The 49196-nt window shown below is 71.1% G+C and carries 39 protein-coding genes, 2 tRNA genes and 2 pseudogenes (1 of these 43 running past the window's edge); 22 read left to right on the forward strand and 21 right to left on the reverse strand.

The features are described from left to right. From ABZ079_RS07160 to ABZ079_RS07170, 3 genes and pseudogenes are all read left to right on the forward strand, one after another. Positions 1–385, forward strand: a pseudogene (locus ABZ079_RS07160) (molybdopterin-binding protein); its annotated part reaches 1253 nt to the left of the window's first position; the annotation flags it as partial. Further along, positions 382–1479, forward strand: a complete 1098-nt coding sequence (locus ABZ079_RS07165; protein ID WP_356938391.1) for a potassium channel family protein — start codon at positions 382–384, stop codon at positions 1477–1479. The pseudogene ABZ079_RS07160 and the gene ABZ079_RS07165, both read left to right, overlap by 4 nt. A 73-nt stretch (positions 1480–1552) precedes the next feature. Beyond that, complete coding sequence (locus ABZ079_RS07170; RefSeq protein ID WP_356938392.1) at positions 1553–2533, forward strand: NAD(P)H-quinone oxidoreductase; 981 nt, start codon at positions 1553–1555, stop codon at positions 2531–2533. Between the two features lie 16 nt (positions 2534–2549). On the opposite strand, the gene ABZ079_RS07175 is transcribed toward ABZ079_RS07170, so the two are convergent. Beyond that, on the reverse strand, positions 2550–3263 hold the full coding sequence (locus ABZ079_RS07175; protein ID WP_356938393.1) for a hypothetical protein: 714 nt from the start codon (positions 3261–3263) through the stop codon (positions 2550–2552). 174 nt (positions 3264–3437) lie between these two features. Between ABZ079_RS07175 and ABZ079_RS07180 the strand changes: the two genes are divergently transcribed. Further along, positions 3438–3980 (forward strand): bacterial proteasome activator family protein, encoded by a 543-nt coding sequence (locus ABZ079_RS07180; protein WP_356938394.1) that lies wholly within the window; start codon positions 3438–3440, stop codon positions 3978–3980. 99 nt (positions 3981–4079) lie between these two features. Here the strand turns inward: ABZ079_RS07180 and ABZ079_RS07185 are convergent, their stop codons facing one another. Continuing rightward, positions 4080–5717, reverse strand: coding sequence for a protein kinase (locus tag ABZ079_RS07185; RefSeq protein ID WP_356938395.1), 1638 nt, complete (start codon positions 5715–5717; stop codon positions 4080–4082). A 343-nt stretch (positions 5718–6060) separates the two neighbouring features. Here ABZ079_RS07185 and ABZ079_RS07190 point away from each other — a divergent pair, with 343 nt between their 5' ends. Continuing rightward, on the forward strand, positions 6061–7692 hold the full coding sequence (locus tag ABZ079_RS07190) for a protein kinase (protein ID WP_356938396.1): 1632 nt from the start codon (positions 6061–6063) through the stop codon (positions 7690–7692). Between the two features lie 64 nt (positions 7693–7756). Here ABZ079_RS07190 and ABZ079_RS07195 read toward each other — a convergent pair whose 3' ends face one another. Further along, positions 7757–8773 (reverse strand): phosphotransferase, encoded by a 1017-nt coding sequence (locus ABZ079_RS07195; RefSeq protein WP_356938397.1) that lies wholly within the window; start codon positions 8771–8773, stop codon positions 7757–7759. 747 nt (positions 8774–9520) lie between these two features. Between ABZ079_RS07195 and pdhA the strand changes: the two genes are divergently transcribed. The 3 genes from pdhA to ABZ079_RS07210 are packed head-to-tail and all read left to right on the forward strand — an operon-like array spanning position 9521 to position 13155. Continuing rightward, a complete protein-coding gene (gene pdhA / locus ABZ079_RS07200) occupies positions 9521–10762 on the forward strand; it encodes a pyruvate dehydrogenase (acetyl-transferring) E1 component subunit alpha (protein ID WP_356938398.1) in 1242 nt (413 codons plus the stop codon). A gap of 1 nt (position 10763) precedes the next feature. Beyond that, on the forward strand, positions 10764–11741 hold the full coding sequence (locus ABZ079_RS07205) for an alpha-ketoacid dehydrogenase subunit beta (RefSeq protein WP_356938399.1): 978 nt from the start codon (positions 10764–10766) through the stop codon (positions 11739–11741). Between the two features lie 10 nt (positions 11742–11751). Next, entirely contained in the window at positions 11752–13155 is a 1404-nt protein-coding gene (locus ABZ079_RS07210) for a dihydrolipoamide acetyltransferase family protein (RefSeq protein WP_356938400.1), read from the forward strand. A gap of 206 nt (positions 13156–13361) precedes the next feature. On the opposite strand, the gene ABZ079_RS07215 is transcribed toward ABZ079_RS07210, so the two are convergent. The 3 genes from ABZ079_RS07215 to ABZ079_RS07225 form a co-directional block, all read right to left on the reverse strand. After that, positions 13362–15683: a hypothetical protein gene (locus ABZ079_RS07215; protein ID WP_356938401.1), complete on the reverse strand. Its 2322-nt coding sequence runs from the start codon at positions 15681–15683 to the stop codon at positions 13362–13364. A 2-nt stretch (positions 15684–15685) separates the two neighbouring features. Continuing rightward, positions 15686–15757, reverse strand: a tRNA-His gene (locus ABZ079_RS07220). 4 nt (positions 15758–15761) lie between these two features. Further along, a tRNA-Gly gene (locus tag ABZ079_RS07225) sits at positions 15762–15836 on the reverse strand. Between the two features lie 511 nt (positions 15837–16347). Between ABZ079_RS07225 and ABZ079_RS07230 the strand changes: the two genes are divergently transcribed. After that, positions 16348–16896, forward strand: coding sequence for a hypothetical protein (locus ABZ079_RS07230; RefSeq protein ID WP_356938402.1), 549 nt, complete (start codon positions 16348–16350; stop codon positions 16894–16896). A gap of 130 nt (positions 16897–17026) precedes the next feature. On the opposite strand, the gene ABZ079_RS07235 is transcribed toward ABZ079_RS07230, so the two are convergent. Continuing rightward, the gene (locus tag ABZ079_RS07235; RefSeq protein WP_356938403.1) at positions 17027–17929 is read right to left on the reverse strand and encodes a D-alanyl-D-alanine carboxypeptidase; all 903 of its coding nucleotides are present in this window, start codon (positions 17927–17929) and stop codon (positions 17027–17029) included. Between the two features lie 189 nt (positions 17930–18118). Between ABZ079_RS07235 and ABZ079_RS07240 the strand changes: the two genes are divergently transcribed. Together ABZ079_RS07240 and ABZ079_RS07245 are read left to right on the forward strand one after the other, a co-directional pair. After that, on the forward strand, positions 18119–18793 hold the full coding sequence (locus ABZ079_RS07240; RefSeq protein ID WP_356938404.1) for a GntR family transcriptional regulator: 675 nt from the start codon (positions 18119–18121) through the stop codon (positions 18791–18793). Beyond that, a complete protein-coding gene (locus ABZ079_RS07245) occupies positions 18790–20088 on the forward strand; it encodes an MFS transporter (protein ID WP_356938405.1) in 1299 nt (432 codons plus the stop codon). Before ABZ079_RS07240 ends, ABZ079_RS07245 begins: the two co-directional genes overlap by 4 nt. Positions 20089–20242: 154 nt before the next feature. On the opposite strand, the gene ABZ079_RS07250 is transcribed toward ABZ079_RS07245, so the two are convergent. Next, positions 20243–20995 carry a class I SAM-dependent methyltransferase gene (locus ABZ079_RS07250; RefSeq protein ID WP_356938406.1) on the reverse strand — a complete coding sequence of 251 codons (753 nt, stop codon included), beginning with the start codon at positions 20993–20995 and terminating at the stop codon, positions 20243–20245. 122 nt (positions 20996–21117) lie between these two features. Then, positions 21118–21942, reverse strand: coding sequence for a maleylpyruvate isomerase family mycothiol-dependent enzyme (locus ABZ079_RS07255; protein ID WP_356938407.1), 825 nt, complete (start codon positions 21940–21942; stop codon positions 21118–21120). Positions 21943–22166: 224 nt separating this feature from the next. Here ABZ079_RS07255 and ABZ079_RS07260 point away from each other — a divergent pair, with 224 nt between their 5' ends. After that, on the forward strand, positions 22167–22991 hold the full coding sequence (locus ABZ079_RS07260) for a carbon-nitrogen family hydrolase (protein WP_356938408.1): 825 nt from the start codon (positions 22167–22169) through the stop codon (positions 22989–22991). On the opposite strand, the gene ABZ079_RS07265 is transcribed toward ABZ079_RS07260, so the two are convergent. Together ABZ079_RS07265 and ABZ079_RS07270 are read right to left on the reverse strand one after the other, a co-directional pair. Then, positions 22988–23482, reverse strand: coding sequence for an LURP-one-related family protein (locus ABZ079_RS07265; RefSeq protein ID WP_356938409.1), 495 nt, complete (start codon positions 23480–23482; stop codon positions 22988–22990). The genes ABZ079_RS07260 and ABZ079_RS07265 overlap by 4 nt on opposite strands. Positions 23483–23782: 300 nt before the next feature. Beyond that, positions 23783–24793, reverse strand: coding sequence for a helix-turn-helix domain-containing protein (locus ABZ079_RS07270; protein ID WP_356938410.1), 1011 nt, complete (start codon positions 24791–24793; stop codon positions 23783–23785). A 52-nt stretch (positions 24794–24845) separates the two neighbouring features. Here ABZ079_RS07270 and ABZ079_RS07275 point away from each other — a divergent pair, with 52 nt between their 5' ends. Together ABZ079_RS07275 and ABZ079_RS07280 are read left to right on the forward strand one after the other, a co-directional pair. Beyond that, positions 24846–25232 (forward strand): cupin domain-containing protein, encoded by a 387-nt coding sequence (locus ABZ079_RS07275; RefSeq protein ID WP_356938411.1) that lies wholly within the window; start codon positions 24846–24848, stop codon positions 25230–25232. 145 nt (positions 25233–25377) lie between these two features. Beyond that, a pseudogene (locus ABZ079_RS07280) lies at positions 25378–25867 on the forward strand (alkyl hydroperoxide reductase); the annotation flags it as partial. A gap of 12 nt (positions 25868–25879) precedes the next feature. Here the strand turns inward: ABZ079_RS07280 and ABZ079_RS07285 are convergent. The 3 genes from ABZ079_RS07285 to ABZ079_RS07295 form a co-directional block, all read right to left on the reverse strand. Then, complete coding sequence (locus tag ABZ079_RS07285) at positions 25880–26134, reverse strand: DUF6458 family protein (protein WP_356938412.1); 255 nt, start codon at positions 26132–26134, stop codon at positions 25880–25882. Positions 26135–26200: 66 nt separating this feature from the next. Then, positions 26201–27499, reverse strand: a complete 1299-nt coding sequence (locus ABZ079_RS07290) for a M18 family aminopeptidase (protein WP_356938413.1) — start codon at positions 27497–27499, stop codon at positions 26201–26203. An 87-nt stretch (positions 27500–27586) separates the two neighbouring features. Further along, the gene (locus ABZ079_RS07295; RefSeq protein ID WP_356938414.1) at positions 27587–29413 is read right to left on the reverse strand and encodes an acyl-CoA dehydrogenase; all 1827 of its coding nucleotides are present in this window, start codon (positions 29411–29413) and stop codon (positions 27587–27589) included. An 809-nt stretch (positions 29414–30222) separates the two neighbouring features. Here ABZ079_RS07295 and ABZ079_RS07300 point away from each other — a divergent pair. From ABZ079_RS07300 to ABZ079_RS07310, 3 genes are all read left to right on the forward strand, one after another. After that, positions 30223–30711, forward strand: coding sequence for an SseB family protein (locus ABZ079_RS07300; RefSeq protein WP_059250115.1), 489 nt, complete (start codon positions 30223–30225; stop codon positions 30709–30711). A gap of 122 nt (positions 30712–30833) precedes the next feature. After that, entirely contained in the window at positions 30834–31811 is a 978-nt protein-coding gene (locus ABZ079_RS07305) for a pirin family protein (RefSeq protein ID WP_356938415.1), read from the forward strand. A 105-nt stretch (positions 31812–31916) separates the two neighbouring features. Further along, positions 31917–33047 (forward strand): AI-2E family transporter, encoded by a 1131-nt coding sequence (locus ABZ079_RS07310; protein ID WP_356938416.1) that lies wholly within the window; start codon positions 31917–31919, stop codon positions 33045–33047. Here the strand turns inward: ABZ079_RS07310 and ABZ079_RS07315 are convergent. After that, positions 32933–35149, reverse strand: coding sequence for a SpoIIE family protein phosphatase (locus ABZ079_RS07315; RefSeq protein ID WP_356938417.1), 2217 nt, complete (start codon positions 35147–35149; stop codon positions 32933–32935). The two genes, ABZ079_RS07310 and ABZ079_RS07315, sit on opposite strands and share 115 nt — an antisense overlap. Before the next feature lie 175 nt (positions 35150–35324). Between ABZ079_RS07315 and aspS the strand changes: the two genes are divergently transcribed. Continuing rightward, positions 35325–37088: an aspartate--tRNA ligase gene (gene aspS / locus ABZ079_RS07320; RefSeq protein WP_356938418.1), complete on the forward strand. Its 1764-nt coding sequence runs from the start codon at positions 35325–35327 to the stop codon at positions 37086–37088. Positions 37089–37161: 73 nt separating this feature from the next. Here the strand turns inward: aspS and ABZ079_RS07325 are convergent, their stop codons facing one another. Continuing rightward, on the reverse strand, positions 37162–40278 hold the full coding sequence (locus tag ABZ079_RS07325) for an FG-GAP-like repeat-containing protein (protein ID WP_356938419.1): 3117 nt from the start codon (positions 40276–40278) through the stop codon (positions 37162–37164). 90 nt (positions 40279–40368) lie between these two features. Next, the gene (locus tag ABZ079_RS07330) at positions 40369–41064 is read right to left on the reverse strand and encodes a hypothetical protein (protein WP_356938420.1); all 696 of its coding nucleotides are present in this window, start codon (positions 41062–41064) and stop codon (positions 40369–40371) included. 177 nt (positions 41065–41241) lie between these two features. Here ABZ079_RS07330 and ABZ079_RS07335 point away from each other — a divergent pair, with 177 nt between their 5' ends. Beyond that, the gene (locus ABZ079_RS07335; protein ID WP_356938421.1) at positions 41242–41589 is read left to right on the forward strand and encodes a DoxX family protein; all 348 of its coding nucleotides are present in this window, start codon (positions 41242–41244) and stop codon (positions 41587–41589) included. A 103-nt stretch (positions 41590–41692) separates the two neighbouring features. After that, positions 41693–43042, forward strand: a complete 1350-nt coding sequence (locus ABZ079_RS07340) for a polysaccharide lyase family 1 protein (RefSeq protein WP_356938422.1) — start codon at positions 41693–41695, stop codon at positions 43040–43042. A 91-nt stretch (positions 43043–43133) separates the two neighbouring features. Here ABZ079_RS07340 and ABZ079_RS07345 read toward each other — a convergent pair whose 3' ends face one another. Then, positions 43134–43442 carry a hypothetical protein gene (locus ABZ079_RS07345; protein ID WP_356938423.1) on the reverse strand — a complete coding sequence of 103 codons (309 nt, stop codon included), beginning with the start codon at positions 43440–43442 and terminating at the stop codon, positions 43134–43136. Positions 43443–43508: 66 nt separating this feature from the next. Continuing rightward, positions 43509–44405, reverse strand: coding sequence for a hypothetical protein (locus ABZ079_RS07350; RefSeq protein ID WP_356938588.1), 897 nt, complete (start codon positions 44403–44405; stop codon positions 43509–43511). Between the two features lie 678 nt (positions 44406–45083). On the opposite strand from ABZ079_RS07350, the gene ABZ079_RS07355 reads away from it, so the two are divergent. Together ABZ079_RS07355 and ABZ079_RS07360 are read left to right on the forward strand one after the other, a co-directional pair. After that, on the forward strand, positions 45084–45959 hold the full coding sequence (locus tag ABZ079_RS07355) for a helix-turn-helix transcriptional regulator (protein WP_356938424.1): 876 nt from the start codon (positions 45084–45086) through the stop codon (positions 45957–45959). Further along, the gene (locus tag ABZ079_RS07360) at positions 45956–46165 is read left to right on the forward strand and encodes a DUF397 domain-containing protein (RefSeq protein ID WP_356938425.1); all 210 of its coding nucleotides are present in this window, start codon (positions 45956–45958) and stop codon (positions 46163–46165) included. Before ABZ079_RS07355 ends, ABZ079_RS07360 begins: the two co-directional genes overlap by 4 nt. Positions 46166–46228: 63 nt before the next feature. Here the strand turns inward: ABZ079_RS07360 and metG are convergent, their stop codons facing one another. Both metG and ABZ079_RS07370 read right to left on the reverse strand, forming a co-directional pair. Then, entirely contained in the window at positions 46229–47944 is a 1716-nt protein-coding gene (gene metG, locus ABZ079_RS07365) for a methionine--tRNA ligase (RefSeq protein WP_356938426.1), read from the reverse strand. 157 nt (positions 47945–48101) lie between these two features. Then, positions 48102–49196: VWA domain-containing protein (locus ABZ079_RS07370; protein ID WP_356938427.1), on the reverse strand; the 1095-nt coding region annotated here is incomplete at its 5' end.

The raw sequence follows: 49196 nt of genomic DNA on the forward strand, positions 1-49196 counted from the left end.
CGGCCACCCCATGCTGCTCGCCCGCACCAAGGACAACCAGCACCTCGTCGGCCTGCCCGGCAACCCCCTCGCGGCCGTCTCCGGCCTGCTCACGCTCGCCGAGCCGCTGTTGCGGACCCTCGCCGCCCGTCCCGCCCCGGAGCCGTACACGCTGCCGCTCAGGGACGCGGTGCAGGGGCATCCCCACGACACCCGGCTCATCCCCGTGGTGCTGCGCGGCGACCGTGCCGTACCGCTGCACTACAACGGCCCGGCCATGCTGCGGGGCATCGCCGCCGCCGACGCGCTGGCCGTCGTATCGCCGGGCGGGGCCCGGCAGGGCGAGGAGACGGAACTGCTGGACCTGCCGTGGGCGGCCGCCGGAATCGGGGTGTGTTTCACGTGAAACTTCCGGGCCAGGACGCCATCGCCCGCCAGGCGGGCGAACATCTGGTGACCCATCGGGTGCAACTCCCGAGGAAAGTGGTGGAGCGTCCGATCCGCCAGGTGGTCAAACGGCTGTTCATGGCCCTGGCGGTACTGGTCGCCACCGCGTTGACCGTCTACGCCGACCATGAGGGCTACAACGACAACTCCGACGGCTCGGTCGACCTCCTCGACGCGTTCTACTACGCGACCGTCACCCTCTCCACCACCGGCTACGGCGACATCACCCCGGTCAGCGACGGTGCCCGGCTGACCAACATCTTCGTCATCACACCCTTGCGCGTGCTGTTCCTGATCATCCTGGTCGGCACCACGCTGGAGGTCCTCACGGAACGCACCCGGGATGAATGGCGCCTGAACCGCTGGAGGTCCACCTTGCGTGACCACACCGTCGTCATCGGCTTCGGCACCAAGGGGCGGTCGGCCATCCAGACCGTCTGCGCGACCGGCCTGAAGAAAGAACAGGTGGTCGTCATCGACCCCAGCTCCAAGGTGATCGACGCGGCGACCGCGGAGGGCTACGCGGGGGTCATAGGGGACGCCACCCGCAGTGATGTGCTCAAGCGTGCCGAGGTGCACAAGGCGCGGCAGATCATCGTCGCCCCGCAGCGCGATGACACGTCGGTCCTCGTCACCCTGACCGCCCGCCAGCTCAACCGCAGCGCGAAGATCGTCGCCGCCGTCCGCGAGGAGGAGAACGCCCCGCTGCTCAAGCAGTCCGGTGCGGACGCCGTCATCACCAGCTCGGGCGCGGCCGGGCGGCTGCTCGGTCTCTCGGTGCTCAGCCCCGCGGCCGGCATGGTCATGGAGGACCTGATCCAGCAGGGCAGCGGCCTGGACCTCATCGAGCGCCCGGTCGTCCGCAGCGAGGTGGGCAAGACACCGCGCGAGACGGACGACCTCGTCGTGAGTATCGTCCGCGGACACCGGGTGCTCGGCTACGACGACGCGTCCATCGGCACCCTCCAGCTGACGGACCGCCTGATCACCATCATGCGCGCCTCCCCCGGCGCCCAGGTCACCCCGGACACCCGGCCACTGCCCCGAGACTGACGGGACAGCCCCGGCGTCCGGGGCGGGCGGGGCTGCCTCGGAGACGGCACCCGCGGGGAGTAGCGTCGCGTGCATGCATGCGATCACGATTCCCGAACCTGGCGGTCCCGAGGCGCTGGTGTGGGCGGAGGTCCCCGATCCGGTGCCCGGCGAGGGCGAGGTGCTGGTCGAGGTGGTGGCCAGCGCCGTCAACCGTGCCGACGTCCTGCAACGTCAGGGCTTCTACAATCCGCCGCCCGGTGCCTCCCCCTACCCCGGTCTGGAGTGCTCCGGCAGGATCGTCGCGCTCGGCCCCGGCGTGTCCGGCTGGGCCGTCGGTGACGAGGTGTGCGCGCTGCTCGCGGGCGGCGGCTACGCCGAGAAGGTCGCCGTACCGGCCGGACAACTGCTGCCCGTGCCGGAGGGCGTCGACCTCGGGCAGGCGGCCGCGCTGCCCGAGGTGGTCTGCACCGTGTGGTCCAACGTGTTCATGGTCGCGCAGCTGAGCCCCGGCGAGACACTGCTGGTGCACGGTGGCTCCAGCGGCATCGGCACCATGGCGATCCAGCTCGCCAAGGCCGTCGGCGCCAAGGTCGCGGTGACCGCGGGCACCAAGGAGAAGCTCGACTACTGCGCCGAGCTGGGCGCGGACGTCCTCATCAACTACCGCGAGCAGGACTTCGTCGCCGAGATCCGGCAGGCGACCGACGGCGCGGGTGCCGATGTCATCCTCGACAACATGGGTGCCAAGTACCTGGACCGCAACGTCCAGGCCCTCGCCGTCAGCGGCCGCCTCGCGATCATCGGCATGCAGGGGGGTGTGAAGGGGGAGCTGAACATCGGGACGCTGCTGAACAAGCGGGCCGCGATCAGTGCGACCTCGTTGCGCGCCCGCCCGCTCGGTGAGAAGGCGACCATCGTGGCGGCCGTACGCGAGCATGTGTGGCCTCTGCTCGCCACCGGGCAGGTCCGCCCGGTCGTGGACCGCGAGCTGCCGATGCCGGATGCGGCCGAGGCGCACCGGGTGCTGGAGGCGAGCGGCCACATCGGCAAGGTGCTGCTGGTCGCGCCGTAGCGGGGCGTGGGGCGGGTCAGCTCTTGCGGAGCCTGAGCCCCAGGAGCGCCAGCCCCAGACCCAGGCCGATGAGGACCAGCCCGCTGCCCAGCGGAAGGATCTGCAGGACCGGCTCGGTGCGGGCTTCGCCCTGCTGGACGGGCTGCTGGGCGGCGGGCGGCCGCGGGGTCCGGGTGGGCTCGAGGCCGGCCTCCTCGGGCGGCTGGGAGGCGCCCTGCGTCCCGCCCGGGACGTCCGCGGTCTCCGGTTCCTCCGGCTGGCCGGCGGTATCGGAAGCCCGGATGGGCAGGGTGTCGTCGTCGCCTTCCACCTCGGCCGCGGGGCCGTCCGGTCGTCCCGGCCGCATCCTCCCCTCACCGGCCCGGCTCCCCGCCCGCGACGGCTCGGTGGCGGGGTGGGAGGGGCGGACCGAGGCGGAGGCGGAGTCGGACGGTGTGGGGACGGCCCACGCACCGGCGGCGGCCTGGTGAGACCGCCCAGGGCCCGGACGGTCCGCCTGCTCGTGCCCGAGATGATCCGGGCGCTCGCTGTCCGGAGGGGCGAGAGGGACCGGAGGGGCCGGATGGGCCGGCAGGGCCGGGCGTCCGCCGGCGGCGTGGGACGCGTCGGGCTCGACGGCGTACGCGAGCACGGTGCCGTAGGCGGTGACGGCGCCGTAGACCGGCAAGGCCGCCGTGAGCACGAGCAGCAGCCGTACGCAGTGGTGCGAGAGTCGCAGCCATGAAGACACGTCGGTGACCTCCCGGAGCCCAGGTGCTGTGACCGATGGAAAACCGACGGGAATCAGCCTCACATTCAATGACAAAGAGGGCACTTCGGATTGGGCCGTCGGGTCTAAACGGTGGATCAGCCCCGCGAGGGGGCACGACGGTGATGAGGTGTACGGGTGCGAGAGAATGGCGGCATGGAGATGCCGAGGAACGAACGGTCGCCGGAGAATCCCCAGATCCTGGTCGTGGGCCAGGACGGCATGGCGATCGGCGGCGGGGGCGGAGACGAGGACTCCCGCGAAATTCCGGTGACGGAGCAGGTCGAGCAGCCGGCCAAGGTGATGCGGATCGGCAGCATGATCAAGCAGCTCCTCGAGGAGGTGCGCGTGGCTCCTCTCGACGAGGCCAGCCGGGTGCGGCTGAAGGAGATCCACGCCAGCTCGGTGAAGGAGCTGGAGGACGGGCTGGCCCCGGAGCTGGTCGAGGAACTGGAGCGGCTGTCGCTGCCGTTCACCGACGACGCGACCCCGAGCGATGCGGAACTGCGCATCGCGCAGGCGCAGTTGGTGGGCTGGCTGGAGGGCCTTTTCCACGGGATCCAGACGACGCTGTTCGCCCAGCAGATGGCCGCGCGGGCCCAGTTGGAGCAGATGCGCCGCGCCCTTCCGCCGGGCGTCACCGGCCAGGAGGGCGACGACCCCCGCGCCGGCGGCCGCACGGGCGGGCCGTACCTGTGAGCGGGTGGTTTCCTGTGAGCCGTCCACGCGACTGAACCACGGCAAGCGAAAGGGCCCGGCGGACGACCGCCGGGCCCTTTCACACGGGGTTGACGAGGGTTACTGCGGCTCGCCCGTCGAGACGCTCAGCTCGATCTTGCCGAGGTCCTTGGGGTCGACATCCGTGCCCTCGCCGGGGAACTGGTCGATGACGGTGTCCTTGCCCCAGGTGTTCTCGTTCACCTTCTTGATGTGCCAGGTCCAGCCCGCGGCCTGGAGGCACTCCTTCACGGAGCTGATGTCCTTGTAGCGGAAGTCGGGCAGCTGGATCTTGTCCGGGTCGTCGTAGGACTCGTCCGGGGCCGTGCACTTGTCCTTGTCGATCCGCCGGGTCGGGTCCGGACCGCGGTAGCCCGCCTTGTGGGAGGCGGACTTCGAGGCGCTCGCGCCGCGGCCCTGGTTGCCGTCGCCGTTGTCGTGCAGCGTCAGGGCGACGACCAGACCGACGACCACGACGAGCGCCACCCCGACCGAGCCGATGATCACCGGCTTGTTGCTCTTGCCGCCGCCCGGCTGCGCGCCCGGCTGGGGCGAGATCGTGTACGGCGGCGGGGTCGCGGCGGTCTGCGGTCCGTAGCCCACCGGAGGCGTCTGGTAGCCGCCCTGCTGCGGATAGCCGTAGGTCGGGGCGGGCGCGGGCGTCTGGGGGCCGTACGGATTCGGCTGGTACGGCGTCTGCACCGGCCCGGCGGGCGGCGGGGTCGTCTGGCCCACCGGCGGGAACACCGCGGAGCCGACGCCCGAGCCGCTCTGCACCGGTCCGGCGCCCGGCACGATGCTCGGCGCGGCCGGCTGGACGGAGGCCGCGACGCGCAGGCACTCGGCGCGCATGGCCTCGGCGGTCGGGAAACGCTCGTTCGGGTTCTTCTTCAGCGCGCGGGCGACCAGCGCGTCGACCGCGGGCGGCAGCGCGCGGTTGATCGACGAGGGAGCCACCGGCTCCTCCTGCACATGCGCGTACGCGATCGCCAGTGGGGAGTCGGCGTCGAACGGCAGCCGCCCGGTGACCAGCTGGAACAGCATGATGCCGACCGAGTACAGGTCGGAGCGGGCGTCCACGCCGCGGCCGAGGGCCTGCTCGGGCGAGAGGTACTGCGGGGTGCCGACGACCATGCCGGTCTGAGTCATCGAGGTGACGCCGGACTGCATGGCGCGGGCGATACCGAAGTCCATGACCTTCACGACACCGCGCTTGGTCATCATCACGTTGCCCGGCTTGATATCGCGGTGGACCAGCCCCATCTCGTGGCTGATCTCCAGCGCCGCCAGCACGTCCGCGGTGATCTTCAGCGCCTTGTCGGCGGGCATCGCGCCGTACTGGCGGATGTCCTCCCCCAGGACCGAGCCCAGCGGCCGGCCCTCGATGTACTCCATGACGATGTACGGCGTCGGCATGCCGGTCCCCGCGGCGGAGCCGTCGTCGGACAGTGTGTCCTCGCCCGTGTCGAAGACGGAGACGATGTTGGTGTGCGTGAGCTTGGCCACGGCCTGGGCCTCGCGGCGAAAGCGCTCGCGGAAGGCCTGCTCGCGGCCCAGCTCGGTGTGGAGCGTCTTGATCGCGACCTGACGGTCCAGCACGGCGTCGTACGCCAGGTGTACCGAGGCCATGCCGCCCTCGCCGAGCAAGTCGCGCAGCTGGTAGCGGCCGCCGGCCAGCGCCTGCCCCGCGTACCGGCCGTGTGCGCCGTCCTGGCTCATCTCTCCGCGTCCCCCACTGGCCGTCCGGCGTCGCCGCCCAGCGAACAGGCCTTGATCGAATGTGTCATTCCCGGCCAAGTCTGCCCGAGGGCACCGACACGTCAAGCTCGGTGCCCGTTCCGTGACCGTACGCGAAAGAAGCGTCGCGGAAGCGTTACTTCGGGCGTGCGACCGGTACACGGAATTTGCACGAGAGCGCGTGCTAGAGGTTTCATGACCGGTCCGTCTCAGGCCGGTCCCGGTTCCGGTTCCGGACCGGAGGCCACCGCGAAGGCTGTAGCGTGGCCGACGGAGACCGTAACAACACCGCGCGCACCGCGGGCAGAAACGACGGCGAGGACCGATGGCACAGACGCACAGCGCCCAGGGCCCGTCCGACCCCGAGGCGACTGGCGGCGGCATGTCAGACACGCCGGAGATGTGGGGTAACGGAGGGCTGGTCGGTGACGGCCGGTACCGGCTCACACACCGGCTCGGCCGGGGCGGCATGGCCGAGGTGTTCGCGGCCGAGGACGTGCGCCTGGGCCGTACGGTCGCGGTCAAGCTGCTCCGCGCCGACCTGGCCGAGGACCCGGTCTCCAAGGCCCGCTTCACCCGCGAGGCCCAGTCGGTCGCCGGACTCAACCACCACGCGATCGTCGCCGTGTACGACTCCGGCGAGGACTACGTGGGCGGCCAGTCCGTGCCGTACATCGTGATGGAGCTGGTCGAGGGCCGCACCATCCGCGACCTGCTGCTGAACGCCGAGGCGCCGGGCCCCGAGCAGGCCCTGATCATCGTCTCCGGAGTGCTGGAGGCGCTCGCCTACTCGCACCAGCACGGCATCGTGCACCGCGACATCAAGCCGGCCAACGTCATCATCACTCACAGCGGTGCCGTCAAGGTGATGGACTTCGGCATCGCCCGCGCCCTGCACGGCGCGTCCACGACGATGACGCAGACCGGCATGGTCATGGGCACCCCGCAGTACCTCTCCCCGGAGCAGGCGCTCGGCAAGGCCGTCGACCACCGCTCCGACCTGTACGCGACCGGCTGCCTGCTGTACGAACTCCTCGCCCTCCGGCCGCCGTTCACCGGTGAGACCCCGCTGTCGGTGGTCTACCAGCACGTCCAGGACATCCCGACCCCGCCCTCGGAGGTCTCCGACGCCGTGCCGCCGGAGCTGGACGGCCTGGTCATGCGCTCTCTCGCCAAGGAGCCCGACGACCGGTTCCAGACGGCCGAGGAGATGCGCGGTCTGATCCAGTACGGCCTCCAGATGCTGTACGACCAGGGCGGCCACACCGGCACCTGGAACACGGGCCCGGTGGAGACGCACGACGGCCGGCACACCCCGGCGGCCGGCTTCGCCGGGACGACCGTGATGCAGCATCCCGGCGACTTCGGCGCGGGCACCGCGCAGATCCCGCAGCCGATCCTGCCCGCCGGATACGGGGGCGGCGACGAAGGCGGCTTCGAAGGGCACGGCAACAAGGGCAGTGGGCGCGGCAAGCTGTGGATCCTCGCCGTCCTCGCGGTCATCGCGATCGCGGCGGGCGTCGCGGTGGCGCTCAAGGGCGTCGGCGGCAGCAGCGGCAACGGCACCGACACCAAGCCGACGACGACGCACTCCAAGAGCACGAAGGAACACTCCCCCTCCCCGAGCCCGTCCGACGACAGCACGGACGAGCAGCCCACGGAGCCCTCCACCGGCACCGGCTCGGACACGGGGGGCACCGGCTCCAACTGGCCCCCGCCGTACACCCCGTCGTACACGCCGTCCCAGTCGGCCAGCTCCGAACCGAGCGACGAGCCGTCCGACCCGCAGACCTCGCAGTCGCAGCCCACGGACCCCGCGGACGGCGGCACGGACACGGGGACCACGGAAGGCGGCACGGACACGGGCACCACGGAGGGTGGCACGGACACGGGCACCACGGACGGCACCGTCGACGGGGCCACGGCGGACGGCGGCACGGGCGACACCGCCGGTTGAAGGACACCCACGGCGACCGGGCCGGCATCACACTGACCTGCCGGCCCGTCCCGGCCGCCCCGGGTCACCGCACGAACGCGTCGCACACCGTGTCGTACGCGCGTGTCCACCACACCGCGAGCGCCGAGGCGGCCGGGAACTGGCAGTCCGCGCGCGTGTCGCCGCGCTCGTAGTGCCAGCGCAGCATCCAGAAGTCGTTCAGCCGCTCCCACCACACCCGGTGCACGGCCGCCGCCAGCTCCGAGGGCGGGGCGCCGGCCGCACGCCGGTACGCGCGCGCGTACGCCCGCACCTTCGGCAGGTCCAGCTGGCCCGCGGGCCGTACGAAGAAGATCGCGGCGGCGCGTACGGCCTCCTCGGCGCGGGGCTGCACGCCGAGCCGGTCCCAGTCGACGATGGCCGCCGGGGCGTCGTCCTTGTAGAGCAGGTTGAACGGGTGGAAGTCGCCGTGCACCCAGCCCACCGAGCCACCGCGCGGCGGCCGCCGGTCCGTGTGCTGCTCCAGCAGTGCGCGGCGTTCCAGGAGGCGGTGCCGGGCCAGCTCGTCGAAGGCGTCGGCGGGGCGGTGGCGGCGCACGTGGGCGAGCAGGTCGTCGATGAGGGCGAAGGTGTCGGCCGGGTCGGCGCTCTCCACGGGGTGGGGGCTCGTGGCCGGGCGGGTGCGCCCCTTGGGTGGCATCACGCGCTCCAGACAGGCGTGCACGGCGCCCAGGAGCGCACCCAGGCGTGCGCTCTGCGCGCGCGTGAGCTGGCCGCCGTGGCGGTGCCTGCCGTCGATCCAGGGGTGCAGGGCGTAGGCGTGGCCGCCGACGACGGCGACCGTGCGGCCCTCGCGGTGCGCGAGCGGCACGGCGACCGGGACGCCGAGGTCGGCCAGGCGCTGGGTGGCCCGGTGCCGGCGTTCGATGGCGGCCGGGTCGGCGGTGTCGGGGTCGAAGTGGTGCTTGAGGAAGTAGCGGCCGCGGGTGGTGCACAACCGGTAGCCGCGGTTGAGCAGGCCCTGATCGACCGGCTCACAGGTGAGGGCGGTACCGGCGGCGTAGAGGCGCAGCAGGGCGCCCAGAGGGGGCGCGTGGGGCACGGGGGGTGGTACACAAGAGCGCGGCACGCGGCAGATGCTAGGGCACGAAAAGACCCTGTGAGCTGGGGCTTATCACACACAGTCGCCGTCGGTCGCTTTCGGTCACAGGGCGCACCGGGACGAACTCCGGGTCGACGGTCAGGCGCCCGCGCAGCCGCACGGACCTCCGTGACGGCGGCGTGGCGACAGGGAAGCTGCGACCCTCTTCAAAGTTCTGTTTGAAGGCTGTTGAAAAGGTCTGACGAATTCCAAGGCCTTGGAGGATTCACTCGCCCGCAGAGATTGCGGGGCTTTTCCGTTTCTTGATCGTTTTCTCGGGCGGGTGCGGCCGTGCACCGATCTGACGCCCGGTTCCGCCACGTCGAGTCGGGTGGCCGGAATCCGTACCAGAAGAAATATGCTGATTTCTCCGCCTTCACGCACGGAGTCGGTCTCCCACGCAAACTCTTCCCGTGAGCTGGGTGAGCGGGATAACGTGCGGTAGCTCCGGCCGTGAGCAAGGCTGTGACCAGCACGCTTGCCCGCCACCTCGATTTTACTTGGAAATCCAAGCAAAATCGCAGGTCAGGTGGGGTTTCACAGAAATGTGGAGCACTGGGTAACGTGATGGTTGCAGGGCGCTCGCCGGGGCACCTGTCACGCCTGTTCCCGGCCGAGTGGCACCCACCCCGTGCCCGGTGGTCGACAACAGGTGAGCCGCACTGGCCTGCCGGCAACCCCGGGGGCCGGACCGACGGAGGAGCACACGTGACCGTGGACAGCAGTGCCGCGCGCAAGCCGCGACGCAGCGCCGCAGGCAAGGCCGGCACCACCGGCAGCAAGACCGGCACGACCGGCGACGCGACCGGAGCCACCGGCACCAAGCGCACCACCCGCACCACCCGCAGCGCCGCGAAGAAGAGCCCCGAGCCGCAACTCGTGCAGCTTCTGACCCCCGAGGGCAAGCGGGTCAAGAACGCCGAGTACGACACCTACGTCGCCGGCATCACCCCCGACGACTTGCGCGGCCTGTACCGCGACATGGTGCTCACCCGCCGCTTCGACGCCGAGGCCACCGCCCTGCAGCGCCAGGGAGAGCTGGGCCTGTGGGCCTCGTTGCTGGGCCAGGAGGCCGCCCAGATCGGCTCCGGCCGGGCCACCCGCGAGGACGACTACGTCTTCCCGACCTACCGCGAGCACGGCGTCGCCTGGTGCCGTGGGGTCGACCCGACCAACCTGCTCGGCATGTTCCGTGGCGTCAACAACGGAGGCTGGGACCCGAACAGCAACAACTTCCACCTCTACACGATCGTCATCGGCTCCCAGACGCTGCACGCCACCGGCTACGCCATGGGCATCGCCAAGGACGGCGCGGACTCGGCCGTCATCGCCTACTTCGGCGACGGTGCCTCCAGCCAGGGCGACGTGGCCGAATCGTTCACCTTCTCCGCGGTCTACAACGCGCCGGTCGTCTTCTTCTGCCAGAACAACCAGTGGGCGATCTCCGAGCCCACCGAGAAGCAGAGCCGCGTGCCGCTGTACCAGCGCGCGCAGGGCTTCGGGTTCCCGGGCGTGCGGGTGGACGGCAACGACGTGCTGGCGTGCCTGGCGGTCACCAAGTGGGCACTGGAGCGCGCCCGCAACGGTGAGGGCCCCACCCTGGTCGAGGCGTACACCTACCGCATGGGTGCCCACACCACCTCCGACGACCCGAGCCGCTACCGGGGCGACGAGGAGCGGGCCGCTTGGGAGGCGAAGGACCCGATCCTGCGCCTTCGCCGGTACCTGGAGGCGTCAAACCACGCGGACGAGGGATTCTTCGCGGAACTCGAGGCCGAGTCCGAGGCGTTGGGCAAACGAGTGCGCGAAGCGGTCCGCGCCATGCCCGACCCGGACCGCTTCGCCATCTTCGAGAACGCGTACGCGGACGGGCACGCGCTCGTCGACGAGGAGCGAGCCCAGTTCGCCGCCTACCAGGCGTCGTTCGCCGATGCTGAAGGGGGTCACTGACATGGCCGAGAAGATGGCGATGGCCAAGGCCATCAACGAGTCGCTGCGCCGTGCCCTGGACGCCGACCCCAAGGTCCTCGTCATGGGCGAGGACGTCGGCAAGCTCGGTGGTGTCTTCCGCGTGACGGACGGCCTCCAGAAGGATTTCGGCGAGGAGCGGGTCATCGACACCCCGCTGGCGGAGTCCGGCATCGTCGGCACCGCGATCGGCCTCGCCCTGCGCGGCTACCGCCCGGTGGTGGAGATCCAGTTCGACGGCTTCGTCTTCCCGGCCTACGACCAGATCGTCACCCAGCTGGCCAAGATGCACGCCCGCTCGCTGGGCAAGGTGAAGATGCCGGTCGTCGTGCGCATCCCCTACGGCGGTGGCATCGGCGCGGTCGAGCACCACTCCGAGTCCCCCGAGGCGCTGTTCGCGCACGTGGCCGGCCTGAAGATCGTCTCTCCGTCGAACGCGTCGGACGCGTACTGGATGATGCAGCAGGCCATCCAGAGCGACGACCCGGTGATCTACTTCGAGCCCAAGCGCCGGTACTGGGACAAGGCCGAGGTCGACCCCGAGGCCATCCCGGCCCCGCTCCACAAGGCCCAGGTCGTCCGTGAGGGCACCGACCTCACCCTGGCCGCCTACGGCCCGATGGTGAAGCTCTGCCAGGAGGTCGCCGCCGCGGCGGGAGAGGAGGGCAAGTCCCTGGAGGTCCTGGACCTGCGCTCGGTCTCCCCGCTGGACTTCGACGCGATCCAGGCGTCGGTGGAGAAGACCCGCCGGCTGGTCGTGGTGCATGAGGCGCCGGTGTTCTTCGGCTCGGGCGCGGAGATCGCCGCGCGGATCACCGAGCGCTGCTTCTACCACCTGGAGGCTCCGGTGCTCCGGGTCGGCGGCTACCACGCGCCGTATCCGCCGGCGCGTCTGGAGGAGGAGTACCTGCCGGACCTGGACCGCGTGCTCGACGCCGTCGACCGCTCGCTGGCGTACTGAGGAGAGGGTCGTGACGACGATGACGGAAGCGTCCGTACGCGAGTTCAAGATGCCGGACGTCGGCGAGGGACTCACCGAGGCCGAGATCCTCAAGTGGTACGTCCAGCCCGGTGACACGGTCACCGACGGTCAGGTGGTGTGCGAGGTCGAGACCGCGAAGGCGGCCGTCGAACTCCCCATCCCCTACGACGGCGTGGTCCGTGAACTGCGCTTCCCGGAAGGCACCACGGTGGACGTGGGCACGGCCATCATCACGGTGGACGTGGCGGGCGGCGCGGCGGCCGAGGCACCCGCCGAGCAGCCGAAGGCGGCGCCCGAGCAGCCCGCCCAGCGGTCCGAGGAGCCGAAGAAGGAGGCCCGCCAGCCGGTCCTCGTCGGCTACGGCGTGTCCACCTCCGCCACCAAGCGCCGCCCCCGCAAGGGCCCCGAGGTCACCGTGCCGGCACCGGCCCAGGCGATCCAGGCGGAGCTGAACGGCCACGGCCACGCCCCGGTCGCGGAGAAGCCCCGCCCGCTGGCCAAGCCGCCGGTGCGCAAGCTGGCCAAGGACCTGGGCGTCGACCTCGCCGTGATCACCCCGTCCGGGCCGGACGGGGTCATCACCCGCGAGGACGTCCACGCGGCGGCCACGCCCACGGCCGCTCCCGAACCGGTGGTGCAGACCCCCGCGACGGCCCGTCCGGCCCCCGCACCCGCCGTGACCCACGACGGTGCGCGGGAGACGCGTATCCCGGTCAAGGGCGTGCGCAAGGCGACGGCGGCGGCGATGGTCGGTTCGGCCTTCACGGCGCCGCATGTCACGGAGTTCGTGACGGTGGACGTGACCCGCACCATGAAGCTCGTCGAGGAGCTCAAGCAGGACAAGGAGATGCAGGGCCTGCGGGTGAACCCGCTGCTGCTCATCGCCAAAGCCCTGCTGGTCGCCATCAAGCGCAACCCGGACGTCAACGCGTCCTGGGACGAGGCGAGCCAGGAGATCGTGCTCAAGCACTACGTCAACCTGGGCATCGCTGCGGCGACCCCGCGCGGTCTGATCGTGCCGAACATCAAGGACGCCCACGCCAAGACGCTGCCGCAGCTGGCGGAGGCGCTGGGCGAGCTGGTGTCGACGGCGCGCGAGGGCAAGACCTCGCCGGCCGCGATGCAGGGCGGCACGGTCACCATCACCAACGTGGGCGTCTTCGGTGTCGACACCGGCACGCCGATCCTCAACCCCGGCGAGTCCGCGATCCTCGCGGTCGGAGCGATCAAGCTTCAGCCGTGGGTCCACAAGGGGAAGGTCAAGCCCCGCCAGGTCACCACACTGGCGCTGAGCTTCGACCACCGCCTGGTCGACGGGGAGCTGGGCTCCAAGGTCCTGGCGGACGTGGCGGCGATCCTGGAGCAGCCGAAGCGCCTGATCACCTGGGCATGAGCCGAGGAGGCCGCGCACCCGGATCCCCGGGGGCGCGGCTCGGTCCACACCAGCGCCCACACCAACGGCCGTCGGCCGAAGCCGCCCGAGCGGACGTACACCCGCCGCCGGTGGCCAGTCCCCTCGTCAGCAGCGACAACACGCCACCCGGCGCGGTGTGCCGCCGCCTCGGCCCCTGCCCCTGCCCCGGCCTCCCCTTCGGTTCCTCACCGCGGCCCGGCCGGCCCCGGGTCCGGGCGGAACCAGTGGCCGCCGGTGCTCCAGCCCAGCAGCAGGCGGCCCTTGCCCGCGTCGGCCGGGTCGCCGCTCATGACCTGGCGGAGGCCGGTGAGGGCGGGAGCGAGCCGTCCGGACACATGCCGGGGCTGCCGTGCCATGTCCTCGGTCAGCCGGTCCACGGTGCGCCGTTGCTCGTCCGGCGTGCACAGCGACAGGTGGAACACCATCTGCCGCCAGGCGTAGGCGACGTCCTTGATGGCGCCGAGCGGACGCGGGTTGCGGTGGACGCGTCCGGTCAGCCGGCACACCGTGTCGAAGCAGCACAGGGTCAACTCGTCCCAGCCGACGCCGGGGTCGATGCCGACCCGGTGGACGAGGGTGGCCAGGTTGTGGGTGGTGAGGATCTGCGCCTGCTCGATCACCGTGCCGTTCTCGGCGGCCCAGGAACGGGACGTCCCCGTCCCCGGTGCGAACGCCGCGGCCCGCTGCCGGCACAGCGCGGCGAACCCGGGCGACGTACGGGCCCCGCCCGACCGGCGCGCCGCCTCTCCCGCCTCGACGACGGCCAGGTTGCGTACGGCCAGGTAGTCGATGGCGTAGTAGCGCTCGTACAGGGAACCTCCGCCGAGAAGTTCGGCCGCGACGCGCGCGGCGGTGAGGAACTTCGGGGTGAACGTGCCCATGAAGATGTCGGTGGCGAGTTCCTCCACGAGGGGCGTGTCCAGCTCGGCCTGGCGGGCGAGCACGGACAGTTCGCGGATCAGCGGGTTGGGCAGGATCGTGCCCGGGAAGGCCCGCACGGCCAGCCCGCCCAGTTGCCGCAGCGCGGCGGCCGCCGCCTCGTCCGCCCCGTCGGCGCCGCGGTGGCCGGCGACGGCCCGCACCCACGGCAGTTCCTCCACCCGGACCTGCCGCTGGAGGTTGAGCAGCAGCAGGGAGCGGCGATTGCGGAACGCGCGGTAGTGCGCGGCGGCCAGCGTGCGCAGGGCCGGATCGCGGTGTTGCCCGGCGGTGGCGGCGGCGACGAGCTGGGGAACCAGCTCCGCCAGGACTTCCGCGGAGGGAACCACCCCACGCTCCACGAGCGTGCCGACGGGGGCGCTGAGCGCGGCCTCGACGGGCCGGCGTACGGCGGGCGGGATGCCCGCGCCGGCTGGCGCGCCGGTCTCACCGGCCTCCTCCTCACTCACCGGCGCGACGATCGGCTCGACCTCGCTCACCCCGCCGGACTGCGGCAGGCCGGACAGCCGCCCCAGCACGACGCGGGCGAGCGCGTGGTGCGAGGGAAGTGCCGCCTGGGCGGCCTGCCCCCGCCGCAGTTCCGTGTGCCGCTCGGAGCCGGGCCGCCCGCGCCGCCGGACCATGGAGGCGACGGCGTGCCGCAGCATCCCGAGCCGTCGTGGCTCCAGCTCCCGCCCGGCGGCGGTCTCCTCCAGCGCGGCGCGCAGGATGCCCAGGTTCTCCTTGGGCTTGCGGTGCTTGGTGCAGTGGGTGTGCCGCAGGGCCAGGTCGCGGTAGCGACACAGCAGCTCGGCGGAGCGCGCGTGCCAGGCATCCGCGGTCGCGGGGATCCGTACGTACCCCTCCTCGTCCGTCACCTCCAGCCAGTGCAGCAGCAGTTCGTCGCCGAAGGGCTGCCAGACGGCGAGAGCCTCGCGCTGGGTCTCGACGGCTGTGCTGGGGCGCCGGCGCGCGAGGGCCGCGGAGGCACCGGCGACGGTGGAGCGGTGCACGGCGTCGGGCCGGGGCGCGGGCCGGTCGGACGGCCGCGGGCCGAACCGCAGCCGGTCGGCGAACGGCGCCAGCTCCCGCACCAGGTCCAGGGCGGCGTCCGTCTCCCCGGCCCGGACCAGCCAGGCCACGGTGAGCAGGGCGGCCTCCTCGGGAACGGTCACCGCGTAGCGTCCGCTGTCGAGAAGCGCGTACAGGTAGGTGAGCCCCTCCTCGGACAGGAAGTAACCGAACAGCGCCCGCCGCTCCGCGGGCACACCGGCCCGGCGCGCGGCGGCGGTCTCGAAGTCGAGCAGGGGACCGCCCGCGCTCGGCTCGCCGGTGGCGAAACCGCCCCGGACGACCTCCGGTGTGACCCACGGGGGCAGTCCGGCGACGGGCGCGCGGGAGCCGATCGTCAGCGGTCCGTTGACCATTCCGTCCAGGACGGCACGCCACCTGCGCCCGCGCTCCTGTGCGCGCCGGCGGGTCTCCGGATCCGGGTGCGTGGCGGCCGTACGGAACGCGGCGGTCAATTGACCGGCCGCGTAACCCGGGTTCGCCTGGGCGGAATGCTGCTGCTCAGCGTCGTCGTTCATAGCCGACGTGGCGGGTTCCGCCCCCGCGCCCTCCGGGACCACAGCCCGGTGCTCTGCTGCTGAGCTACACGTCGTCGATGGCCGACGTGGCGGGTTCCGCCCCCGCGCCCTCCGGGTTGGAAGCCCGGTGCTCTGCTGCTGAGCTACACGTCGATGAGCCGACGGTAGCCAGGGAGCGGGGATTCGTACAAACGGGTTTCGGCCGCGGCTCGTGCTGCTCCCTGGCGAGCCGGGCTGCGGGCGAATTGGCCGGTGGAGCTACGGGTGCGCATGGTGCGGGCCTCCGTCGACGGGGTCGGACGACCCGAGGCTTCTGCGGAGGAGACGATCACAGCGCGTGGCGGAGAGCGGCGCCGCGCGGGCACCCTGACAAGGCGTCAGGGGGGCGTGCGGGTAGGACCAGGGGTATCACCGATGGTGACCGGCCTGCTGCTCGCGGCACTCTGGTCACATGCCCAAAGCCACTGCTTCCCGCCCGCGTCCCCCGCTCCTCCGACGTGCCGCTGTCACCGCGGTCGGCGCCGCCGTCCTGGCTGCGGCCACAGTGGTGAGTGCACAGGGGACGGCCTACTCCGCGCCTGCTGCCGGCCCCTCGCCATCGACCGGCTTCCGTGACTGTCCCTCGCTTCCCGACGGCGTCGACCCGGCCCGCTGGAGATGTGAAGTGCACACGGCCGCACCCCGGGTGACGGTCGGCAAGGCCACGGTGACGCTTGCGCCGATCACCATGACGCACGCCGAGGGACCCCTGCCGGACGGCGGCAAGGGGCAGGTGTGGGGAGCGATGCACAGCGCGCCGACCGCCGTGCCGGGCGGGCTGACCGGGACCCCCGCAGGTGGACGCTCGCCGGTCCTGGGGCTGGCGATACAGCCGGAGTACGGCGGCCGGTCCGACTTCTACACCGGCCGGTGGAGCATGCGCCTGCGGTTGCTGAGCCCCCTGCTGCCGCACGGCTGCACCATCGGGGCCGACGCGCCCCTCGACTTCCAGCTCAAGCGTTCGGGTCCCTCCAGGTGGGTCTCCCAGGATCCACCGCTGATCGAGTTCTCGGCGTACGACGACACGTTCACCGCGCCGGCCGCGGAGCACTGCGGACCGCTGGCCGGACCCCTCAACCGACGGCTGGGCCTCCCGGCGAGCAGCGGAAACGTGATGTCGTACGACGCCTCCTACACCTTCCGGACCTACGACCAGCTTCCGTCGACCACATGAGCGTCCGGGCGGACCCTGAGGAGGGGCCCTCGTCCTCCCGGGTGCGTATGCCGGCCTCGGCCGAGCGCGGGCCCCGAGCGCAGAACGGGCCCGTCGCTTCCGCGACGGGCCCGTGTGTCTCCGCGTGGCGTCAGCCGAGCTTGGCGAAGCCGTAGGTGAGGAGCTTCTTCGCGTCCGCCTCGCGCTGGGAGATGGAGGTGGAGGCGAGGACGGTACCGATGACCGTCTTGCCGTTCCGGGTCGCGGCGAAGACCAGGCAGTACTTCGCCTCGGGGCCGGAGCCGGTCTTCACGCCGATGGTGCCGCTGTAGCTGCCGAGGAGCCCGTTGGTGTTCGTCCACGGGTTCATCGTGCGGGTGCTGCCCGTCTTGGTGATCGTCTTCGCGGTGTACGTCTTCGTCTTGACGATCGTGCGGAACGTGGAGCTCTTCATCGCGCTACTGGCGATCTTCGTCAGGTCGCGCGGGGTCGAGTAGTTGGAGCCGTGGCCGATGCCGTCGAACGAGTCGAAGTGGGTGTTCTTCAGACCCAGGTTCTTGGCGGCGGTGTTCATCTTGCCGATGAAGCTCGCCACGCGCTGGGCCCGGGTGGTGCCGGTGCCGAACTTGTCGGCGAGCGCGTAGGCGGCGTCGCAGCCGGACGGCAGCATCAGGCCGTACAGCAGCTGGCGGACGGTGACCTTGTCGCCGACGATCAGGTGGGCCTGCGAGGCGTTGTTCCTGACGACGTAGTCGCTGTACTCCTTCTGGATCGTCACCTTGGCGTCCAGGTTGAGGTTCGACTGCGCGAGCACGACCTTGGCGGTCATGATCTTGGTGGTGGAGCCGGTGGACCGCGTGGTGTCGGCAGCTTTGGTGTAGAGCGACGAACCGTTCGCGTTGTTCATCACGTAGCCACCCTTGGCCACGATCGAGGGCGCGGTGACGGCTTGCGCGGGCGCCGCGGTGAGGGCACCGGTGGCGAGCAGCGCGCCGGAGGTGACGGCGACGGCAGCGGCTCTGCGGATGCGGGTGCCCTTAATGCCGGTAATCAAAGTGAGATACCCCGATTGTCGTGAATGCCCCTGAAGTGCGGCCGAGTTGAGGCGGCAAGAGCGTGGGGCCGCACAGGTGTGACATGTAATTAGCACACATGGTTGTGCGGGTGCTGCGGGGGATTTTCGTCACGTCCGCATCGTGGACGAGGCTCCCGCATGCGTGCGTGTTGTATCTATCCTGTCGGCATGAACACGGCCGTTCAGCAGACCACCCATCGGACCCTCAAGCAGCCACCCGCAGCCGACCGCGTCTACGCCCACGTCAAGCAGGGTGTCCTCGGCCGCCGCTACGAGGGCGGAACCCTCCTCACCGAGGGGGAGCTGGCCGAGGCCGTCGGCGTCTCGCGCACGCCCGTCCGGGAAGCGCTGCTGAGGCTGGAGGCCGAAGGCCTGATCCGGCTCTACCCGAAGAAGGGTGCCCTGGTGCTGCCCGTCTCCGCGCAGGAGATCGCCGACGTGGTGGAGACCCGGCTGCTGGTGGAGGAGCACGCCGCCCGCAAGGCCGTACCCGCCCCGCCAATCCTCTTGGAGCGGCTGACGGAGCTGCTGGAGCAGCAGAAGGCGCAGGCCGCCGCCGGCGATCTGGCCGCGGCCGCGGTCACCGACCGCTGTTTCCACGCCGAGATCGTGCGCAGCGGCGGCAACGAGATCCTCTCCCGGCTCTACGATCAGCTGCGCGACCGCCAGCTGCGGATGGGCGTCGCCGTCATGCACTCGCACCCCGACCGGATCGCCAAGACGCTCGCCGAGCACGAGGAGATCCTGCAGGCGCTGCGCGCCGGGGACGCGGAGGCGGCCGTCGGGGTCGTGCACCGGCATGTGAGCTGGTTCTCGCACCTGGCGCGGGGTGAGGTCCGATGACCAACGCCACCCTTCCAGGTGACCCTCCGGGCGGCCGACGGGCGGTCGCCGTGTGGTCCATAGGCGTCGCCGTCTACTTCGTCGCCGTCATCTTCCGCACCTCGCTGGGCGTCGCGGGCCTCGACGCGGCCGACCGCTTCCACGTCAACGCCTCCGCGCTGTCGACCTTCTCCATCCTCCAGCTGCTGGTCTACGCCGGTATGCAGATACCCGTCGGCCTGCTGGTCGACCGGCTCGGCACCAAGAAGGTGCTGAGCATCGGTGCCGTGCTGTTCACGGCCGGGCAGCTGGGCTTCGCCTTCTCCCCCTCGTACGGCACCGCGCTCGCCTCCCGGGCGCTGCTCGGCTGCGGGGACGCGATGACCTTCATCAGCGTGCTGCGGCTCGGCACCCGCTGGTTCCCGGTCCGGCGCGGACCCATGGTGGCGCAGCTCGCGGGCCTGGTCGGCATGGCGGGCAACCTGGTCTCCACCCTGCTCCTCGCCCGGCTGCTGCACGGCATCGGCTGGACGCCGGCGTTCGCGGGCAGCGCGCTCGCGGGCGCGGTCGTCCTGGTGCTGACGCTGCTCTTCCTCAAGGACCACCCCGAAGGGCACGAGCCCGAGCCGTCCTCGCACCGGGGCGCGGCCTACGTCCGCCGGCAGATCGCCGCGGCCTGGCGGGAGCCGGGCACACGTCTCGGCCTGTGGGTGCACTTCACGACCCAGTTCCCGGCGATGGTGTTCCTGCTGCTGTGGGGCCTGCCGTTCCTGGTGCAGGCGCAGGGGCTCAGCCGGGCCACGGCCGGTGAGCTGCTCACCCTGGTCGTCCTGTCCAACATGGTGATCGGGCTCGTCTACGGTCAGATCGTCGCCCGGCACCATGCGGCGCGGCTGCCGCTGGCGCTCGGCACCGTGGGGGCGACCGCGCTGCTGTGGGCGGTGACGCTGACATACCCCGGGGAGCACGCGCCGATATGGCTGCTGGTGGGGCTCTGCGCGGTGCTCGGCGCCTGCGGTCCGGCCTCGATGATCGGCTTCGACTTCGCCCGGCCGGCCAATCCGCCCGAGCGACAGGGCACCGCGTCCGGTATCACCAACATGGGCGGTTTCATCGCCTCCATGACGACGTTGTTCGCGATCGGCGTGCTGCTGGACGCCACCGGCGACGACTACACCGTGGCCTTCTCCGCGGTCTTCGTCCTGCAGGCGCTGGGTGTCAGCCAGATCCTCCGGCTGCGGGGCCGGGCGGCCCGCCGCGAGCGGGAACGGCTGGTGGCGAGCCGCGTGGAGACGGTGCACGTGCCCGCGGCTTGAGCCGTGCCTCAGTGCCTGCCGACCCGCGCGCACCCGTTTCCCATCGGCTGGGAGGGAGGCCGGACCACCGGGGGTGCTCGCCGTCGGAGGCTCTCCGTGGCCCGCGCGCGGTCAGGGCGGACGGCCCCCGGTGCGGTTGTGCGGGCCGGCGGGGTCAGCGCGCCACCGGTACGAGGGTGAGGTAGGCGAGCCCGAGGACGCCCCGGTAACTCATCCACTGCGCCCGGTGCCGGTCCAGGCGCTCCCGGGTCTCGGCGGCCAGCGGATGCTCCGGGTGTCCGGCGAGCCAGACCTCCGTGTCCGCCTGGTACGCCGACTCGAACTCCTCCCACTCCTCGGGGCCGGCCGTCTCCGTCCACTCCGGCCGGAACCCGGCCTCGACGGCCAGGTCGAGGAGGGTCGCGAGATCGTAGTGGTCGGCGGCGGTGGCGCCCGGCCACATGCCGGACAGCTCTGCCTCGGTGGGCGGGCGCTCCCAGAAGCTCTCGCCGAGCAGCACACGCCCGCCGTCGGTCACCAGCCGGCGCAGCTCGCGCAGGGCTTCGACGGTGGGTGAGTCGGCGGCGCTCAATGCCTGGCTCGCGCCGAGGCACAGCACCACGTCGGCCGGGCCGCGCCGCGTCTCCAGGGCCGACTCCTGCACGAACTCCACCCGGTCCGCGAGCCCGCGCCGCTCGGCGTTGCGCCGCGCCCTGGCCAGATCCTCACCGCTGACGTCGATGCCGGTGCCTTTGGCGCCCGGTACGGCGTCCAGGAGGCGGAGAAGCAGCTCGGCCCAGCCGCAGCCGATGTCCAGCACGGTGTGGGGGCGGGTCGCGGCGAGCCGCTGGACCATCCTGCCGGCGCGGGGCTCGGAGAGGGGGCCGTGGAAGGTGAGGCGGCTGAGGCGGGGCGGAGTGTCGGTCATGGCGAGGACGCTAGGTGGTGCTCCCAGCGGCCCACCACTTGTTTACGGTCGGTCAGGAGGCCGGGCGCGGCCTTTTGTTCACGGTCGGCCAGGAGGCCGGACGGGGCCTTTCGCCCCGCTCCCTACGGCGTCACCGAGAGGTTGCGCAGGATGGCCGCGGCCAGGTCCTGGTCGCCCTCCGTCTTCACCCGGTCCGCGACCGCCTCCGGGGTGACCCGGCCGCAGGCGAGGCGGACGTAGGTCTCCCAGTCGAGGGTGAGGGTGGCGGCGGGGCCGAGGGCGGGGGCGGTCTCCAGGGTGCCGCGACCCTGGATGTCGACGCGGATCGTGCGCAGGAACTCGACCGGTCCGTGGACGTCGAACACGATCGCCGAACTGCGCGGCGCGGCCGCGTCCTTCGCGACGACCCTGGGCAGCACATCCAGCAGGACGTCCCGGGCGACGTACGCACCCGGCGAGTCGAGGTTGCCGGGGCGGCCGAGGGCCGTGCGCAGATCCTGTTCGTGCACCCACACGTCGAACGCCCGCATCCGATAGGCATGTTCGAGGGTGATGTCCTTGCCCAGCGGGCCGCGCACCGTGGTGCCGGGGTCGCGGGACTCGTTGCGCAGCTGGCGGTTGCGGCGGATGACCGTGTACTCCAGCTCGGCCGTCATCTCCGGCGCCGTGTGGTGGCGGCGGACGTCGACCTGCATCTCCATGTAGCGCTGGTGCTCGGTGGCGACGTGGAAGAGGTCACTGGGCAGGGAGTGGATGGGGCGCGGGTCACCGAGCATCTCGCAGTCCATGCCGATCACATGGGACACGATGTCCCGCACCGACCAGCCGGGGCACGGGGTCCGCCGGTTCCACTCACCGTCGACGAGTGACTGCACCATCTCGGATATCGCTTCGATGGAGTGCGTCCAGGCGTCGGCGTAGGGCTGGAGGGTGGGATGCAGACTCACGGAAACGGGACCCCTCGGCGGTCGGTACACGGGCAGGTGGTGTGGCGGCGTTGCCAGCGGGCGGTGGCTGCACTCGGCGGGTGTCTTGGGCCTCCCCCAAGTTCTCGGCTGCGCTCGAACGGGGGAGGACCCCCAAGTTACGCTGCTGTGAGGCACCCCGGCAGTGCTTTCGTGTGACGATCGTAGGCCCGTGTGGACGACTCGAATGCCAGGACGGTGGTAGTGTGCGCGCCTCGCTGATCCAGATCGCCGTGGACGAGGACGAATCGGTCGACTTCCGGCGGCAGCGCGTGGCCGCGCTGGTGCGGGAGCAGGCCGGTGCCGACCTCGTGGTTCTGCCCGAACTGTGGACCACCGGCGCCTTCGCCTACGAGGACTTCGGCCGCGAGGCCGAGCCGCTCGAGGGACCGACGTACGAGGCGCTGGCCAAGGCGGCGAGCGACGCGGGCGTGTGGCTGCACGCGGGGTCCATCCCGGAGCGAACAGCGTCCGGCAGCGGCTCCGCCGCGGGGGACGGCATCCTCTACAACACCTCTCTCGTCTTCTCCCCCTCCGGTGAACTGGCCGCGGCCTATCGCAAGATCCACCGCTTCGGCTTCGACAAGGGCGAGGCCGTGCTGATGGGCGCCGGACGTGACCTGGTCACGGTCCGGCTGCCCGGGACCACCCTCGGCGTGGCCACCTGCTACGACCTCCGTTTCCCCGAACTCTTCCGTGGGCTGGTCGACGCCGGCGCCGAGGTGCTGGTGCTCCCGGCGGGCTGGCCCGAGCGGCGACGCGCGCACTGGACGCTGCTGGCTCAGGCGCGGGCGGTGGAGAACCAGGCGTTCGTGCTCGCCTGTGGAACGGCCGGCACTCATGCGGGAGTTCCGCAGGCGGGTCACTCGATCGTGGTCGATCCGTGGGGCGAGGTGCTCGCCGAGGCCGGTCCGGGCGAGGAGATCCTCACGGTCGACTTCGACCCGGCGAAGGTCGCGGCCGTCCGCGAGCAGTTCCCGGCCCTGAAGGACCGGGTCCTCGGCCTGGAGCCACCCCGGCATCGGGGTTAGTCCTCCTCCCCCTCCTTCTCCGCCAGGTGGATCACACACACCGCCACCGCGATGAGCAGCGCCGGATCGGCGTCATCCCGTACGACGTCGACGCCGTAGGTGTCCCGGAGGGTCAGCCAGCGCCGGGAGATCACCGCGAGGAGTTCGCCGTCGTACTCGACGGCGAACTCCCGGTCCAGGATCTTGCCGCTGACGTCCAGTTCTGTGCCGTCGGCCAGGGCGACCCGGTAGTGGTGGCGCAGCAGGGACAGCCGTTTGCGCTTGACCCTGGCCAGGCCTTCGCCGTTCCGTTCGATCACCATCGTGTCGCGCAGCGCGAACATCTTCTGGTGGATGTCGATCAGGACCCGCCCCTGGGTGTCCTTGAGCTCGAAGGTGTCCCGCAGCCGCATCGCCTTGCCGTCGACGAGGAACACCTGCCGGCCGTGCTCGTCCTCGATCCACCAGTCGTCACCGATGCCGAGGATACGGTCGCGTACGAGGTATCTCATGCGGATACCGTTCCCCGGCACGGGGTGATCGTCACGGAGCCGGAAGGAGGGACGGATGCGACTGCGTGTCCTGACCGGGAGGGTGTGCGGTCACGGTGCCGGCGGCCCGGTGATCGACGCATCCGCCGACGCGCGGCTCGCCGTCCGTCCGACGGCTGCCGCGGCGGCGACCACCCCCGGGGGCTCGCCTTCACCAAGGAGGGCGTCCTGACGGCGGAGGTCCCGAAAGCGGTGGCGGACGCCTGGCTCGGACGGAACGGGCCCGAGGCCACCGCACCGCCCGCGACCCCTGCTCCCGGCTCACCGTCCCGCACCCCCCGATGACGGCACACCTCCCGCCGGCCCGAAGCGCCGCCGGTAGTCCGAGGGGCTGAGCCCCGTCCCGCGCCGCAGGCGGGCCCGCAGGTTGGCCGCCGTGCCCAGGCCGCTGCGGGCCGCCACGACGTCCAGCCGCTCCTCGCCCCGCTCGATCAGCCGGCACGCCAGCGCCACCCGCTCCCCGGTGAGCCACGCCAGCGGAGTCGTGCCCAGCTGAGTGCGGAAGCGGCGATGGAGGGTGGCGGGGGAGACGGCCGCGCGGGCCGCCAGGGCGGCGACCGTCAGCGGCTCGCCCAGCCGCTCCTGCGCCCAGGCCAGCAGCGGGCCGAGTGATTCGTCGGGCACGTCCGGCACCGGCCGCTCCACGAACTGCCGTTGCCCGCCGTCACGGTGGGCGGCGAAGACGAGGCGCCGGGAGACGGCGTTGGCGAGTTCGGCCCCGTGGTCGCTGCGCCAGATGTGCAGGCCGAGGTCGAGCGCGGCCGCGCTGCCCGCGGCGGTGAGGACGTCGCCCTCGTCGACGAACAGCACGTCCGGCTCCAGCAGCACCTTCGGATGCAGCTCTCGGAAGGCGTCCGCCCACATCCAGTGGGTGGTGGCCCGGCGGCCGTCCAGCAGCCCGGCCTCGGCGAGCGCGAAGCTGCCGGTGCAGAAGCTGACGACACGGGCGCCACGCGCGTGCGTGCGGCGGATCGCGGCCAGGACGTCGGGACCGCGCGGCACGACGTTGTCCGGGCGGCCGGGCACGATCAGGGTCTCGGCCCCGTCCACCGCCTCCAGACCGGGCAGACCGCTCATGCTGAAGAACCCGTGGTTCATCCGCACCTCGGGGGCGGGCGAGCACAGCGTCACGTCGTAGAGGGGCCCGGTCAGGTCCAGTTCCGGCCGGGGCAGTCCGAACAGCTCGGTGGCGACGCCGACCTCGAACGGGTTGGTGCCCGCGTCCACGATCACGGTGACCCGGTGCGGGGCTTGAGAGGATCGTTGCGGCATATGCGATTTCTAGCACTCGTACGGGCGGCCGCGGCACCCGCACGATGAGTCCATGGAACCGATCTCCCTGGACAAGGCACTGGCCTCCTTCACCGAGCGGTGGAGCCCCCGCATCGTCACCACCGTCAACGACTACGACGTCCGCGTGGCCAAGGTGCAGGGCGAACACCTCTGGCACGCCCACGAGCACACCGACGAGTTCTTCCTGGTCCTCGACGGCGAACTCCACATCGGCCTGCGCGAACCGGCCGGCGAGCGCACGGTCGTCCTCTCCAAGGGCGCGGTGTTCACCGTCCCGCGCGGCACCGAGCACAAGCCCTACGCGCCCGTGCCCACCGAGATCCTGGTCTTCGAGCCCACGGGGACCCTCACCGTCGGCGACCGGCACGACGAGGTGCCCGGCCACGTGGACGCGACCACGGGCCACGCTCTCTCCTGACCGGACACCGCTCCACCGGGACTGACGACCGACTTGTCCACAGGCGTCGCACCGGTTGTCGGAGTCGGGTGGCACTCTTGGGGCCATGGCCGACTCCGCACCCCGACGCGCCCGCGTCCGCCGCCCCCGAGCTCATCGGCAAGGTCCCAGCGACGCCGTCCTCGCCGACGAGGACATCATGGTGGTCGAGTCCGCCCGGCACCGCCTGACGCGGCTGCGCCTGCCCGAGGACGCGGTCCGGGGTGGAGTCGGTCGCCCACCGCACCCGGCGTGCCGCGACCGAGGTCGCCCCGGGCACCGTCCGCCCGGACGTGGTCTTCCAGGCCCCGGCGGGTCAGAAGCCGGATACGCGGTACGGCCCCTCGACCCGTCTGCCGGTCTCCTCGACCCCGCCCGAGCTGCTGCTCAAGGGCGAGGGAGCGGACACGGAGCCGACCCGCGAGCTGGAGCTGAACCCGGCCGCCACGGAGGGCGTCCTGCACGTCTCCGCGATGGCGGCCACCTGCGACGACGACCCTGCCAACGAGTACCCCGCCTGCCATGTCCACCAGCAGGACTGGGGTGTCCCGATCCGCCTCGCCGAGGGCGCGGCGAACCGACTGCCGCTCGTCCTGGCGGGGATGGAGGAGCAGTAGGCAGGAGTCACGTCAGACGCCGTAGCCGTCCGTGTAGCCCTCGCCGCGGTGGTGGTGGTGCGGCGTCTCCTCGACGACCGGCGTGGTCGGCGGGACCACGACCCGCCGGCGTCGCGCGATTCCACTGAACGTCGCGACGCCGATCAGGCCGACGGCCATCAGGATCAGACCGACGACCGTGAGGTTGACGCCCTGCATGTCCCAGTCGGTCGCGAAGGTGAGGATGGCCCCCACCGCTATGAGGATGATGCATCCGCCGAGCCCCATGAGGCTTCGCCTCCCCTTCCGGTTCCGGAATCTCCGGTGCTGTCCGGGTACCCGGCGGGGTCCGAACTAGCCCTCCAGAAACGCCGTCAGCGCGTTCGCCAGCAGGAACGGGTCGTCGGCTCCGCAGAGTTCACGGACGCTGTGCATCGAGAGGATCGCGACGCCGATGTCGACCGTGTGGATGCCGTGCCGAGCCGCGGTGATCGGGCCGATGGTGGTGCCGCACGGCATGGAGTTGTTGGAGACGAAGGTCTGGAAGGGGACGTTCGCCTTCTCGCAGGCGGCGGCGAACACCGCACGGCCCGAACCGTCCGTGGCATAGCGGTTGTTGACGTTGACCTTGAGGAGCGGGCCGCCGTTGACCCGCGGGTGGTGCGTCGGGTCGTGCCGCTCGGCGTAGTTGGGGTGGACGGCGTGGCCGGTGTCGGAGGACAGGCAGACGGAGCCGGCGAAGGCACGGGCCCGGTCCTCCGACGAGCCGCCGCGCGCGAGCACCGACCGCTCCAGCACCGTACCCAGCAGCGGGCCGTCCGCACCGGTGTCCGACTGGGAGCCGTTCTCCTCGTGGTCGAAGGCGGCCAGCACGGGGATGCGGGTGAGCGCGGCGCCGGAGGCCGCGGCGGCGGCCAGGGCGGCCGCGCCCGCGTGCACCGACAGCAGGTTGTCCATGCGCGGACCGGCGACCAGTTCGCGGTCCCGGCCCAGGTACGCCGGCGGCTCCACCGGGTGCGCCATCAGGTCCCAGCCGGCCACGGAACCGGCCTCAAGCCCCGCCTCCTGCTCGAGGAAGGCGATCAGGTCGCCCTCCAGTACGTCGTCGCCGAGGCCCCACACCGGCTGCAGATGCCGCTGCTTGTCGAGCTTGAGCCCCTCGGTGGCGACCGAGCGGTCCAGGTGGATGGCGAGCTGGGGCACCCGCAGCAGCGGGCGGTCCACGTTCACGAGCACGGTGGAGCCGTCGCGCAGGGTGAGCCGGCCGGCCAGCCCCAGATCCCGGTCCAGCCAGGAGTTCAGCAGGGGGCCGCCGTAGATCTCCACGGCGATCTGCCGCCAGCCGTGCGCCCCGCTGTCCGGTCGCGGCTTGACCCGCAGGCTCGGGGAGTCGGTGTGCGCGCCGAGGATGTGGAACGGGGTGTGCGGGTCGGCGCCCTCGGGAACGTACCAGGCCACGATCGCGCCGCCGCGCAGCACGTACTTGCCGCCGCTCGTACCGTCCCAGGCGTCCGTCTCGGCGACCTGCCTGAAGCCTGCCTTCTCCAGCCGTTCGGCGGTGTTCGCCACGGCGTGGTACGGCGACGGGCTCGCCGCCAGGAAGGTCATCAGGTCGTCGGTGTGGCCGCGATCGAAGCGGGCTGCTGCGCTCATGGGGTTCACCTTAACGACGTGCACGGGCCCGCTCCCGGGAAAGGGGAGCGGGCCCGTGCGGGGAATCGGCGGGGACGTCCGGAACGTCTAGAACGCGGCCTCGTCCAGCTCCATCAGGTCCAGCTCGACGGTCGCGGCGACCTTGCGGGCCAGCGTGACGCCGGGCAGGACGTTCGCCGCGAAGAACTTCGCCGCGGCGATCTTGCCGGTGTAGAACGCCTTGTCCTTCGCCGAGGCCGTGGCCAGCTTCTCGGCGGCGATCGCGGCGCCCTTCAGCAGCAGGTAGCCGACGACGACGTCACCGGAGGCCATCAGAAGCCGGGTGGTGTTCAGGCCCACCTTGTAGATGTTCTTGGTGTCCTGCTCGGTGGCCGCGAGGTCGGTCAGCATCAGGCCGACGATGGCCTCGAGCTCCACGGCCGCCTTGGCCAGCTGCTCGCGGGCGCCGGCCAGCTCCTCGCCGCCGGTGCCCAGCGCCAGGAACTTCTTGATGTCCTCGGCGAGCGAGTTCAGCGCGGCACCCTGGTTGCGGACGATCTTCCGGAAGAAGAAGTCCTGGCCCTGGATCGCCGTGGTGCCCTCGTACAGGGTGTCGATCTTGGAGTCCCGGATGTACTGCTCGATCGGGTACTCCTGCAGGAAGCCGGAGCCGCCGAAGGTCTGCAGCGACTGGGCGAGCTGCTCGTAGCCCTTCTCGGAGCCGTAGCCCTTGACGATCGGCAGCAGCAGGTCGTTCAGCGCGTGCTCGGCGGAGGCGTCCTCGCCGGCGGCCTCCTTGATCTGGATCGCGTCCTGGATCGAGGCGGTGTACATCACCAGGGCGCGCATGCCCTCCGCGTACGCCTTCTGCGTCATCAGCGAGCGGCGCACGTCGGGGTGGTGGGTGACGGTGACCTTCGGCGCGGTCTTGTCCATGAAGTTCGCCAGGTCCGGGCCCTGGACCCGCTCCTTGGCGTACTCCAGCGCGTTCAGGTAGCCGGTGGAGAGCGTGGAGATCGCCTTCGTGCCGACCATCATGCGGGCGAACTCGATGATGCGGAACATCTGGCGGATGCCGTCGTGCTTGTCGCCGATCAGCCAGCCCTTGGCGGGGTGCTTGTCGCCGAAGGTCATCTCGCACGTGTTGGAGGCCTTCAGGCCCATCTTGTGCTCGACGTTGGTGGCGTAGACGCCGTTGCGCTCGCCCAGCTCGCCGGTCTCGAAGTCGAAGAGGTACTTCGGGACGAGGAAGAGGGACAGGCCCTTGGTGCCGGGGCCGGCGCCCTCGGGACGCGCGAGCACGTAGTGGAGGATGTTCTCCGACATGTCGTGCTCACCAGAGGTGATGAAGCGCTTCACGCCCTCGATGTGCCAGGAGCCGTCCTCCTGCTGGATCGCCTTGGTGCGGCCGGCGCCCACGTCCGAGCCGGCGTCCGGCTCGGTGAGCACCATGGTGGAGCCCCACTGCTTCTCGACGGCGACCGAGGCGATGTGCTTCTGGACCTCGTTGCCCTCCTCGAAGAGGATGCCGGCGAACGCCGGGCCCGAGGAGTACATCCACACGGCCGGGTTGGCGCCCAGGATCAGCTCGGCGTAGGCCCAGATCAGGGAGCGGGGCGAGGTGGTGCCGCCGATCTCCTCGGGCAGGCCGAGCCGCCAGTACTCGGAGTCCATGAAGGCCTGGTAGCTCTTCTTGAAGGACGCCGGGACGGGCGCGGTGTTGGTCTCCGGGTCGAAGACCGGCGGGTTGCGGTCGGCGTCGGCGAAGGACTCGGCCAGCTCGTTCTCCGAGAGGCGGGTCATCTCCTCGAGGATGCTCTTGGCGGTGTCGACGTCCATCTCCTCGAACGGGCCGGTGCCGTACACCTTGTCGCGCCCCAGTACTTCGAAGAGGTTGAACTCGATGTCGCGGAGATTCGGCTTGTAGTGCCCCATGGCGACGGCTCCGTAGAGAGATCGGCGAGGCACTGACTCCTCGCACCTAGTTCACGTACCAACAAGTAGCACGATGATGCTACCCGTCGGTAATAAGAAGCAACCCCTGCCCGTCCAAGTGTGAGAAGGGTCTACTCCGCCACGCGCGTGAGCAGCGCCGCCCATGGGCCGGGATGCTCGGCGAAAGGCAGGCGACCGCCCGGTATCTCCACCAGGGCGCCTGCTCTCCCCGCCGCCACCGCCCCGGTGCAGCCGGGGGCGGCCCGAGGGGGCCGTCGGCCGGTGAGCCGGCCAGGGTGGCGCGGTGATCCGGGCGAGACCGGCGGTCGCGTCCAGTCGTGCCACCGGCTCCACATGCTCCTCCGGCGTGCCCTCCGGGACGCTCGCACCGGTCTTCTTCGCGGCCGCCTCCGGCTCCCGCGGGTCCCTCGCGTCCCGCGCGGCCGGGCGCAGGCAGCGCGCGAGCGGGCACCGCCCGCCCGGCGAGGACCCCGAGACGGCGAACCGCCGGGCCCCTGCCGCGTCGGCGAGGGCGATCAACCGGTCGGCCGACTCGCCCGGTTCCAGCGGGCGGGTGGAGCGCGCGGTGCCGCCCGTGCCCGGGTGGTCGGCGCCGATCACGGTGTACCGGGGTCCGTCGGCCGGTCCCTCACCGGCCCGGAGTCGAAGACGGCCACGGGGCACCCCCTGAAGCGAGCGTGGACGCCATCTGCGGCGGACGACACAGAACATTTCCCGATCCCCCAGCGTTCGCTACGGGAATTTCCCCGCCGCTCCCGGCGCCCCCTCTCCTCGGTACTCTTGCGCCCATGTACGGATACGGCCAGCCCATGGACGGTGGAGCTGCTCAGCAGCAGTACGCCCCGCCGCAGCAGCAGATGCCGGGCGGTGTCGGCGGGTACGGCCAGCAGCCGCCGCTCTACCCGGAGCCGTCCCCGCCGTCCCTCGCGGACGCGGTGCGCGCCTTCACCACGGGTCAGATGTCCGCCGAGGACTTCCAGCAGATCTTCGCCACGTCGAAGGTGTACTGCCCGCGCGGCGACACCCCCGGCTTCCTGGCCCTGCACAACACCCAGCAGCCGGTGATCCCGATGTTCACCTCGCTGAAGGAGCTGCGCCGGTACGCGGGCAAGGAGTCCAAGTACTTCGTCATCACCGGCGCCGAGGTGATCGACCTGCTGCCCACCGGCTACGGCTTCGTCCTGGACATGGAGGGTGAGCACCGGATGGTGTTCGACGCGAAGGCGGTCGAGCAGATGGTCGACTTCGCGATGCGCCGCATGTACGGCGGCGGCTGAGCCTCGCGCCTCGCGCGCCCGGAGCCCGGAGCCCGGAGGGAATTCCCTCCGGGCTCTCTCTGTTACGGGTGGCAGGAAGTTCAACGCTCAACTAAAGTGGGCGTACCAAGGAGGTACCGACCATGCCCGCAGTGACTGTCGAGAACCCGTTGACGCTGCCCCGTGTGACCGCTCCCGCCGACGCCGTGGCACGTCCCGTGCTCGCCGTCACGACCGCCCCGAGCGGTTTCGAGGGCGAGGGCTTCCCGGTGCGCCGCGCGTTCGCCGGGATCAACTACCGCTACCTCGACCCGTTCATCATGATGGACCAGATGGGCGAGGTGGAGTACGCGCCGGGCGAGCCCAAGGGAACCCCCTGGCACCCGCACCGCGGCTTCGAGACCGTCACCTACATCCTCGACGGCACCTTCGACCACCAGGACAGCCACGGCGGTGGCGGCACCATCACGAACGGCGACACCCAGTGGATGACCGCCGGCTCGGGCCTGCTGCACATCGAGGCCCCGCCGGAGTCGCTCGTCGTGTCCGGCGGTCTCTTCCACGGTCTGCAGCTGTGGGTGAACCTCCCCGCCAAGGACAAGATGATGGCCCCGCGCTACCAGGACATCCGCGGCGGCAACGTCCAGCTGCTCACCTCCCCCGACGGCGGCGCGCTGCTGCGTGTCATCGCCGGTGAGCTGGACGGCCACCAGGGTCCCGGCAGCACGCACACGCCGATCACCATGATCCACGCGACCCTCGCCCCGGGCGCCGAGATCACCCTGCCCTGGCGCGAGGACTTCAACGGTCTCGCGTACGTCCTCGCGGGCCGCGGCGGCGTCGGTACGGAGCACCGCCCGATCCACCTGGGCCAGACCGCCGTCTTCGGCGCCGGCTCCTCGCTGACCGTCCGCGCGGACGAGAAGCAGGACGCCCGCACCCCGGACCTCGAGGTGGTGCTGCTGGGCGGACAGCCGATCCGTGAGCCGATGGCCCACTACGGCCCGTTCGTCATGAACACCAAGGACGAGCTGATGCAGGCCTTCGAGGACTTCCAGAAGGGCCGCCTGGGCACGATCCCCGCCGTGCACGGCATGACGGGGAGCGGCCCGCAGGTCTGACCGGGACGGTCCCGAGCCCTGCCTGACGACACGTCGGCGAACAGGGCTCACCCACCCGGGCGCGCGCGGCAGGACAGCCGTCGGCGGCCGTGATCCGCTGGACGCGTGCAGTTGCTGCCCGATCCCGTCCGCCGGCTCGCCGCCTGGTGTGCCGTGCTGCTGCTCGTCGCCGGGGTGGGGTGGGTCGGGGTACGGCTGTGCGCGGAGTTGCGCACGGCCGTCACGCCGGTGCTTCTCGCGCTGCTCGGCACCGCGCTGCTCGGGCCGTTGTACCGGCGGCTCGTACGGGCCGGGGTGCAGCGGTCGGTGGCGGCGGGGCTCACCTGTGTCGCCGTCGTGGCCGTCGCCGGCGGTGCCGTGTACATCGTCGTCGCCGCGCTCATCGACAGCGGCGACGAGATCATCGCCTCGCTGCGGGACGCCGCCAAGGCCGTCTCCCGGCACTTCGGGGCCGCCGGTACCGGCCTCGACGACCTCGCCGCGAAGTCGCGCGAGCTGCTGGGCAAGTTCGGCGGGACGGCCGCCTCCAACGTCATCAGCGGGGTCAGTGTCGTCGGCGAGAGCATCGCCATGGCCGTGCTCGCGCTGCTGCTCGTCTTCTTCTTCCTGCGCGACTCCCAGCGGGCCGTGAAAGCCCTGCGCACGGTCGCGCCCGGGGGCACCGCCGACACCCTGGAGGCCATCGCCCGGCGGGCCTTCATGGCGGTCGAGGGGTTCATGCGCGGCACCACCTTCATCGCCCTCATCGACGCCCTCTGCATCACCGTCGGCCTGCTGATCCTCCAGGTGCCCGGCGCGATCGGCCTCGGCGCGCTCGTCTTCGTCGGCGCCTACATCCCCTACCTCGGTGCCTTCCTCTCCGGCGCGGTGTCCGTGCTGGTCGCCCTCGCCGACCGGGGTGCCGTCATCGCGCTGTGGGTGCTCGGGGTGGTGCTCGCGGTGCAGGTGCTGGAGGGGCATGTGCTCCAGCCCGTGATCCAGAGCCGGACCGTGCAGATGCACCCGGCCGTGGTGATGCTGGCCATCACCGCCGGTGCCTCCGTCGCGGGCATCCTCGGCATGCTGCTCGCGGTGCCGCTGACCGCGGCCGCCTTCGGGGTCCTGCAGGAGCTGAGGGGGCGTTACGAGGGACCGCCCGACGCGGCAGCCGGGTCGTCGAGCGCGGTTCCGCCCGATCGCCTCTCCAAACCCTCCGACACGCCTCCCGACACACCCTCCGACCCGTCCGGCTCGTAGAGCTCGAACCAGATGCTCTTGCCCTCGCCCCGCGGGTCCACCCCCCACGCGTCCGCGAGCAGCTCGATCAGCATCAGGCCGCGGCCGGAGGAGGCCAGTTCGCCGGGGCGGCGCTTGTGGGGCAGGTCGTCGCCCGCGTCGGTGACCTCCACCCGCAGCCGTCGCCCGCAGGCGTCCCCCGTCACCTCGGCGAGCAGCAGCGCGTCGGTGTCGGTGTGGACGAGGACGTTGGTGACCATCTCGGAGACCAGCAGTACCGCCGAGTCGATCTGCTCGGCGGAGAGCCAGTCGTGGAGCAGCTCGCGCAGGTGCTGGCGGGCCTCGGCGATCCGTTCCGGCTCGTCCTGCGCCACCGACAGCAGGGTGCGCCGCACCTTCGTCCGTACGGTCGCGGTGTCGTCGCACCCGCAGCCCTGCCCGGGCCGGCACAGCAGCACCAGTGCGATGTCGTCCTCGCGGCGGTCGGCCAGCGGGCCGGTGGTGTGGTGCGAGGACGGCCCGTGCACCGCCTGCACCAGCGCGTCGGCCAGCGTCTCCACATCGCCCTGGTGATCCTCCAGGACCTTGCGCAGCCGCCGCCAGCCGCTCTCCAAGTCGTGCCCGCCGGTCTCGATCAGGCCGTCGGTGCAGAGCATCATCGTCTCCCCGGGTTCGAGGGCGAACCCGGTCGTCGGATAGTCCGCGTCGGGGTCGACGCCCAGCGGCAGCCCGCCCGCCGTCGGTCGCATCATCACCGTGCCGTCGGCCATCCGGATCGCCGGGTCCGGGTGCCCGGCGCGGGCGATCTCCAGCATGCCGGTCGCCGGGTCGGCCTCCACGTAGACACAGGTCGCGAAGCGGAGGTCGGAGAGGTGCTCGTCCCGGGAGTCGTGCGTGATGCCGTGCAGGAAGCGGGAGGCGCGGGAGAGGACGGCGTCCGGGCGGTGGCCCTCGGAGGCGTAGGCACGCAGGGCGATGCGCAGCTGGCCCATCAGCCCGGCCGCGCGGACGTCGTGGCCCTGGACGTCCCCGACGACCAGCGCGAAGCGGCCGGACGGCAGCGGGATCATGTCGTACCAGTCGCCGCCGACCTGCAGCCCGCCGCCGGTCGGGATGTAGCGGGCGGCCACCCGCATGCCGGGGATCTCCGGGCCCAGCGACGGCAGCATGGAGCGCTGCAGGCCCTCGGTCAGCTCCCGCTCGGACTCGGCGGCACCGGCCCGGGACAGCGCCTGGGCGAGCATCCGGGCCACCGTGGCCAGCACCGCGCGCTCGTCCGGGGTGAACGCCACGGGATAGGTGAAGGCCGCCATCCAGGCGCCCATCGTGCGGCCGGCCACCGTCAGCGGCAGGAAGGCCCAGGAGTGGCGGCCGAAGGGCCGGACGAGCGCCCAGGTCCCCGGGTACCGGGCCTCGTACTGCTCCGGTGAGGACAGGTACACCGCGCGTCCGGTGCGCACCACCTCCGCCGCCGGGTAGTCGGCGGCCAGTGGCATGTCGGAGAAGGGCCGGACGTCGCCGGGCTGGTGCCCGTGGTGGCCGATGATCGTCAGCCAGTCGCCCTCCACCCCGAAGAGCACGAGTCCGTCCGGGGAGAACCCCGGCATCGACAGGCCGCCCGCGACCCGCAGCACCTCCGCCGTGGACCGGGCCTCCGCCAGGGCCCGGCCCGCGTCCAGCAGGAACGCCTCACGGGAGCGCCGCCAGTCCCCGGTGACCGCGTTGCGCGCCGCGGCCGTGCCCGGCACGGGCTCGGTGACCTCCTGCAGGGTGCCGATCAGCTCGTAGGACCTCCGGTCCGGGTCGAAGGACGGCTTCGAACGGCTGCGGACGACCCGTACCACCCGTCCCCGCCCGTCCATGATCCGGATCCGCACCTCGGCGAGCGTGCCCTCGTCGACCGCCAGCGGCACGACCCCGGTGATCTCGTTCCAGTCCTGCGGGTGGAGACGGGCGCGGGTCTGGGACTCCGTGAGGGTGGTCCGCTCGGGGGGCAGCCCGAGCAGTCGCGCCGCCTCCGCGTCGACGGTGACCAGTCCGGTGGCCGTGTCCCAGTGCCACAGCCCGGTCGCGAGGGCGGCGAGGACGTCACCGACGGACGGCAGGGGCTCGCCTGTACGCATTGCCCCACTTTAAGAAGATCTGATCGATACCCGCCACCGTGGACGGGCGGGCCGTAATGGTGGGGAGCCGATCTTGGGCTGCCCGGTACCCTTGATGGGTCCGGGCCCCGTGCCCGTTCCCGCCGGTCCGCAGCGCCGGCAGGAGAAACCCCACCACGAAGGACGATGAACGACGATGCATCGGTACAGGTCCCACACCTGCGGCCAGCTCCGCGCCTCTGACGTCGGCACCGACGTCCGGCTGAGTGGCTGGCTGCACAATCGGCGCGACCTGGGCGGCATCCTCTTCATCGATCTGCGCGACCACTACGGCATCACGCAGCTGGTCGCCCGCCCCGGCACCCCCGCCTACGAGGCCCTGGACAAGATCTCCAAGGAGTCCACGGTCCGCGTCGACGGCCAGGTTGTTTCACGTGGAACCGAGAACGTGAACCCCGACCTGCCCACCGGCGAGATCGAGGTCGAGGTCGCCGAGGTCGAACTGCTCGGCGCGGCCGCCCCGCTGCCCTTCACGATCAACACCGACGACGGGGTCAACGAGGAGCGGCGCCTGGAGTACCGCTTCCTGGACCTGCGCCGCGAGCGTATGCACCGCAACATCATGCTGCGTACGGCCGTGATCTCCGCGATCCGGCACAAGATGGCGGCGATGGGCTTCAACGAGATGGCGACGCCGATCCTGTCCGCCACCTCCCCCGAGGGCGCCCGCGACTACGTGGTCCCCTCCCGGGTGCACCCGGGCAAGTTCTACGCGTTGCCGCAGGCCCCGCAGCAGTTCAAGCAGCTGCTGATGATCTCCGGCTTCGACCGCTACTTCCAGATCGCGCCCTGCTTCCGCGACGAGGACGCCCGCGCGGACCGCTCGCCGGGCGAGTTCTACCAGCTCGACGTCGAGATGAGCTTCGTCGAGCAGGAGGACGTCTTCCAGCCGATCGAGAAGCTGATGACCGAACTCTTCGAGGAGTTCGGCGGCGGCCGGCACGTCACCTCCCCCTTCCCGCGCATCCCGTTCCGCGAGGCGATGCTGAAGTACGGCTCCGACAAGCCGGACCTGCGCGCCAAGCTGGAGCTCGTGGACATCACCGATGTCTTCGAGGGTTCGGAGTTCAAGGCGTTCGCGGGCAAGCACGTGCGCGCGCTGCCGGTGCCGGACGTCTCCGCGCAGCCCCGCAAGTTCTTCGACCAGCTCGGTGAGTACGCCGTCGAGCAGGGCGCCAAGGGCCTGGCCTGGGTGCGCGTGGCCGAGGACGGTTCGCTCTCCGGCCCGATCGCGAAGTTCCTCACCGAGGAGAACGTCGCGGAGCTGACCAAGCGCCTCTCCCTTGCCCCCGGCCATGCCGTCTTCTTCGGCGCGGGCGAGTACGACGAGGTCTCGAAGATCATGGGCGCGGTCCGGGTGGAGGCCGCCAAGCGGTCCGGCCACTTCGAGGAGGGCGTCTTCCGCTTCTGCTGGATCGTCGACTTCCCGATGTACGAGAAGGACGAGGAGACCGGCGGGATCGACTTCTCCCACAACCCGTTCTCCATGCCGCAGGGCGGCCTGGAGGCCCTGGAGACCCAGGACCCGCTGGACATCCTCGGCTGGCAGTACGACATCGTCTGCAACGGTGTCGAGCTGTCCTCCGGTGCGATCCGGAACCACGAGCCGGAGATCATGCTCAAGGCCTTCGAGATCGCGGGCTACGACCGTGAGACCGTCGAGGAGAAGTTCGCGGGCATGCTCCGTGCGTTCCGCTTCGGCGCCCCGCCGCACGGTGGCATCGCCCCCGGCGTGGACCGCATCGTGATGCTCCTCGCGGACGAGCCCAACATCCGCGAGACGATCTCCTTCCCGCTCAACGGCAACGCCCAGGACCTGATGATGGGCGCCCCGACCGAGCTGGACGAGTCCCGCCTCAAGGAGCTGCACCTGTCCGTCCGGAAGCCGCAGCCGAAGTAGGCCGCGAGCGACGGAAGGGGCTCGGAGCCGATGCCGGTTCCGAGCCCTTCTTCTTGCCGTTTCGCCCCGAGTCTCAGGACAGGGTCTGGTAACCGCCCCAGCCCGTAGCGATCTTCGTGCGGGCGCCGAAGGAGCCCTTGCCGTCGCCGCTGTTGCGGTACACGTCGCCGCTGGTGTCGCGGGAGACCAGGTCGGCCTTTCCGTCGTCGGTCAGGTCGCCGACGCCTACCACCGCGTTGTATGAGGCGCCCCAGTCGGAGAAGACCTGCACGCGGGCCGCGAAGGTGCCGTTGCCCCTGCCGGCGTACCGGTAGAGGGTGTTGGCCTTGTCCTGGGCGAGGAGGTCGCCGATGCCGTCGCCGTTCAGGTCCCCCGCGCCGATGACCTTCTTGTAGCCCTTCCAGTTGTCGTACAGCTTCACGCGGGCCGCCAGCGTGCCGCTGCTCGTGCCCTTGTGGAGGTAGACGGTGCCGGTGGAGGCGGCGCGGGTGACCAGGTCCGGGCGGCCGTCGCCGGTGAGGTCACCGGGGGAGGCCAGCACGTCGTACTGGGTCCAGCCGCTGCTCGCCAGGGTCGTGTACGACGTCTTCGGGGTGACCGCCTTGCCGCAGCCCGGCTTGTACAGGCGCAGGGCCCCGCTGCTCAGCCGGACGAGGACGTCGTTGCAGCGGTCGCCGCTCAGGTCGCCGAAGGGAATCGCCTTGACGCCGGTGGCCCAGCCGCTGCCGGTGATCTTGTCACCGAACTTCCCGGTGCCGGTGCCGAACTGGTAGGTGAGGCCACCGGAGGAGTTCAGGGTGAGCAGGTCGCCCCGGCCGTCCGGCCCGTCCAGGCTGCCGAAGTCGTGACGCACGGCGGAGCCGCGGCCCAGGAATCCCTTGCCGGAGGTCACGGTGACCGGACCGGTCGTACCGAGGCCGGTCGCCTTGAGGGACCAGGTGTACAGGCCGTTCGGGAACGGGGTGCCGTTCGCCGTCTTGCCGTTCCAGTTCACCGACACCTGCGACGAGGTCGCGCCGCCGGTGAAGGCGCGGGTGGCCTTGCCGGTGGCACCGCTCTGCAGCGAGGTGAAGGTCAGCGACCAGGAGCTGACCGGGCGGGACAGCGACACCTGGGTCCAGTGGGCCGTCGAGCCCGGCTCCACGTAGCTCTCGGTCTGCGTCTCGAACGACGTCACGGCCGACGGGGTGATGCCGGTGGTCGCGATGTGCGTCCGCTCGTACAGGTCGGTCCAGGCGACCAGGCCCGTGTACTCGTCCACGGTCCACTTGAAGCGGCGGTCCACGGCGAGGCCCGTGTCGGGGACGGCGGAGGCGATCACCCGGGTGGCGCCGGTGGCCGCCGCGGTCAGCACCAGGGTGTCGGCGCCGTGGTCGTGGCGGACGGTGAAGCCGTCGCCGAGCAGCACGTCACCGCCGTCCACCGCGCGGGACGTGGCGGCCTTGGTGTCGTACACGCCGGCCGAGCCGTCGCCGCACGCCCAGTACACCCAGCGACCCGCCGCCTGCAGCTCGCCCGGAACACAGCCGAGGCCCGGCACGGTGACCGTGGCCAGGGTCCGGTCCGCGACGAGGCTGTACGAGGTGAGCTTGCCGGCGGTGGCCGTGGCACTCCACAGCGTCGAGCCGTTCAGCGCGGCGGCGCGCACGGACCGCTTCAGCTTCTCGCCCTGCCCGAACTCACCGACGTACTGCATCGGGGAGGAACCACCGGAGTTGTAGACCGCGTAGCCGTCGGAGACGTCGACGATCGTGCCGCCCCCGGTGTGGAACTCGAGGTGGCTGCTGGACCATTCGTCGCCGATGGCGACCAGCCGGTCCGCGTTCTCCAGGCCGCTGCCGTCCTCGCCGCCGTCGTAGTAGGTGCCGAGGTAGACGTCCTCGGGATCGGTGCCGCTGTTGCCCCACAGCACCGAGCAGGTGGCGCCCGGGTACGGGCACACGGGGCTGACCGAGTCGCCGGTCTTCGCCTCGGACGCGGTCAGCTCGGTGCCGCCGTTCGTGGTGAGGGTGCGCACTGAGGTGGTGTCCGAGGCGCTGCCCGGGTTGTCCTCGGCGACGCGCAGGCTGCCCCGGCTGAGCGCGAGACCCGTCTTGGCGTTCTCCAGGGGCGGGACCTGCGCCACCTGCCCCACGCTCAGCGAGCCGTCCGCCCCCTGGCTGACCCGCCGCACCCACCAGTCGGCGGCGTCGGTGCCGCCGGTGACGAGGGCGCCGTGACCGGAGGCACGGACCGTGTACGGGCCGGCCTCGGCCAGCAGGGTGTGCGACGAGCCGTCGGTGAGGGACACGGCGGTCAGCTCGCTGGTGCCGGTGCCGGTGTGCAGGGGCAGCAGCAGCCAGTCGTCGACGAGGACCGGGGCACCGTCCAGGAGGGCGCCGGGTGCCGGCAGGTCGATCACCTGCTCGGTGCCGGCCGGGTCCGTGCGCGGCTTCAGGTGCAGGTCGCCGGAGCCGGAGTCGTACCAGCCGATGCGGTCGTCGCTCTGCACGGTGACCGGGCGGGCGCTCACGGCGCTGAACGCCTCGGTGGCGACGGCCGTGTCGAGGTCGAGGTAGTACAGGTCCGAGTCCGCCTGGAACAGCGCGCCGTGCGCGTCGGCGGCCTTGATCGCGCCGGAGTTGACGCGCAGCCAGGACGGCGTGATGGCACGGGAGCGCCACGCACCCTCCACACGGTCGTGCAGCGCGCGCTCGGTGATCACGGTCCGCCCGGCCAGTCCCCGGTACGCCTGGGCGAGGGTGACGGACGTCGCCGTCCGTGTCGCCGGGTCCCAGAGGGCCACGGACCCGGCCGACGGCAGCGCGACCAGGTCACCGTCGGAGCCGTACCAGGCTTCCGGGCAGGTCGTCGAGCCCAGGTTCTCGCAGGAGCCGGCGGGCGTGTAGGCGCCGTCCGCGGTACCCACGACCACGGTGGTGCCGTCGGAGTAGTCCGTCCACAGCAGTCCGGAGATCCCGCTCTGCCGGTGCAGGAAGCCGCTCGCGCCGGCGACGAGCGGCCGGTCGGTACGCGGACGCGTGGAGCCGGGATCGGTCAGTGTGATCTCGGTGGTGCCGGCCGCCGGGGCGGCCGGATCGGCCGAGGCGCCGCTCTCCGGCAGGACGGCGACGGATACGGCCGCCGCGGCGACCGCGAACGAGGAGACGGCCGCGGCCAGGCCGCGCCGTCTGGGGGCGTGTCTGCCCACGTGAGATTCCCTCCCCGCGAGGGCCTCCGCCCTCGCCAAGTGAGCGGACTTTACCAGCCCTTTTACCGGCCTCGATGAGACGGGTGGGCCTCACTCGTCGGCGCCGGGATCGGGCTCCTCGTCCGGGGAGGCACCGTCCTCCAGCAACCGTTCGGCGATGTCGTCGGACCAGTGCTGGGCCCAGGCGCGCAGCGCGGTGATCTGCGGTTCGTCGAGCCCGTACCGCAGGAACTCCCGGTCGGCGTAGAAGTCCGTGCCGGTCAGCCGGGACTGGAGAGTGGGCAGGTCGAAGGGGTCGTGGGAGTGCCGGCGGCCCAGTTCCTCCAGACCGGGCAGCGACAGCCGGGCGGCCGCGGCCCGCGCGTCGATGAGGTCGACGGCGGCGCCCCGGTCGTACAGCGCGCGGATCTTCGTGCCGACGGCGTCCTCCAGGGAGAGGGCCGGGCCGTACTCGGTGAGCCGCGGCGGCTGCCAGAAGGCCTCTTTGTGCAGCGCGAGGGCGCAGGGTTCACCGCTCGGCGGGTCCATGACGGTCAACTGCGCGGTGCGTACGCTGACGGGCCCGACGCGCACCTGCCGGCCCCGCGCCTCCAGGGCGGAGCCGACGGCACCGGCGATCCGGTCCATGGCCTCCGAACTCTCCGTGGCGAAGTCGAGGTTGGCGTGCGGGCGCTCCAGCAGGCCGTGCGCCTGAAGGGCGTATCCACCGGCGAGGACCAGCCCGTACGGGCTGCCCGCCGTGACGACGTCCGCGAGGAGCCGCCGGTGAGGTTCGGGGAGGTTCACGACACCCGTACTTTGCCAGACCGGGCGGGGCATGCGCGCGCGCCCCGCGCCGGTGTCTCCTCGAACGGCGGTGCTCACCTCGGTCGGAAAGAATTTCCCGCTTCCTGTCACACAGGCGTCCGCGCCGGGTTCAGAGGGGTGTCCGCAGCTCAGCCGAACCGTCCACAGGAGCCCGTCATGCGTATCGCCTTCATCGTCGTCACCCTGCTCGCCGCCCTCATGGCCGGGTTCTCCGGGACCGTGCTGCTGATGCGGGCCGAATGGATCGTCAAGGCGCTCGACGACTACTCGGTGCCGCGGGCGTGGTGGACCCGGCTGGGGCTGGCCAAGGCCGCCGGGGCCCTCGGACTGGTCGTCGGGCTGTTCGTGCCGGTGGTCGGAGTGCTGGCCGGGGCCGGCCTGGTGCTCTACTTCGCCGGGGCCGCCGTCACCGTGGCGCGGGCCCGGTGGTACGCGCACATCCCCTTCCCGCTCGTCTACGCCGCCCCGGTGGTCGCGGCGCTCGTCCTCGGCTCCCTGGCGTGAGCGGAGAGCCGCAGAATTTCTCCCGGCGCGCGGCAACTTCCCGGCGCGCGGCGGCCACTGAGGAGTCGTAAGGCATGTTCAGCAAACCCCTAAGGACTCCTCCGTGGCAGCTCCCTCCCACCGCCGGTCCCTCCGCAAGCGGCGCACCCTCGCCGTGTCCGCCGCCGTCGTGGCCGCAGGTGTCGGCGCCGGGGTGTTCGTGATGAACGCGAACGCCGACGCCGTCGACCTGTACCACCAGACGCTCGCCGCCAAGGACGGCTGGGCCGCCTCCGGCACGGGGACCACCGGCGGCGCGAAGGCCGACTCCGCGCACACCTTCACCGTCTCCACCCGGGCCCAGCTCGTGAAGGCACTGGGCTCGGCCTCCGACACCGCACCCCGGATCGTCAGGATCAAGGGCACGATCGACGCCGACACCGACGACAGCGGGAAGAAGCTGACCTGCGCGGACTACGCGGCCGGGACCGGGTACTCGCTCTCCGCGTATCTGAAGGCGTACGACCCCGCCACCTACGGCCGCTCCAAGCTGCCCTCCGGCACCCAGGAGAAGGCCCGCGCCGCCGCGCAGGCCAAGCAGGCGAAGAACATCGTCTTCAAGGTGCCGGCCAACACCACCGTCGTGGGCGTGCCGGGCAGCAACGCCGGGATCTCCGGCGGCATGTTCCAGATCCAGAACGTGGACAACGTCATCGTCCGCAACCTGACCTTCGCCGCGACCGAGGACTGCTTCCCGCAGTGGGACCCGACCGACGGCGACGACGGCAACTGGAACTCGAACTACGACTCGGTCACCCTGCGCGGAGCGACCCACGTCTGGGCGGACCACAACACGTTCACCGACGCGCCCCACCTGGACAGCGCCAACCCCGAGTACTACGGACGCGAGTACCAGATCCACGACGGTGCCCTCGACATCACCAAGAGCTCGGACCTGGTGACCGTCTCGCGCAACCAGTTCACCAACCACGACAAGACGATGCTGATCGGCAGCAGCGACAGCGAGCCCGCCGGCAAGCTGCGCGTCTCCCTCCACCACAACATCTGGAAGGGCATCGTCCAGCGCGCCCCGCTGGCCCGCGTCGGCCAGGTCCACATCTACAACAACTACTACGACGTCACGACGCTGAACGGGTACGCGACGCAGTACAGCATCAACTCCCGCGCCAAGGCCCAGGTCGTCGCCGAGGACAACTACTGGAAGGTGCCGTCCGGCGGGAAGACCGCCAAGCTGCTCAGCGGCGACGGCACCGGCTCGGTCGCGGGCGGCGGCAACCTCGTCAACGGCACGGTCACGGATCTGGTCGCCGCGTACAACGCCGCCTCCTCGAAGAAGATCAGGACGACGGTGAACTGGACGCCGACGCTCACCGCGGGCCTGCAGACGTCGGCGAAGAACCTGCCGGCGGAACTGGCGAACACGACCGGCGCGGGCGTGCTGACGGCGTCCTGACCCTGCGCGGCCGACGGCCCGGTGCCATCCTCTTTCGGGCCGTCGGCGGTTTCTCTCCTGAGCGGGCGGCTAGGCAAGGCCCGGTCCGGGACTATTCGTCGGCGAAGACCTCGTCGGCCGAGCGGGCGGTGAGGGCGCGGTCCAGCCATTGGCGCAGGACATCGAGGTCGTCGCAGGAGGTGATGTGTGCGCGTGCCTCATCGGGGACGTCGACACCGCGTCGTTCCAGGATGAACAGGATGTCCTCGGCACGGCCCTCGGCACGGCCCTCGGCTCGGCCCTCGGCGCGGCCCTTGTTCCTGCCTTCGGCTCGGAGTTCCTCGGAGAGGGGCGACTTGTAGAAAGAGAGGTCCACGGCCACCAGTTTCCTCCAGAGTTCTGCGGCTGGGTGCTTGCCCATGCCCTGTGCGATGAGTTCGAGAGAACTGGCGACGCCTGACCCGCCTACGCGGCCGGCGGCCCGGGATCACTCGTCGGCGAAGACCTCGTCGGCCGAGCGGGCGGTGAGGGCGCGGTCCAGCCATTGGCGCAGGACGTCGAGGTCGTCGCAGGAGGTGATGTGTGCGCGTGCCTCATCGGGGACGTCGACGCCGCGTCGTTCCAGGATGAACAGGATGTCCTCGGCTCGGCCCTCGGCTCGGCCCTCGGCTCGGCCCTTGTTCCTGCCTTCGGCTCGGAGTTCCTCGGAGAGGGGCGACTTGTAGAAAGAGAGGTCCACGGCCACCAGTTTCCTCCAGAGTTCTGCGGCTGGGTGCTTGCCCATGCCCTGTGCGATGAGTTCGATGACGGGGTCCGCGAGGGCCTGCGGGGTGTCCCGCAGCACGGTCGTCACTGCTTTGAGTATGGCCCCGACGTCCGGATTCGCGACATGTGTGATGGCGGACAGCGTGGCCAGCGCGAGGTCCTTGCGGACCTCGGCGGGATCGGTGATCACCGGCATGTTGTGCGGGCCCGCGACCATCGGGCGCAGGGTGAGCAGCGGCCACTGGCGGGGTCCGAAGCGGACCGGCCGCGCCGCCCATTCGGCGGTCGCGCGGTCCTGGCAGACGACCAGCAGCATCGGTTGCAGGCGGTATTTCGTAAGCAGGTACGAGGCGTAGTACGCCCAGCTCGCGGGCTTGTCCGGATCCTTCTTGCCCTGAGCCTCGACGGCGAGTAGAAGCGGTTCGTCGTGCTCTGTCTCCAGCCGCAGCAGGGTGTCGATGCGACGTTCGAGTGGGCGGGTCTCGGTGAGGTCGGTGGGCAGAACGGTCACCGAGGTGGGCGGGCCGAAGTCGACACCGAGTACCTCGGAGACACCGGAGAAGAGGCCCGGGTAGTCCTGGAAGATGCGGTGCATCGCCTCGTGGGGTGAGCTGACCATTCGGTTCCTTGTTCCTATCGGTGCGTGCGGGTCCGGCAGCCGCCGCATGTGCCCGGTTCCGCCGACCTGAAAGCGCGGTCGGGCGAGGTGCTCGGAGTCGGTGGGGGAGAGGATCAGGCGGGGGTCCGTGCGGCGGAGACCGGTGAGGACGTCGGTGGCCGCCTGCAGGAGGGTGGGAGAGGTGTACCCGGGCTTCGGCACGGAGCCGATCACCGTGAAGCGGGTGGTGTGGCGGGCGTTGTCGTGGATGACGCCGCCGGCGTGGGCGTGCCGGTACGGGTGGTTTTTCCCGCCGATACGGGACTGGGCGGGCGGGCGCACGCTAGTGTTCTGGGTGTCCATCGGGAAGGCCTTCACTTCCTCGGTGGTCAGGCCCTCGCCGTGGGATGCCAGTCCCGGCGAGGGCCGTCGCATGTCTGGGGTTGGGCTGTGCTGCGCTGAGCGTAGAACAGGCAACCGGTCACAAATCCAGCCCAGTTGATGATGTTCACCCGCGGGAGTGAGTGTGCGTCATGGGCGGGAGGGGTGGGGCTTGGTGGGGGGGTTCCGGGACGGCGACCAGGCGCGGGTGGACTTTTCCTTGTTCGCATCCCTGAGCGTGGCGGTGCGTGCCTACCGTGGGCAGTGACAGCGGTGGTACGCAGGGTGACTGTCCGGCGGTACGACGGAGGATGCGGCATGTCGGTGGACGGCGAGGTACGGCGGCTCAAGAACGAGGCTGACGAGCCGGGGTGGGAGGTGGACCCGGACGACGAGTGGGGGCTGGCCGTCATCACCACCGTGGGGCGGCAGTTGAAGCTGCGGCGCGAGGCCGTGGGGCTGCGGGCCGCCGAGTTCGGGGCGGCGGTCGGGTACGGGGAGGACCTGGTCTACAAGGTCGAGGGCGGAAAGCGGATTCCCCGGCAGGAGTATCTGGACAAGGCCGACGAGGTGTTGGGTGCGGGCGGACTCATCGCGGCGGCCTGGGAGGACGTGAAGAGGGTCCGGTATCCCAAGAAGGTTCGGGAACTGGCCAAGTTGGAGGCGCAGGCGGTAGAGATCGGCATCTACGAGAGCGCTGGCATCAACGGGCTCTTGCAGGTCCCTGACCACGCACGCGCGCTGTTCGAAGCGATGCAACCTCCTTACTCCCCGGACGAGGTGGAGCGGATGGTGGCCGCGCGCGCGGCTCGTGCTTCGATCTACGAACGTTCGCCCGCGCCCGCGCTCAGCTTCGTCCTGGAAGAGGCGGCCCTGCGCCGTCCGATCGGGGGCACAATGGTCTTGCGCCAGCAGCTCGAACGTCTGTTGGAGGTAGGTCGGCTGCACAACGTCGTTCTCCAGGTGATGCCGTTGAGCTGCGAGACGCACTCCGGTATGGACGGCAAGATCGAACTGCTGAAGTTCGCAGACGGTTCAGCGGTGGGCCGCTCCGACGGTGCCTTCAACGGCCGGCCGACTTCGGACCCCAAACATCTGCGCATCCTTGAATTGCGGTATGGCACGATCCGGGCTCAGGCCCTCTCGCCATGGGAGTCGCTGGCCTTCATCGAACAAATGCTGGGAGAGACATGATCCGCAAGACCAACGCCGGGGACGCCTCTGAGCTGGCGTGGTTCAAGAGCAGCTACAGCAGCGGCAACGACGGCAACTCCTGCGTCGAGCTTGCCGTCACCCCCGGTACGGTGCACGTTCGCGACTCCAAGAACGTCGACGGTCCCCGTCTGGCGCTCACGCCCGGCGCATGGGCGGACTTCGTGGCTTACACCTCGGAACGCTGACGCAGAAACGGCACGCGCCCCGCACCCGGTTGTGACCAGGAGCGGGGCGCGGGCGCGAGGTGGTCAGCCCTCCTCGCCGCCGAAGCGCTCCTTGTACGCCGCCAAGTCCTCCTCGGTGAGCTTGGCGAACAGCACCGGCGGGACCGTGAACGGGGTGCCGACCGGGACGGAGGCCAGGGCCTTCGCCTCATCCGGGCTCACCCAGACCGCGGTGTCGTCCGCGAGGGAGAACGCCTCGCGCATCGTCTTCGCCGTCGCCGGGATGAACGGCTCGGAGACGACCGCGTACAGGTGGATCAGGTTCATCGCCGTACGCAGGGTGAGGGCCGCGCCCTCCCTGTTCGTCTTGATCTCCAGCCAGGGGGCCTTCTCCTCCAGATAGGAGTTGCCGGCCGACCACAGGGCGCGCAGGGCGGCGGCGGCCTTGCGGAACTGGAGGGCTTCCATCTGCGACTCGTACTCCGCGAGGAGTTCGGCGATCTGCTCGCCGAGCCGCGCCTCCGCCTCACCGGGCTCGCCGCCCGCGGGGACCTCCTCGCCGAAGCGCTTCTTTGAGAAGGACAGCACGCGGTTGACGAAGTTGCCGAGGGTGTCGGCCAGGTCCTTGTTCACCGTGGCGGTGAAGTGCTCCCAGGTGAAGGACGAGTCGTCCGACTCGGGGGCGTTGGCGATCAGGAAGTAGCGCCAGTAGTCGGCGGGCAGGATGTCCAGGGCCTGGTCGGTGAAGACGCCGCGCTTCTGCGAGGTGGAGAACTTGCCGCCGTAGTACGTCAGCCAGTTGAACGCCTTGACGTAGTCGACCTTCTTCCACGGCTCGCGCACGCCCAGCTCGGTGGCCGGGAACATCACGGTGTGGAAGGGGACGTTGTCCTTGGCCATGAACTCGGTGTAGCGGACGGTGTCGTCCGCCTCGTACCACCACGCCTTCCAGTCCCGGTTCTCCGGGTCCTGGTCCGCCCACTCCTTCGTCGCGCCGATGTACTCGATCGGGGCGTCGAACCAGACGTAGAAGACCTTGCCCTCGGCCGCCAGCTCCGGCCAGGTGTCCGCCGGGACCGGGACGCCCCAGTCCAGGTCACGAGTGATCGCGCGGTCGTGCAGGCCCTCGTTCAGCCACTTGCGGGCGATGGAGGAGGCGAGCTGCGGCCAGTCCTGCTCGTGCCGGGCGACCCACGCCTCGACCTCGTGCTGGAGCTTGGACTGGAGCAGGAAGAGGTGCTTGGTCTCGCGGACCTCCAGGTCCGTGGAGCCCGAGATCGCCGAGCGCGGGTTGATCAGGTCGGTCGGGTCCAGGACGCGGGTGCAGTTCTCGCACTGGTCACCGCGGGCCTTGTCGTAGCCGCAGTGGGGGCAGGTGCCCTCGACGTAGCGGTCCGGGAGGAAGCGGCCGTCGGCCGGGGAGTACACCTGACGGATCGCCCGCTCCTCGATGAAGCCGTTCTCGTTGAGCTTGCGGGCGAAGTGCTGGGTGATCTCCCGGTTCTCCGGGGAGGAGCTGCGGCCGAAGTAGTCGAAGGCCAGCGCGAAGCCGTCGTAGACCGCCTTCTGGGCGTCGTGGGCCTGGGCGCAGAACTCGTCCACCGCGAGGCCCTGCTCCTTGGCGGCCAGCTCGGCGGGGGTGCCGTGCTCGTCCGTGGCGCAGATGTACAGCACGTCGTGGCCGCGCTGGCGCAGGTAGCGGGAGTAGACGTCCGCCGGGAGCATGGACCCCACCATGTTGCCCAGGTGCTTGATCCCGTTGATGTACGGAAGGGCGCTGGTGATGAGGTGTCGAGCCATCGCGGGCTGCTCCCAGGTCGGGTTGTTTTACGAACCTTGAAATGGTAGCCGAGACGGGTGGGCCGCCCGCTTCCCGTTTTGCAGCGTGGGAAGGGGCGGCCGCGGTGATTGCGGTCGGTTGTCGTCGCTAACGGTCCGTTGCGGTCCGTTGCGGTCGTCATGGGCGCCAGGTGGCGAGTGCGCCCTCGTACAGTTCCGTGTCCGTCAGCTCGCGGGGGGTGGGGCCCGCGTGGAAGAAGGACGTGTTGCCGGTCTTCAGCTTGCGGAGGTAGTCGAAGGCCTTGTTGTCGTGCTCCCCGAAGGCGACGAAGGAGAAGAAAAGGGCGGGGTACTGCTCGGCGGCCTCGGCGAGGGACTGGGTGGCGGGGGTCTTCGCGTCCGGGGCGCCGTCGGTCTGGAAGATCACGAGGGCGGGGGGTGCGGTGGCCGGGTCCGGGTGGTTCTTCTCGTAGTGCTTGACGACGGCCTCTACGGCGGCGTGATAGCTGGTACGGCCCATGCGGCCGAGGTCGGCGTGGACGTCGTCGATCTTCGTCTCGTGGTCCGGGGCGAGGGTGAGGTCCGTGGTGCCGTCCACCTCCGTGGAGAAGAAGACGACGTGGACCGTGGCCTCCGGGTCCAGGTGGGCGGCGAGGGCGAGGGTCTGGTCGGCGAGGGCCTGGACGGAGCCGTCCTTGTAGTACGGGCGCATGCTCGCGGAGCGGTCGAGCACGAGGTAGAGCTTCGCCCGGGTGCCGGTGAGGTCGGTCTTCTTGAGCGTGGCCGCGGCGGCCTTGTAGGCGGTGGCCAGGGAGGGGGTGCGGGACTTGACCTTGGTCAGGGGGGTGGCGGGTTTGGGCTTGGCCACCGCCTCGGCTTCGCCTTCGGCGTCTGTGTTCCCCTCCGCACCAGCCGTGCCGGTTTCGTCGTCGGCTGCGGGTGACCCCTGCGGGGTGTCCTCGCCATCGGCGGCTTGCGGGGCGGTCGTCTCGGCGGCCGGTACGGCGTCGTCGTCGGCCGTTGCCGGTACTGCCTCGGGCTCCGCCTCCGGGTCCGGCGCCGGCTCGGGCTTCGGCTCGGGCTTCTCCTGGGCCTTCGGTTCGGCCTTGTTCGGGGCCTTCGGCTCGGGCTTCTCCTGGGCCTTCGGTTCGGCCTTGTTCGGGGCCTTCGGCTCGGGCTTCGGCTCGGGCTTCTCCTGGGCCTTCGGTTCGGCCTTGTTCGGGGCCTTCGGCTCGGGCTTCGGCTCGGGCTTCTCCTGGGCCTTCGGCTCGGT

It is taken from the genome of Streptomyces sp. NPDC006314 (genome assembly GCF_040613075.1).
GTDB lineage: Bacteria > Actinomycetota > Actinomycetes > Streptomycetales > Streptomycetaceae > Streptomyces.

Excerpts from the sequence above, each read along its gene's own strand:
- ABZ079_RS07170 (WP_356938392.1), top strand. The coding sequence starts at position 1,553 with ATGCATGCGATCACGATTCCCGAACCTGGCGGTCCCGAGGCGCTGGTG.
- ABZ079_RS07180 (WP_356938394.1), top strand. The coding sequence starts at position 3,438 with ATGGAGATGCCGAGGAACGAACGGTCGCCGGAGAATCCCCAGATCCTG.
- ABZ079_RS07185 (WP_356938395.1), bottom strand. The coding sequence starts at position 5,717 with ATGAGCCAGGACGGCGCACACGGCCGGTACGCGGGGCAGGCGCTGGCC.
- ABZ079_RS07190 (WP_356938396.1), top strand. The coding sequence starts at position 6,061 with ATGGCACAGACGCACAGCGCCCAGGGCCCGTCCGACCCCGAGGCGACT.
- ABZ079_RS07205 (WP_356938399.1), top strand. The coding sequence starts at position 10,764 with ATGGCCGAGAAGATGGCGATGGCCAAGGCCATCAACGAGTCGCTGCGC.
- ABZ079_RS07215 (WP_356938401.1), bottom strand. The coding sequence starts at position 15,683 with ATGAACGACGACGCTGAGCAGCAGCATTCCGCCCAGGCGAACCCGGGT.
- ABZ079_RS07240 (WP_356938404.1), top strand. The coding sequence starts at position 18,119 with ATGAACACGGCCGTTCAGCAGACCACCCATCGGACCCTCAAGCAGCCA.
- ABZ079_RS07245 (WP_356938405.1), top strand. The coding sequence starts at position 18,790 with ATGACCAACGCCACCCTTCCAGGTGACCCTCCGGGCGGCCGACGGGCG.
- ABZ079_RS07250 (WP_356938406.1), bottom strand. The coding sequence starts at position 20,995 with ATGACCGACACTCCGCCCCGCCTCAGCCGCCTCACCTTCCACGGCCCC.
- ABZ079_RS07265 (WP_356938409.1), bottom strand. The coding sequence starts at position 23,482 with ATGAGATACCTCGTACGCGACCGTATCCTCGGCATCGGTGACGACTGG.
- ABZ079_RS07270 (WP_356938410.1), bottom strand. The coding sequence starts at position 24,793 with ATGCCGCAACGATCCTCTCAAGCCCCGCACCGGGTCACCGTGATCGTG.
- ABZ079_RS07275 (WP_356938411.1), top strand. The coding sequence starts at position 24,846 with ATGGAACCGATCTCCCTGGACAAGGCACTGGCCTCCTTCACCGAGCGG.
- ABZ079_RS07285 (WP_356938412.1), bottom strand. The coding sequence starts at position 26,134 with ATGGGGCTCGGCGGATGCATCATCCTCATAGCGGTGGGGGCCATCCTC.
- ABZ079_RS07290 (WP_356938413.1), bottom strand. The coding sequence starts at position 27,499 with ATGAGCGCAGCAGCCCGCTTCGATCGCGGCCACACCGACGACCTGATG.
- ABZ079_RS07295 (WP_356938414.1), bottom strand. The coding sequence starts at position 29,413 with ATGGGGCACTACAAGCCGAATCTCCGCGACATCGAGTTCAACCTCTTC.
- ABZ079_RS07300 (WP_059250115.1), top strand. The coding sequence starts at position 30,223 with ATGTACGGATACGGCCAGCCCATGGACGGTGGAGCTGCTCAGCAGCAG.
- ABZ079_RS07305 (WP_356938415.1), top strand. The coding sequence starts at position 30,834 with ATGCCCGCAGTGACTGTCGAGAACCCGTTGACGCTGCCCCGTGTGACC.
- ABZ079_RS07315 (WP_356938417.1), bottom strand. The coding sequence starts at position 35,149 with ATGCGTACAGGCGAGCCCCTGCCGTCCGTCGGTGACGTCCTCGCCGCC.
- aspS (WP_356938418.1), top strand. The coding sequence starts at position 35,325 with ATGCATCGGTACAGGTCCCACACCTGCGGCCAGCTCCGCGCCTCTGAC.
- ABZ079_RS07335 (WP_356938421.1), top strand. The coding sequence starts at position 41,242 with ATGCGTATCGCCTTCATCGTCGTCACCCTGCTCGCCGCCCTCATGGCC.
- ABZ079_RS07345 (WP_356938423.1), bottom strand. The coding sequence starts at position 43,442 with ATGGGCAAGCACCCAGCCGCAGAACTCTGGAGGAAACTGGTGGCCGTG.
- ABZ079_RS07350 (WP_356938588.1), bottom strand. The coding sequence starts at position 44,405 with ATGGTCAGCTCACCCCACGAGGCGATGCACCGCATCTTCCAGGACTAC.
- ABZ079_RS07355 (WP_356938424.1), top strand. The coding sequence starts at position 45,084 with ATGTCGGTGGACGGCGAGGTACGGCGGCTCAAGAACGAGGCTGACGAG.
- ABZ079_RS07360 (WP_356938425.1), top strand. The coding sequence starts at position 45,956 with ATGATCCGCAAGACCAACGCCGGGGACGCCTCTGAGCTGGCGTGGTTC.
- metG (WP_356938426.1), bottom strand. The coding sequence starts at position 47,944 with ATGGCTCGACACCTCATCACCAGCGCCCTTCCGTACATCAACGGGATC.